The organism is Microbacterium azadirachtae (genome assembly GCF_000956505.1).
GTDB lineage: Bacteria > Actinomycetota > Actinomycetes > Actinomycetales > Microbacteriaceae > Microbacterium > Microbacterium azadirachtae_A.
In genome coordinates this window covers 280431-337235 of the sequence record NZ_JYIX01000037.1, presented here as the reverse complement: position 1 = coordinate 337235, position 56805 = coordinate 280431, and the positions used below count along the sequence as shown (strand labels likewise).

Annotated in this window: 54 protein-coding genes (2 of these 54 running past the window's edge); 25 read left to right on the top strand and 29 right to left on the bottom strand. The window is 71.1% G+C overall.

The features are described 5' to 3' along the window. A protein-coding gene (locus tag RS86_RS20435; protein ID WP_045272895.1) for a hypothetical protein crosses the window boundary here: on the bottom strand, positions 1-71 show its beginning. Its footprint begins 268 nt before the window's first position; 71 of the gene's 339 nt are visible here — the first part of the coding sequence; its start codon is at positions 69-71; its stop codon lies beyond the left edge, outside the window. 348 nt (positions 72-419) lie between these two features. Here RS86_RS20435 and RS86_RS14410 point away from each other — a divergent pair, with 348 nt between their 5' ends. Both RS86_RS14410 and RS86_RS14405 read left to right on the top strand, forming a co-directional pair. After that, entirely contained in the window at positions 420-2099 is a 1680-nt protein-coding gene (locus RS86_RS14410) for an ABC-F family ATP-binding cassette domain-containing protein (protein WP_045272894.1), read from the top strand. Positions 2100-2145: 46 nt separating this feature from the next. Further along, positions 2146-2328, top strand: a complete 183-nt coding sequence (locus RS86_RS14405; protein ID WP_045272893.1) for a PspC domain-containing protein — start codon at positions 2146-2148, stop codon at positions 2326-2328. Positions 2329-2347: 19 nt separating this feature from the next. On the opposite strand, the gene RS86_RS14400 is transcribed toward RS86_RS14405, so the two are convergent. Beyond that, complete coding sequence (locus tag RS86_RS14400; protein ID WP_045272892.1) at positions 2348-2776, bottom strand: DUF6157 family protein; 429 nt, start codon at positions 2774-2776, stop codon at positions 2348-2350. Between the two features lie 93 nt (positions 2777-2869). Between RS86_RS14400 and RS86_RS14395 the strand changes: the two genes are divergently transcribed. The 5 genes from RS86_RS14395 to RS86_RS14375 all read left to right on the top strand — a co-directional run bounded on the left by RS86_RS14395 (position 2870) and on the right by RS86_RS14375 (position 10411). Further along, positions 2870-3340 (top strand): hypothetical protein, encoded by a 471-nt coding sequence (locus RS86_RS14395; RefSeq protein ID WP_045272891.1) that lies wholly within the window; start codon positions 2870-2872, stop codon positions 3338-3340. A 90-nt stretch (positions 3341-3430) separates the two neighbouring features. Next, positions 3431-8299, top strand: coding sequence for a DEAD/DEAH box helicase (locus RS86_RS14390; RefSeq protein WP_045272890.1), 4869 nt, complete (start codon positions 3431-3433; stop codon positions 8297-8299). Between the two features lie 47 nt (positions 8300-8346). Further along, complete coding sequence (locus tag RS86_RS14385) at positions 8347-9126, top strand: EI24 domain-containing protein (protein WP_045272983.1); 780 nt, start codon at positions 8347-8349, stop codon at positions 9124-9126. After that, on the top strand, positions 9119-9892 hold the full coding sequence (locus RS86_RS14380) for a DNA-formamidopyrimidine glycosylase family protein (protein WP_045272889.1): 774 nt from the start codon (positions 9119-9121) through the stop codon (positions 9890-9892). The genes RS86_RS14385 and RS86_RS14380 overlap by 8 nt, the downstream gene beginning before the upstream one ends. 111 nt (positions 9893-10003) lie before the next feature. Beyond that, positions 10004-10411, top strand: a complete 408-nt coding sequence (locus RS86_RS14375; protein WP_045272888.1) for a transferase — start codon at positions 10004-10006, stop codon at positions 10409-10411. A 117-nt stretch (positions 10412-10528) separates the two neighbouring features. On the opposite strand, the gene RS86_RS14370 is transcribed toward RS86_RS14375, so the two are convergent. Further along, positions 10529-10960 carry a hypothetical protein gene (locus tag RS86_RS14370; protein ID WP_045272887.1) on the bottom strand — a complete coding sequence of 144 codons (432 nt, stop codon included), beginning with the start codon at positions 10958-10960 and terminating at the stop codon, positions 10529-10531. A gap of 85 nt (positions 10961-11045) precedes the next feature. On the opposite strand from RS86_RS14370, the gene RS86_RS14365 reads away from it, so the two are divergent. Next, a complete protein-coding gene (locus RS86_RS14365) occupies positions 11046-11783 on the top strand; it encodes a helix-turn-helix transcriptional regulator (RefSeq protein WP_045272886.1) in 738 nt (245 codons plus the stop codon). Further along, entirely contained in the window at positions 11780-12553 is a 774-nt protein-coding gene (locus RS86_RS14360) for a LysR family substrate-binding domain-containing protein (protein WP_082076799.1), read from the top strand. The genes RS86_RS14365 and RS86_RS14360 overlap by 4 nt, the downstream gene beginning before the upstream one ends. A 142-nt stretch (positions 12554-12695) precedes the next feature. Here RS86_RS14360 and RS86_RS14355 read toward each other — a convergent pair whose 3' ends face one another. Beyond that, entirely contained in the window at positions 12696-15254 is a 2559-nt protein-coding gene (locus RS86_RS14355; RefSeq protein WP_045272885.1) for an ATP-dependent Clp protease ATP-binding subunit, read from the bottom strand. A 152-nt stretch (positions 15255-15406) separates the two neighbouring features. On the opposite strand from RS86_RS14355, the gene RS86_RS14350 reads away from it, so the two are divergent. After that, positions 15407-16135 carry a glutamine amidotransferase-related protein gene (locus RS86_RS14350; protein ID WP_045272884.1) on the top strand — a complete coding sequence of 243 codons (729 nt, stop codon included), beginning with the start codon at positions 15407-15409 and terminating at the stop codon, positions 16133-16135. 196 nt (positions 16136-16331) lie between these two features. On the opposite strand, the gene RS86_RS14345 is transcribed toward RS86_RS14350, so the two are convergent. After that, positions 16332-16817, bottom strand: a complete 486-nt coding sequence (locus RS86_RS14345) for a glutaminase (protein ID WP_235281784.1) — start codon at positions 16815-16817, stop codon at positions 16332-16334. Between the two features lie 140 nt (positions 16818-16957). Between RS86_RS14345 and RS86_RS14340 the strand changes: the two genes are divergently transcribed. The 3 genes from RS86_RS14340 (at position 16958) to purU (ending at position 22091) form a co-directional block, all read left to right on the top strand. Beyond that, complete coding sequence (locus tag RS86_RS14340) at positions 16958-17986, top strand: LacI family DNA-binding transcriptional regulator (protein ID WP_045272883.1); 1029 nt, start codon at positions 16958-16960, stop codon at positions 17984-17986. A 207-nt stretch (positions 17987-18193) separates the two neighbouring features. After that, a complete protein-coding gene (locus tag RS86_RS19950; protein WP_052680292.1) occupies positions 18194-21058 on the top strand; it encodes a discoidin domain-containing protein in 2865 nt (954 codons plus the stop codon). A 181-nt stretch (positions 21059-21239) separates the two neighbouring features. Then, entirely contained in the window at positions 21240-22091 is an 852-nt protein-coding gene (gene purU / locus RS86_RS14330; RefSeq protein ID WP_045272882.1) for a formyltetrahydrofolate deformylase, read from the top strand. A gap of 36 nt (positions 22092-22127) precedes the next feature. Here purU and RS86_RS14325 read toward each other — a convergent pair whose 3' ends face one another. The 8 genes from RS86_RS14325 to RS86_RS14290 all read right to left on the bottom strand — a co-directional run bounded on the left by RS86_RS14325 (position 22128) and on the right by RS86_RS14290 (position 31259). Then, entirely contained in the window at positions 22128-23168 is a 1041-nt protein-coding gene (locus RS86_RS14325; RefSeq protein ID WP_045272881.1) for an NAD(P)H-dependent flavin oxidoreductase, read from the bottom strand. Positions 23169-23289: 121 nt separating this feature from the next. Continuing rightward, complete coding sequence (locus tag RS86_RS14320; protein ID WP_045272880.1) at positions 23290-24222, bottom strand: EamA family transporter; 933 nt, start codon at positions 24220-24222, stop codon at positions 23290-23292. Between the two features lie 134 nt (positions 24223-24356). Then, entirely contained in the window at positions 24357-25514 is a 1158-nt protein-coding gene (locus RS86_RS14315) for an alcohol dehydrogenase catalytic domain-containing protein (protein ID WP_052680291.1), read from the bottom strand. 1 nt (position 25515) lies between these two features. After that, positions 25516-26238 (bottom strand): HAD family hydrolase, encoded by a 723-nt coding sequence (locus RS86_RS14310; RefSeq protein ID WP_045272879.1) that lies wholly within the window; start codon positions 26236-26238, stop codon positions 25516-25518. Further along, positions 26235-27485, bottom strand: coding sequence for a TIGR03364 family FAD-dependent oxidoreductase (locus tag RS86_RS14305; protein WP_082076806.1), 1251 nt, complete (start codon positions 27483-27485; stop codon positions 26235-26237). Before RS86_RS14305 ends, RS86_RS14310 begins: the two co-directional genes overlap by 4 nt. 32 nt (positions 27486-27517) lie before the next feature. Further along, positions 27518-29266, bottom strand: a complete 1749-nt coding sequence (phnE, locus tag RS86_RS14300) for a phosphonate ABC transporter, permease protein PhnE (RefSeq protein ID WP_052680290.1) — start codon at positions 29264-29266, stop codon at positions 27518-27520. Beyond that, entirely contained in the window at positions 29263-30180 is a 918-nt protein-coding gene (gene phnC / locus RS86_RS14295) for a phosphonate ABC transporter ATP-binding protein (protein WP_082076797.1), read from the bottom strand. The genes phnE and phnC overlap by 4 nt, the downstream gene beginning before the upstream one ends. A 152-nt stretch (positions 30181-30332) precedes the next feature. Next, complete coding sequence (locus tag RS86_RS14290; protein WP_045272878.1) at positions 30333-31259, bottom strand: phosphate/phosphite/phosphonate ABC transporter substrate-binding protein; 927 nt, start codon at positions 31257-31259, stop codon at positions 30333-30335. A 174-nt stretch (positions 31260-31433) separates the two neighbouring features. Between RS86_RS14290 and RS86_RS14285 the strand changes: the two genes are divergently transcribed. Continuing rightward, positions 31434-32180 carry a GntR family transcriptional regulator gene (locus RS86_RS14285; RefSeq protein ID WP_045272877.1) on the top strand — a complete coding sequence of 249 codons (747 nt, stop codon included), beginning with the start codon at positions 31434-31436 and terminating at the stop codon, positions 32178-32180. A gap of 21 nt (positions 32181-32201) precedes the next feature. Here the strand turns inward: RS86_RS14285 and RS86_RS14280 are convergent, their stop codons facing one another. After that, the gene (locus RS86_RS14280; RefSeq protein WP_045272876.1) at positions 32202-33086 is read right to left on the bottom strand and encodes an EamA family transporter; all 885 of its coding nucleotides are present in this window, start codon (positions 33084-33086) and stop codon (positions 32202-32204) included. A gap of 272 nt (positions 33087-33358) precedes the next feature. Between RS86_RS14280 and RS86_RS14275 the strand changes: the two genes are divergently transcribed. From RS86_RS14275 to RS86_RS20655, 3 genes are all read left to right on the top strand, one after another. Beyond that, positions 33359-34651: an HNH endonuclease signature motif containing protein gene (locus tag RS86_RS14275; protein WP_052680289.1), complete on the top strand. Its 1293-nt coding sequence runs from the start codon at positions 33359-33361 to the stop codon at positions 34649-34651. 124 nt (positions 34652-34775) lie between these two features. After that, positions 34776-35636 (top strand): tryptophan 2,3-dioxygenase, encoded by an 861-nt coding sequence (gene kynA, locus RS86_RS14270; RefSeq protein ID WP_045272875.1) that lies wholly within the window; start codon positions 34776-34778, stop codon positions 35634-35636. 4 nt (positions 35637-35640) lie between these two features. Further along, on the top strand, positions 35641-36477 hold the full coding sequence (locus tag RS86_RS20655; RefSeq protein ID WP_052680288.1) for a hypothetical protein: 837 nt from the start codon (positions 35641-35643) through the stop codon (positions 36475-36477). 13 nt (positions 36478-36490) lie between these two features. Here RS86_RS20655 and RS86_RS14260 read toward each other — a convergent pair whose 3' ends face one another. Both RS86_RS14260 and RS86_RS14255 read right to left on the bottom strand, forming a co-directional pair. Further along, entirely contained in the window at positions 36491-37114 is a 624-nt protein-coding gene (locus tag RS86_RS14260) for a histidine phosphatase family protein (RefSeq protein WP_045272874.1), read from the bottom strand. Between the two features lie 4 nt (positions 37115-37118). Continuing rightward, entirely contained in the window at positions 37119-37514 is a 396-nt protein-coding gene (locus RS86_RS14255; RefSeq protein WP_045272873.1) for a DUF5684 domain-containing protein, read from the bottom strand. A 136-nt stretch (positions 37515-37650) separates the two neighbouring features. Between RS86_RS14255 and aspS the strand changes: the two genes are divergently transcribed. Continuing rightward, the gene (gene aspS, locus RS86_RS14250; RefSeq protein WP_045272973.1) at positions 37651-39456 is read left to right on the top strand and encodes an aspartate--tRNA ligase; all 1806 of its coding nucleotides are present in this window, start codon (positions 37651-37653) and stop codon (positions 39454-39456) included. 7 nt (positions 39457-39463) lie between these two features. Next, the gene (locus tag RS86_RS14245; protein ID WP_045272872.1) at positions 39464-40006 is read left to right on the top strand and encodes a GNAT family N-acetyltransferase; all 543 of its coding nucleotides are present in this window, start codon (positions 39464-39466) and stop codon (positions 40004-40006) included. 50 nt (positions 40007-40056) lie between these two features. On the opposite strand, the gene RS86_RS14240 is transcribed toward RS86_RS14245, so the two are convergent. Continuing rightward, on the bottom strand, positions 40057-40518 hold the full coding sequence (locus RS86_RS14240) for a hypothetical protein (RefSeq protein ID WP_045272972.1): 462 nt from the start codon (positions 40516-40518) through the stop codon (positions 40057-40059). Positions 40519-40769: 251 nt separating this feature from the next. Here RS86_RS14240 and RS86_RS14235 point away from each other — a divergent pair, with 251 nt between their 5' ends. Genes RS86_RS14235 through RS86_RS21025 form a run of 5 tightly spaced genes read left to right on the top strand, consistent with a single transcriptional unit; the run spans position 40770 to position 46363 of the window. After that, entirely contained in the window at positions 40770-41915 is a 1146-nt protein-coding gene (locus tag RS86_RS14235) for an ABC transporter substrate-binding protein (RefSeq protein ID WP_045272871.1), read from the top strand. Next, entirely contained in the window at positions 41912-42865 is a 954-nt protein-coding gene (locus RS86_RS14230; RefSeq protein WP_419177703.1) for an ABC transporter permease, read from the top strand. Before RS86_RS14235 ends, RS86_RS14230 begins: the two co-directional genes overlap by 4 nt. Further along, on the top strand, positions 42862-43656 hold the full coding sequence (locus RS86_RS14225; protein ID WP_045272870.1) for an ABC transporter permease: 795 nt from the start codon (positions 42862-42864) through the stop codon (positions 43654-43656). The genes RS86_RS14230 and RS86_RS14225 overlap by 4 nt, the downstream gene beginning before the upstream one ends. Continuing rightward, the gene (locus RS86_RS14220; protein WP_045272869.1) at positions 43653-44756 is read left to right on the top strand and encodes an ABC transporter ATP-binding protein; all 1104 of its coding nucleotides are present in this window, start codon (positions 43653-43655) and stop codon (positions 44754-44756) included. Before RS86_RS14225 ends, RS86_RS14220 begins: the two co-directional genes overlap by 4 nt. Positions 44757-44791: 35 nt before the next feature. Beyond that, the gene (locus tag RS86_RS21025) at positions 44792-46363 is read left to right on the top strand and encodes a helix-turn-helix transcriptional regulator (RefSeq protein ID WP_052680286.1); all 1572 of its coding nucleotides are present in this window, start codon (positions 44792-44794) and stop codon (positions 46361-46363) included. A 23-nt stretch (positions 46364-46386) separates the two neighbouring features. Here RS86_RS21025 and RS86_RS14210 read toward each other — a convergent pair whose 3' ends face one another. Beyond that, positions 46387-47373 (bottom strand): alpha/beta hydrolase-fold protein, encoded by a 987-nt coding sequence (locus RS86_RS14210; RefSeq protein WP_052680285.1) that lies wholly within the window; start codon positions 47371-47373, stop codon positions 46387-46389. 164 nt (positions 47374-47537) lie between these two features. Between RS86_RS14210 and RS86_RS14205 the strand changes: the two genes are divergently transcribed. Beyond that, a complete protein-coding gene (locus tag RS86_RS14205; RefSeq protein WP_045272868.1) occupies positions 47538-47720 on the top strand; it encodes a YegP family protein in 183 nt (60 codons plus the stop codon). A gap of 76 nt (positions 47721-47796) precedes the next feature. Here the strand turns inward: RS86_RS14205 and RS86_RS14200 are convergent, their stop codons facing one another. From RS86_RS14200 to RS86_RS14155, 11 genes are all read right to left on the bottom strand, one after another. After that, positions 47797-50265: a bifunctional lysylphosphatidylglycerol flippase/synthetase MprF gene (locus RS86_RS14200; protein ID WP_052680284.1), complete on the bottom strand. Its 2469-nt coding sequence runs from the start codon at positions 50263-50265 to the stop codon at positions 47797-47799. After that, a complete protein-coding gene (locus RS86_RS14195) occupies positions 50262-51563 on the bottom strand; it encodes an alpha/beta hydrolase (protein ID WP_045272867.1) in 1302 nt (433 codons plus the stop codon). The genes RS86_RS14200 and RS86_RS14195 overlap by 4 nt, the downstream gene beginning before the upstream one ends. A gap of 205 nt (positions 51564-51768) precedes the next feature. Next, complete coding sequence (locus RS86_RS14190) at positions 51769-52524, bottom strand: amino acid ABC transporter ATP-binding protein (protein WP_045272866.1); 756 nt, start codon at positions 52522-52524, stop codon at positions 51769-51771. Further along, positions 52521-53312, bottom strand: coding sequence for an amino acid ABC transporter permease (locus RS86_RS14185; protein ID WP_045272865.1), 792 nt, complete (start codon positions 53310-53312; stop codon positions 52521-52523). The genes RS86_RS14190 and RS86_RS14185 overlap by 4 nt, the downstream gene beginning before the upstream one ends. Positions 53313-53331: 19 nt before the next feature. Then, positions 53332-54150, bottom strand: coding sequence for a basic amino acid ABC transporter substrate-binding protein (locus RS86_RS14180; protein ID WP_045272864.1), 819 nt, complete (start codon positions 54148-54150; stop codon positions 53332-53334). Positions 54151-54402: 252 nt separating this feature from the next. After that, positions 54403-54705 carry a Dabb family protein gene (locus tag RS86_RS14175; protein ID WP_045272863.1) on the bottom strand — a complete coding sequence of 101 codons (303 nt, stop codon included), beginning with the start codon at positions 54703-54705 and terminating at the stop codon, positions 54403-54405. Between the two features lie 32 nt (positions 54706-54737). Continuing rightward, positions 54738-55088, bottom strand: a complete 351-nt coding sequence (locus tag RS86_RS14170) for a glutaredoxin family protein (RefSeq protein WP_082076794.1) — start codon at positions 55086-55088, stop codon at positions 54738-54740. Continuing rightward, positions 55085-55387, bottom strand: coding sequence for a rhodanese-like domain-containing protein (locus RS86_RS14165; RefSeq protein WP_045272862.1), 303 nt, complete (start codon positions 55385-55387; stop codon positions 55085-55087). Before RS86_RS14165 ends, RS86_RS14170 begins: the two co-directional genes overlap by 4 nt. 179 nt (positions 55388-55566) lie before the next feature. Then, positions 55567-55665, bottom strand: coding sequence for a 30S ribosomal protein bS22 (locus RS86_RS20180; protein ID WP_003792170.1), 99 nt, complete (start codon positions 55663-55665; stop codon positions 55567-55569). Between the two features lie 148 nt (positions 55666-55813). Beyond that, positions 55814-56008 carry a helix-turn-helix domain-containing protein gene (locus tag RS86_RS14160; protein WP_045272966.1) on the bottom strand — a complete coding sequence of 65 codons (195 nt, stop codon included), beginning with the start codon at positions 56006-56008 and terminating at the stop codon, positions 55814-55816. 108 nt (positions 56009-56116) lie between these two features. Next, positions 56117-56805, bottom strand: the 3' portion of a protein-coding gene (locus tag RS86_RS14155) for a TetR/AcrR family transcriptional regulator (protein ID WP_045272861.1). Its footprint extends 262 nt past the window's final position; 689 of the gene's 951 nt are visible here — the last part of the coding sequence; its start codon lies off the right edge, out of view; it ends in the stop codon at positions 56117-56119.

Here is a 56805-nt window from a genome sequence, read left to right as displayed (position 1 = left end):
CCGATCGCGAGCCCGGCGCCGAGGCCCACGCGGCGCATCGTCTCGCCGGATCCCGGCCGCTGCTCTTCCATGCCTCCAGGCTAGATCGCCTCAGGAGTGCGGGCATCCGCCGCAGGACGGATCCTGATCCTGCCGGACGGATCCGATGACACCGCAGACGCGACACGCCCGGGTTGCACGAATCCAGGGCGCCCGGTATCGTCGTCCGGGTCCTGTCCGCCGTGTAAGGAAGTCCCTTGATCTGAGTCGTCGCCTCCGCGTTCCATTCACGCGCTGATCCGACACTCCTTCCTGCCCTCGCTTGTTCCGGCACAGGCATCTCCGGTCTCTGAGATCCGTCCTTCTGCGACGGTTCCGCCCTTCCACGGGCTCAGACCGATCGGCATCAGCGCACCCCGAACACCTTCTGGGAGCCGCCCATGTCATTCCTCACCCCCTCCTCCGCGGTCGTGCTCGACCGCGTCACCTTCACCTGGCCCGACGGATCCACCGCACTCGACAGCGTGTCCGGCGCCTTCGGCGCAGGCCGCACCGGCCTCGTCGGACGCAACGGATCCGGCAAGTCGACGCTGCTCCGCCTCATCGCCGGCGAGCTGACCCCGACGTCAGGGCACATCACCGCGACCGGCGAGGTGGCGTACCTGCCGCAGCGCCTCACGCTCGACACGCACGCCCGCGTGGCCGAGCTCCTCGGCGTGGCCGGAGCGCTCGACGCGGTCCGCGCGATCGCGGCGGGCGATGTCGACCCCGCCCGTTTCGACGAGGTCGGCGACGACTGGGACGTCGAGGCCCGCGCCGAGGCGGCGCTGGCCGAGGCCGGCCTGGATCCGTCGTTCCTCGACCGCACCGTCGGCGAGCTCTCGGGCGGGGAGGCGGTGCTCGTCGCGATCGCCGGGATCCGCGCCCGTCGCGCGCCGATCACGCTGCTCGACGAGCCGACCAACAACCTCGACCGCGAGGCGCGGGCACGGCTCGGCGAGATGGTGCGCTCCTGGCGGGGCACCCTCGTGGTGGTCAGCCACGACGTCGCGTTGCTCGAGCTCATGGACGACACCGCCGAGCTGTACGGCCGCGAGCTCAGCGTCTTCGGCGGCCCCTACTCGGAGTGGCGCACGTGGCTGGATACCGAGCAGGAGTCCGCGAAGCAGGCCGAGAGGGATGCCAAGCAGGCCTTCAGGAAGGAGAAGCGACAGCGCATCGAAGCCGAGCTGAAGCTCGCGACCCGCTCGCAGATGGCGAAGAAGGCCTTCGAGGAGAAGCGCGTGCCGAAGATCGTCGCGAACGGCCGCAAGATGGCGGCGCAGGTCTCGGCCGGCCGGCTCCGCACCGAGGTCGCCGAGAAGGAGGGCACGGCGCGCGACGCCCTCGACGCGGCAGGGCATCGGATCCGCAACGACGCCACGATGAAGATCGAGCTGCCGGATCCCGGCGTCTCCCGGAGCCGGCGCATCGCGACCCTCGGAGACGCCGAGAGGTTCTGGACGATCCAGGGCCCCGAGCGCGTCGCGCTGATCGGACGCAACGGGGTGGGCAAGACGACGCTGCTCCGGCGACTCGTCGACGAGGCCGGCTCCGCGGATCCGGGTGCGGACCCGGGCGCGGATCCTGCCCCGTCGGATCCTGCCTCCGTGCCCGAGGTGTCCGTCCTGAGCGGCGTCCCGCACACGGACCGGATCGGATACCTGCCGCAGCGGATCGACGGCCTCGACGAGACCGCGACCGTGGTCGAGAACGTCGCGGCGCGCGCTCCGGAGATCCCGGAGAAGGATCTGCGCAACCGGCTCGCCCGGTTCCTGATCCGCGGTGCCGCCATGGACCGGCCGGTGGGAGCGCTGTCCGGCGGGGAGCGCTTCCGGGTCGCGCTGGCGACCCTGCTGCTGGCCGATCCCGCGCCGCACCTCGTAGTGCTCGACGAGCCGACGAACAATCTGGACCTCGACACCGTGGATCAGGTCGTGCAGGCGCTCCGTGCCTACCGCGGGGCGGTGCTGGTCGTGAGCCACGACGACGCGTTCCTGCAGCGCCTGGACCTGGATCTGACGCTGGAGCTCGACGCGGACGGCGCCCTCTCCGAGGTCTCGCTGTCCCCCCACCCGTGAGGGCCCGATCCAGCGGCCGTCCAGGACACGGGGGCAGGATGTGGGCATGAGCACCCTCGTCCGCCCCCGCAAGGGCCGCATCATCGCCGGCGTCTGTGCCGCGCTCGCCCACAGGTTCGGCTGGCCCGTCCTCCTCATGCGCCTGCTCGCCATCGTCCTGATGGTGTTCGCGGGGCTGCCGCTGTGGGTCTACATCGTGCTCTGGATCCTCATCCCCAAGGAGAAGTGAGCCCGCAGGGGTCTCGGTTTCAGGCGCGCTTCGCCCGCATCGCGCGGGTGTGGCCGAGCGTCGGATCCGCCGCGAGGAGCGCGTACTCCTCGGACTCCCGAGGCACCAGCGTGACCCGTCCTTCGGCGTCGCTGAGGACGCCCCAGCCGTAGCGCTTGCCGAGCGGCGAGGCACGAAGGCACGCCTGCCCCTTCGAGAAGAACTCGTCCCGTGCCTCACCATCCGCGGGGTCGATGCCGTGACGCAGCGCCCAGGTGGAGAAGATGACGTCATCGGAGGTCCGCTCGAACGGGTGCTCCGCGATCATCCGGTAGTGCAGCGCCCCGATCGTGGGAACGGTCCCTGCGCTCGTCGAAGGGCCCGCGGGCGGTTCCTGCGCGTGGTCCGTCGGGCAGTCCTCGGCCACCTCGATGAACGTGCTCGTGTAGTTCGTGGTGTGCTCGGCCATGCCTCCATGCTCGCACCGTGCCGGGACGGAGGGCTTGGAGATCCGCGACAGGGTCGAAGACGGGCACGGCCCACGCCGAGGTAGCGTCGAGGCATGGATCCCGCCGACCCGTCCGCCCGTCCGCGGCTCAGCGCACGCGCTGCCTCAGCCCTGTCCACGACCGCATGGATCATCGCCGCGCTCGCGTGGGTCGTCGCCTCGGGCGCGACGTTGCGGTACCTGCACACCGAGGCGAGCATCGTCAGCATCGTCTGGATGCTCATCGCCGTCGCCTGCACAGTGCTCGCCGTCGTCGTCGATCTCCTGACCCGTCGTGCGCGCGGGACAGGCACGGGGGCTGTCGCCCTGCGCGCACTCGGCAGCGTCGTCACCGGACTCTCACTCGGGTTCGCGATCGCGCAGGCGGTGATCGTCAGCCGCGGCTATGCGGAGCCGAAGGGATACGTGCTCGCGTTGACCGCCCTGGTGCCGACAGTGCTCGGCCTGCTGATCTTCTTCTCCCCCGGGATGCGGGATCGCTCCCGCCGCGCGCGCCACGGAGGCGGAGGACAGGACGGGCACTGAGCGGACGCGCCGTCGCCACGAGTGTTCCGGGGCGTTGCGCCCAGGGCGGATCCGATCCCGAATGTCCGCGGCAGCCGCGAAGATGGACGGATGAGCGACGCTCCGACCGGCTCAGCGCACCGCGTGCTCGACCGCTTCACCCCCGCGACCCAGGACTGGTTCCGCGGGGCGTTCACCGCACCCACCCCGGCGCAGGCGGGGGCGTGGGAGGCGATCTCGGGCGGGAGGCATGCTCTCGTCGTCGCGCCGACCGGGTCGGGCAAGACGCTGTCGGCCTTCCTCTGGGCGATCGACCGGGTGTTCCGCGAGCGCGCCGCCGAGGGTGCTGCGCCCGAATCCGCTGCCGCTGACGAAGCCGCCCCCGCGCGCCAGGCTCCCTCGCGTCCTTCGAAGAAACGCCCTTCGGCGAAGAAGGACGCCGAGGGCCCCGGACGCACCCGGATCCTCTACATCTCGCCGCTCAAGGCCCTCGGCGTCGATGTGGAGCGCAACCTCCGCTCGCCGCTCATCGGCATCGGCCAGTCCGCCCGTCGGCTCGGGATCCCTGCACCCTCCGTGACGGTGGGGGTGCGCTCGGGCGACACGACCTCGTCGGACCGCCGCCGCCTGGTCGTGGATCCGCCGGACATCCTCATCACCACGCCCGAATCGCTGTACCTCATGCTCACGAGCCGGGCCGGCGACACCCTGCGCGACGTGCACACGGTCATCATCGACGAGGTGCACGCGGTCGCCGCGACCAAGCGCGGCGCCCATCTCGCGGTCAGCCTCGAACGGCTCGACCAGTTGCGCCGCGCGGCCGGGGCCGAGGCCCCCGTGCAGCGCATCGGCCTGAGCGCGACCGTGCGCCCGATCGACGAGGTGGCGCGGTTCCTCGGCGGCGCGCAGCCCGTCGAGATCGTGGCGCCTCCTGCCTCGAAGACCTTCGATCTGCAGGTCGTCGTGCCGATCGAGGACATGCTCAACCCTCCCCCGCCTCCCGGCACCGACGAGACCCCCCGACCGGCCGGCGCCGAGCGCGCGGACGATTTCGGCGCGGACGCGTTCGGCGAGAACACCGAGATGACGGGATCCGTCTGGCCGCACGTCGAAGAGGCGATCGTCGACAAGATCCTGCAGAACCGCTCCACGATCGTGTTCGCAAATTCGCGCCGCCTCGCCGAGCGCCTCACGGGGCGGCTGAACGAGATCTACAGCGAACGGATCGGGCTCGACCTGCCGGCGGCCATGGTGCCCGCGGCCATGATGGCGCAGGCCGGTTCGACCGCAGGAGCGGATCCGGTGCTCGCCAAGGCGCACCACGGCTCGGTCTCCAAGGAGCAGCGGGCGATCGTCGAGGAGGAGCTCAAGTCGGGCGTGCTGCGCTGCGTCGTCGCGACGAGCAGCCTCGAGCTCGGCATCGACATGGGCGCTGTGGACCTCGTGATCCAGGTGGAGGCCCCGCCGTCCGCCGCGTCAGGACTGCAGCGCGTGGGTCGCGCGGGGCACCAGGTCGGCGAGATCAGCCGTGCCTCGCTGTTCCCCAAGCACCGCGGCGACGTGCTGCACACCGCGATCGTCACCGAGCGCATGCTCGCGGGGCAGATCGAGGCGATCAGCGTGCCGCGGAACCCCCTCGACATCCTCGCGCAGCAGACCGTCGCCGCCTGCGCGCTGGAGCCCCTCGACGTGGAGCAGTGGTTCGACACGGTGCGCCGGAGTGCGCCCTTCGCCGCGCTCCCCCGCTCGGCGTACGAGGCGACGCTGGATCTGCTCGCCGGGCGCTTCCCCTCCGACGAGTTCGCCGAGCTGCGCCCGCGCCTCGTCTGGGACCGCGACGCCGGCACGCTCACCGGACGCCCCGGCGCGCAGCGGATCGCGGTCACGAGCGGCGGCACGATCCCCGACCGCGGGCTGTTCGGCGTCTTCGTCGCCGGGGAGACGACCGGCGCCCGCGTCGGCGAACTCGATGAGGAGATGGTCTACGAGTCACGGGTCGGCGATGTCTTCACACTCGGCACCACGAGCTGGCGGATCGCCGAGATCACGCACGACCGGGTCAACGTGATCCCGGCCTACGGGCAACCGGGCAAGGTGCCGTTCTGGCACGGCGACGGCCTCGGTCGCCCGTTCGAGCTCGGCGAGGCGCTCGGCGTCTTCAACCGCGAGGTGCAGGGCGCGACGCCCGAGAAGGCGCGGGAGCGCCTCAGCGCCGCCGGGCTCGACGACCGTGCGCAGGCGAACCTGCTCGCGCACCTGAACGAGCAGAAGGAGTCGACGGGCACGCTGCCCACCGACCGCGCGCTGACCGTCGAGCGCAGCCGCGACGAGATCGGCGACTGGCGCGTGATCCTGCACTCGCCCTACGGGCAGAAGGTGCACGCACCGTGGGCCCTGGCCGTGAACGCCCGCATCCGCGAGCGCCTCGGCGTGGAGGGGTCGGCGGTCGCGAGCGACGACGGCATCATCGTTCGCGTGCCGGACGCCGACGCGGAGCCTCCCGGCGCCGAGCTGTTCGTCTTCGAGCCCGACGAGCTCGAGCGGATCGTGACCGACGAGGTGGGCGGATCCGCGCTGTTCGCCTCGCGCTTCCGCGAGTGCGCGGCGCGCGCGCTGCTCATGCCGCGGATGAACCCCAACCGGCGCACCCCGCTGTGGCAGCAGCGGCAGCGATCGGCGCAGCTGCTCGAGGTCGCCCGCAAGCACCCGACGTTCCCGATCATCCTGGAGACGCTGCGCGAGGTGCTGCAGGACGTCTACGACCTGCCCTCGCTGCGGCGTCTCGCGACCGGCATCGCGGAGCGACGCATCCAGCTCGTCGAGGTGCAGACCGCCCAGCCCTCGCCTTTCGCCCGCGACCTGCTGTTCGGCTACGTCGGCGCCTTCATGTACGAGGGCGACTCCCCGCTCGCGGAGCGCCGGGCCGCCGCGCTGTCGGTGGATCCGGCGCTGCTGGGCGAGCTGCTCGGCACGGTCGAGCTGCGCGAGCTGCTGGACCCGGAAGTCATCGCCCAGTTCGAGCGCGAGGCGCAGAGGCTGGATCCGTCCCGCCGGGCGCGCGGCGTCGAGGGCGTCGCGGATCTGCTGCGCCTGCTCGGGCCGCTCGACGCGGGCGAGGTCGCGGTGCGGCTCGAACCGGCCGATACACCCGACGCCCCTCGTCTCGCCTCGCTCGCTCAGGGACCGGAAGCCGACCGGTCCCTGAGCGAGGAGCGCAGCGACGAGACGAAGGGCGTGGCGGAGGCCGCCGCCCACCTCGTCGCCCTGGTCGACGCCCGCCGCGCGATCGAGGTCACGATCGGCGGCGTCCGCAGGGTCGCCGCGATCGAGGACGCGGGTCGACTCCGCGACGCACTGGGCGTGCCGCTTCCCGTCGGGATCCCCGTGGCGTTCCTGGAGCCGGTCGCGGATCCGCTCGGCGATCTCGTGGCCCGGCATGCGCGCACGCACGGCCCCTTCCTCGGATCCGCCGTCGCCGCCCGCTTCGGACTCGGATCGGCGATCGTGCGGCAGACGCTGCAACGGCTCGAGGCCGACGGGCGCGTCACGAGCGGGTACTTCCTGCCGGATCCTCCGAGCGCCTCCGAGGCGGGGGCCCGCGCGTCTGCGACGTCCGCAGGCCCGGATGAGACGGAGTGGTGCGACACCGAGGTGCTGCGGCGGCTGCGGATGCGCTCGCTGGCAGCCATCCGCGGCAGCGTCGAGCCCGTGTCGCCCGCCGCATTCGCGCGCTTCCTTCCGGAGTGGCAGCACCTCGCGCGGCCGCTCGAGGGCATCGACGGGGTCGCGACCGCGATCGAACAGCTCGCCGGCGTGCCGATCCCGGCGAGCGCCTGGGAGTCGCTGGTCCTGCCGCAGCGCGTGCGCGACTACACGCCCGCGATGCTCGACGAGCTGACCAGCTCCGGGGAGGTCGTCTGGGCCGGCCACGGAAGCCTCCCCGGTCGCGACGGCTGGGTCTCCCTGCACCCCGCGGATCTCGCGCCGTTCACGGTCCCGTTCGCCGAGGAGGCGCCGGAGCCGGGATCCCTCGAAGCCCAGCTGCTCGCCGCGCTCGCCTCGGGCGGCGCATACTTCGCCGCGCAGCTGCGCGAAGCCACGGGCGCCGAGAACGAGGCCTCCGTGGTCGAGGCGCTCTGGAACCTCGCGTGGTCGGGCCACGTCACGAACGACACCTTCGCCCCGATCCGCGTGCTCCTGAGCGGCGGCAACCAGGCGCATAAGGTCGCGCGCCGCGCCCCCCGCGCACGCACCTTCCGGGGCATGTCGCTCGCGCGGCCCGCCTCCGCGCCGCGACCGCTGAACGTCGGAGGGCGCTGGTCCCTGCTGCCGGAGGCGGAGACGGATCCGGCCCGGCGCGCCACGGTCTCCGCGGGCCTGCTGCTGGACCGCTACGGCGTCGTCACGCGCGGATCCGTGCAGTCGGAGGGCCTGCCGGGCGGCTTCGCCCAGGCCTACCGGGTGCTCGCGGGGTTCGAGGAGGCGGGGCACTGCCGACGCGGCTACGTGATCGAGAAGCTCGGCGCGGCCCAGTTCGCCGCCTCGGCCACGATCGACCGGCTCCGCACGTTCTCCGGGCTCGCCGATCCCCCTCCGCGGATCGCGCGCACACTCGCCGCGACCGACCCGGCCAACCCGTACGGGGCGGCGCTCGGCTGGCCCCGGCGGGACGACGTCTCGCACCGGCCCGGCCGCAAGGCCGGCGCCCTGGTCGTGCTGGTCGACGGTGCCCTCACCCTCTATCTCGAGCGCGGCGGCAAGACCGTGCTCGCCTTCGCGGACGACGAGGATGAGCTCCGCGCGGCGACCGCCGAGCTCGCGGCGACCGCGAAGGCGCGGCGGCTGGAGACCCTCACGGTCGAGAAGGTGAACGGAGACGGGATGTACGGCACGACCGGTGGATCCCTGCTCGGCCGGCTGCTGCAGGAGGCCGGGTTCGTCGCCACTCCGCGCGGCTACACGCTGCGGAAGGCCCTGTGAGCCGAGCCGGATCCGCGACCGCCGCGCAGGACGCATACCCTGGTGGCATGATCCGCGAGTTCGCTGCAGGATTCGGCACCCTGGTGCGCGGATTCGGCCTGTGGCGCACGCACCCGCGCCTGCTCGCGCTCGGACTCATCCCGGCCGCGATCAGCTTCCTCGTGCTCGCGGCGGCGCTGATCCCGCTGGGCTTCTCTCTCGGCGGGATCACGGCCTGGTTGACGCCCTTCGCTGACGGCTGGATCTCGGGATGGCGCGACGCGTTGCGCATCGCGCTCGGCATCGTGGTCTTCATCGCGGCGGCGGTCTTGTCCGGACTGGTGTTCACCGCGCTCACGCTCACGATCGGCGACCCGTTCTACCAGCGCATCTGGCGCGAGGTGGAGCGATCGCTGGGAGGCGAGGAACCGACCGGCGAGACCGGCTTCTGGAGCACCGTCGGCGAGGGCCTGCGCCTGATCCTGCTCGGCGCGCTCGTCGCGCTGCTCACCCTGGTCCTGGGCTTCATCCCGTTCGTGGGCGGCGTGCTCGCGACCGTGGTCGGGGTGCTGCTGTCGGGACGGCTGCTCGCGCGGGAGCTGACGGGACGGGCCTTCGACGCCCGCGGCCTCGACCACGACGCCCGGCTGCGACTGCTCGGTGCAGGGCGCGCGCGCGTTCTCGGCTTCGGCGTCGCCACCCAGCTCTGCTTCATGGTCCCGCTCGGCGCGGTCATCACGATGCCCGCGGCCGTCGCCGGATCCACGATGCTGGCCCGTGCCCTGACCGATCGCGCCGTCGTGGATGGATCCGCAGACCTCACCGGAGAGGGGACCACGCATGCCTGAGGGCGACACCGTCTACCGCGTGGCGCACCGTCTCGACGACGCACTGCGCGACGGCGTGGTCACCCGCTTCGACCTGCGGGTGCCGGAGCTCGCGACCGCCGACCTCACCGGGTCCGTCGTGCACTCCGTGGTGCCGCGCGGCAAGCACATCCTGATGAGGATCGGCGACTCGACGCTCCGCTCGCACCTGCGCATGGACGGCGCCTGGCACCTGTACCGGCCCGGCGAGCGCTGGCGGGCTCCCGGCTACACCGCCCGCGCGATCGTGAGCACCGCGGACGCGGAGGCGGTCGGCTTCGACGTCTCGATGCTGGCGCTCGTGCCCACCGCGCAGGAGGACACGCTCGTCGCGCACCTCGGACCCGATCCGCTGGGCGCCGACTGGGACCTCGCCGAAGCGGCGCGCCGCCTCGGCGCCGACCGGCGCCCGATCCACGTCGCACTGCTCGACCAGCGCAACGTCGCGGGATTCGGCAACGAGTACGCCGCGGAGCTGCTGTTCCTGCGCGGAGTGCGCCCCACGACGCCCGCGACAGACGTCGACGTCACCGCCCTGCTGGAGCTCGGGGCGCGCACGATCCGCGCCAACCGGGATCGCCTCGACCGCACGTTCACCGGCGTCGCCCAGCGCGGTCGGACGACCTGGGTCTACGGACGGGCGCACCGCACCTGCCGGCGCTGCGGCGCGCTCATCGAGAGCGGCGAGCTCGGCGCGGATCCGACCGAGGAGCGCCGCACCTTCTGGTGCCCCCGCTGCCAGCGCTGACCCGCGTCACAGCGCGTGCACGACACGCGCGAAGTGTGTGCACGGGAATAGATCCGCCGCCGTCACGGTTGCAGATGTATCCGGGGAAAGTCCCGGGCACGGGAGGTTTTCGTGGGCAAGAACTACGTCGACATCGAGGACGGCCAGGGCGGCACGCTGCGCTATCGCAAGCACGCCAACGGCCGCGGCCTCATCGCGCACGGTGCCAAGGTGCACCCGCAGGCGGTCGTGGAAGCGGGCGCCTACGTCGAACCGCGCGCGAAGGTCGGGGCCGGAGCGCGCGTCGCGCGCGGAGCCTGGATCGAACCCGACGCGGTCGTGGGCGTGAACGCCCGGATCGAGGCCCATGCCCATATCGGGCAGGGGGCCGTGATCGGGGACGGCGCCAGCATCGGCGTCCGCACCGAGGTCGGCGCCGGAGCGCACATCGCGCGCGGCGCCCGCATCGGGGATGACGAGATCATCGCCGCCGGCATGACGCTGGATACCGATCGCAAGGGGCTCTGGCTCGCCGCCTGAGCGGCGCCGGCTGAACCGCGCAGGCTCAGCCGCGCAACTCGCGGAGGACGACGCCTCCGCACTCGCACGCACGGAGAAGGCGCGCGTCCCCTGGGCGCACGCCTTCTCGGTCTGCCTTCAACGAGTGCGGTCGCTCTTGCGCCCTGCGGCCAGGCTGGACAGGGCGAGTGCGCCCACGAGCAGTCCGAAGTCGCGCAGCGCGATATCGAGGTACCCGCCGACGCTGACGAGGCTCACGATGATGCCGAGCAGCCATAGCGCGACGACGTAGCCACCGATCCGCGGCAGGAACGCGACCAGGATCCCCGCAACGATCTCGACGGCACCGACGATGTACATGAAGGTGTGCGCGTCCATGCCGATCATGCCGTTCATCCAGGGAGCCAGGTACACCTCCCAGTCAGGCTTGAGAACGCGCACGAACTTGTCGAGTCCGAACAGGATCGGCGCGACGGTGAAGACGGTCCGCAACAGCAGGAAGGCCTGCCGGTATCCGTCCTGCAACAGCGGAGGACGGGCCACGGTCTTGGTCTGGGTCGAGGTGGTCATGACAGCTCCCTTCTAAATGTGTATTTCCTTAAAATTAGAACTCCCGCTCTCTAAAATCAAGAGAATCTTCAGTTAGAGTGTGGGTATGAGCATCTCGGAGCAGGCGGCGGGGATCGGCGCCCTGGCCGATCCCACTCGGCGGGCGCTGTACGAGCACGTGATCGCGCAGCCTGATGCCGTGACGCGGGAGAGCGCCGCCGACGCCGTCGAAGTTCCCGTGCATGTCGCGCGCTTCCAGCTCGACCGCCTCGTCGAACTGGGACTCCTCGACGTCGAGTTCCGCCGGCTCACCGGTCGTTCCGGTCCGGGCGCGGGGCGTCCCGCCAAGCTCTACCGGCGTGCGGCGCAGACGATCGCGGTCTCGCTGCCGCCGCGGCACTTCGATCTCGCGGGGCATCTGCTCGCGCGCGCCATCGAGCGCTCCGCCGATGGCACCCCGATCGATGCCGCCCTGCGCGATGTCGCGCGCACCGAGGGCGACGCCTATGGCGCACGGATCTGCACCGATCCCGCACCGGTTCCGGCGGACGACCGACCCGACGAGCATCTCGAGCTGGACCGGATGCGGCACGCCCTGGCGGGCCAGGGCTACGAACCGCGGTCGGTCGATGACGCCGTCGTGTTGGCGAACTGCCCGTTCCACGACCTCGCCCGCGCCCACACCGACCTCATCTGCGGTATGAACCACGCCTATGTGTCCGGCGTCGCCGAGGGCCTCGGCTGCCGCCACGTCGAAGCACGGCTGGATCCCGCCGCCGCGCGGTGCTGCGTCGTCATCAGCGCAGGGAATCCAGAGCACCGGGCCGGTACGCTGAACCCATGAGCAGGCGAGGCGCATCCGGACGCAAGCCCGCGGTGCGCTCCGCGAAGGGCGGCGCTCGCAGCACCGCCGGCGGTCCGGCCGCCAAGGGCAAGAACGGCGGGAAGCCCGCCGGGAAGTCCGCACCGCGCGGCAAGAAGGCGGAGAAGGTCGTCTTCGACGCGCCGACCACGGTCGATGAACCCCGCACCCTGCGCCTCGGGGCGGTCCCCGGCGCGACTCCGGGACGCTGGATCGACACCTGGAAGGAGCGGATGCCGCTGGTCGCCCTCGAGCTCGTGCCGATCCCGTTCGCCGCACAGCGCACCGCCCTGACCGAGGGCACCGTCGACCTCGCGCTCGTACGCGGGCCGTTCGACAAGGACGGCATGCACGCCATCCCCCTCTACGAGGAACTCCCCGTCGTGATCGCCGGGGCCGAGTCGCATCTGCTTGCCGCCGAGGAGCTCTCCCCCGCAGACCTGGAGGGCGAGACGCTGCTCACCACGCGCGAGGACGTGCTGGGCGACCTCGGCCTTCCGACCGTCCCGTCTCGGATCCCTCCGCTCGAGACCGTCGAGGCTGCCGTCGAGACCGTCGCCTCGGGCGTCGGAATACTCGTCGCGCCGATGTCCCTCGCACGCCTGCATCACCGCAAGGACGTCGACTACCGGATCCTCCGCGACGCGCCGGTCTCCCCGGTGCTGCTGGCCTGGCCGGCCGCTGCGACCACGCCCGACATCGAGGCGTTCGTCGGCGTCGCACGAGGCCGACGCGCCACATCGTCTCGCTGAGCAGGCCCAGCGAGACGAAACGCGGCGCCAATCGTCTCGCTGCGCTCGCTCAGGGACCGGGATACCCGGTCCCTGAGCGAGGAGCGCAGCGACGAGACGAAGGGCGCTCAACGACCGGTGGGGTCGGTCGATCGGGTGAGGATCAGGCCGCCTGGGCCATCTCCGCGGTCGCGGTGACGCGCAGCACGTCGCCGGACGCGTCCACGACCACACGACCGCCGTCGCCCAGCTCGCCGGAGACGAACAGGTCCGCGATGCGGTCGTCCACCTCGCGCTGAATCAGGCGGCGCAGCGGGCGCGCACCGAACTCCGGCTCGTAGCCGTGCTCGCCGAGCCAGGCCGCGGCGGCGTCGGTGACGTCGAGCGTCACCTCGCGCCCGGCCAGGCGCCGGGACGTGGCCTGGAGCAGGAGCCGCACGATGCGGCCCAGCTCCTCGCGGCTGAGCTTCTGGAACAGCACGATCTCGTCGATGCGGTTCAGGAACTCGGGCCGCATGGCCTCACGGAGCTTGCCCATCACGCGCGCCCGCAGGTCCTCCTGGGACGCGAATCCGTTGGCGGACCCGTCCTGCGAAGCCACGAAGCCGAGCGCGCCCGAGCGCGATGCGAGGAACTCGGATCCGATGTTCGAGGTCATCACGATCACCGTGTTGCGGAAGTCGACCGTGCGGCCCTGACCGTCGGTCAGGCGGCCGTCGTCGAGCACCTGCAGCAGCAGGTTGAACACGTCGGGGTGCGCCTTCTCGATCTCGTCGAACAGCACGATCGCGTAGGGGTTGCGCCGCACGCGCTCGGTGAGCTGTCCCGCCTCGTCGTAGCCGACGTATCCCGGAGGGGCGCCGACGAGCCGCGACACCGTGTGCCGCTCGCCGAACTCGCTCATGTCGAAGCGGATCACGGCGGTCTCGTCGTCGAAGAGGCGGTCGGCGAGGGCCTTGGCCAGCTCGGTCTTGCCGACACCGGTGGGGCCGAGGAACAGGAACGATCCGACCGGCCGGCGGGCATCGCCCATTCCGGTGCGGCTGCGGCGCACGGCCCGCGCCACGGCGGCGACCGCGTCGTCCTGCCCGATCACGCGGGCGTGCAGGTCGGACTCGAGGTCCGCCAGGCGCTCGCGCTCGCTCTCGGAGACGCGGCTGACCGGGATCCCGGTGGCGCGCGCGATGACCGCGGCGATCTCCGCTTCCCCGACGATCGCGGGCTCGGAGCCTGCGGAACCGGCAAGGGTGCCGGCGTCGTCGATCCTGGCCTGCACCGTGGCGATCTCGTCGCGGATCCGCGAGGCCTCCTCGTAGTGCTCGGCCCCGACCGCGGCGTTCTTGCGCGCCTCCAGGTCGGCGAGCTCGGCGAACAGCGCCGCGACGTCGGTCACGATGCCGAGGCGCAAGCGCAGCCGCGCACCGGCCTGGTCGATCAGGTCGATCGCCTTGTCCGGCAGCACCCGGTCCGGCAGGTACCGTGCGCTCAGTTCGACGGCGGCGCGGATCGAGTCGTCCGTGTACGCGACCGCGTGGTGCTGCTCGTACGCGGGCTTGAGTCCCTCGAGGATGCGCACCGCGTCCTCGATCGAGGGCTCGGCGACCTTCACGGGCTGGAAGCGGCGTTCGAGGGCTGGATCCTTCTCGATCCGGCGGTACTCGGAGAGCGTGGTCGCGCCGACCAGGTGCAGGTCGCCCCGGGCGAGGCGCGGCTTCAGGATGTTTCCGGCGTCCATGCCGCCGCCCTCCCCGGATCCGCCCGCACCGACGACCGTGTGCACCTCGTCGATGAAGACGATGATCTCGCCCTTGTGCGCGGCGATCTCGTCCATCGTCTTGGTCAGGCGCTCCTCGAAGTCGCCGCGGTAGCGGGTGCCCGCGAGCATCGCCGGCAGGTCGAGCGCCACGACACGGCGGTCCTTGAGCTGCGCGGGAACGGCGCCGTCGACGATCGCGCGGGCGAGGCCCTCAACGATCGCGGTCTTGCCGACGCCGGCCTCGCCGATCAGCACCGGGTTGTTCTTGGTGCGGCGGCTGAGGATCTCGATGGTCTGCTCGATCTCGGAGGCGCGGCCGATCACAGGGTCGAGCTCGCCCTCGCGCGCACGCGCCGTGAGATCGAGGCCGAACTGGTCGAGCATCGGCGTCTCGGAACCGGACGGCGCGGCCGTCCCCTCCTGGTCCGGTGTTGTGCCCGTGGACATGGGCTCGCGCAGACCCTGGGTCAGCGCCTCGGCGGTGACGCCGGCGCGGGCGAGGATCTGGCCCGCGGGGGCGTCCTGCCCGAGCACGAGCGCGAAGAACACGTGCTCCGGCTCGATGTAGGTCGCACCCGACGAGCGCGCCACCTGGTAGGCGTGGAACAGCGCGCGGCTGGCGCTCGGGGTGATGGTCGCGGCCTCGACATCGGAGGGCTCGCCCGGTGCGGGCAGACGGGTGTCGACGGCGCCGACGATCGCCTGAGGGGTCACCCCGATGTTGCGGATCGCCTGGTCGACGGCGTCGTCCTCGACGATCGTGCGGAGCACGTGCAGGGCGTCGAGCTCGGTCTGGCCGCGCTCGAGGGCGAAGCGCCCTGCGCGCTGCAGGATGCGCTGAGTGCGCACGGTGAGGAACCGGCTGAGGTCGATCGACCGGGTCTGCCGGGCCTGCTCACCGGCGAGGTAGCGGGCGAGGAACTCGTCGAACGAGCCCGAGCCCGCGTCGGTGAAGTCGTTGGGCATTTCGCTTCCTCTCAAACTTGAGCGTTGTGCTATCAACTTCAACACGGTCCTGCCCCTCGTATTCCCGCTCCCTCCCCGCGGTCCTCTCCCGTGTGTTCCGGAGCGTTGCGGCGCGGCTCCGCCGACCTCCGCCGCTCGCCTAGAATCCAGGGATGGCCTCGCTTCTGTATGTCGGCGTGCGCCCTGAGCTGGATGCGGCGACGGCGGAGCGCGCGTCCTTCCGTGTCGCCCTCGGCGTCGACGCCGACGCACTCGACCGTATCGACCTCACCACCACGGCGCTGCCCGACGACGTCTTCGACCGCTATGCCGGATTCGTGATCGGCGGCTCCCCGTTCAACGTGACGGACGTCCGCAAGTCCGAGGCGCAGCGACGGGTCGAGGCGGATCTGGAGCGGATCGCCGAACGCGCGATCGACGGCGCCACGACCGCGTTCTTCACGTGCTTCGGGATCGGCGTGGTCACGCGCCTCCTCGGCGGTGAGGTCGGCATGGAGACCCCGGAGGAGGCGACGGCGGCCGAGATCCGCTGTACGACGGACGCCGCGGCAGATCCGCTCTTCGGCCCCGCGGGACCCGTGTTCCACGCCTTCACGGCGCACAAGGAGGGGTCAGCCGAGGTGCCGCCGGGCGCGGTGCTGCTCGCCGGCAACGACACGTGCCCGGTGCAGGCGTATCGCGTGGGCGCCGATCTGTACGCGACGCAGTTCCACCCCGAACCGTCGCCGCGCGACTTCGCCGACCGCATGGTGTTCTACCGCACCACCGGATACTTCGACCCCGACGCGTTCCACACCGTGCAGGAGGCCGTGCTCGGATCCATCGTGACCGAGCCGGCCAGGATCCTGCACCGCTTCGGCGAGCGCGCCCTCGCCCGCTGACAGGCTTGGCCCGCAGGCCCGCTGGCCCGCTGGCCCGCTGACCGGGCTGCCCCGCTGGCCGCGCCGCCTCGGCAGGACCCACTGACCGCGAGACTCCAACTGGGCGACGAGACTGCATGAAATACGCGCAGTCTCGTCGCGGAGTTGGAGTCTCGCGGTCAGGGCGGGACGCGCGCGGATCAGGGACGGGCGCGGATCAGGGGCGGGCGTCGCGGAGGAGGGCGATCCGGTCTTCGAGGTAGGCGGCGAGGGGCATGAGGGCGCCGGACGCGGACCAGCGCACCGACGGAACACCGTCGGCGAGGGCGAGCGGACCTGACGAGCCGCCCGCCGACACGGCGGCGACGTCGATCGGGGTCCATCCGACGTGCACGGTCTCGCCGTCGGCGAAGCCGCCGCGCGAGGCCTCGGCGCAGCGTTCCGCCCTTGCTCGCGCCGATTCCGCCGCGTAACCCCGGCGCACGGGTGCGGCGGCGCGCAGCACCTCGGCCGTGGCGAACACGGCGTCATCCGCGATCAGGAGCACGCCGACGTGCCACGCGGATCCGGCGCGCACGATGCGCGGCGCCCTCCACCGCGAGGTCTTCTCGCGCCCGAGCGCCTCCTGCGGCAGGCCAGAGAGGGCGGCGCGCGCCCTGTCCAGGAGCATCGCGAGCGAGGCGTCCGGTTCGGAGGAGGTCACGGATCAAGGCTATGCCCGCGCGCCTCCCGAGACAGCGCCTCGCGCGCCTCTCGCGACAGCACCTCGCACGCCTCCCCCGATGTGATCGATATCATGCACGTGTGCCGGGACGACGCCCGCGCCACCCACGATCGGACCCCATGACGACCACAGCGACGCCGGATCCCCGCCGCATCCCGGGAATGGCCGACGTCGCGCGCCTGGCCGGGGTCTCGGCGCAGACCGTCTCCCGCACGCTGAGCGGGAACCCGAGCGTGCAGCCCGAGACCAGGGCGAAAGTGCTCGCCGCGGTCGATCAGCTCGGCTACCGGCGCAACAACGCCGCCCGCGCCCTGTCCTCCGGGCGGAGCAGGGCGATCGGGGTCGTCTCGCTCCGCACCGGCTTCTACTCGCGCAGCGCGGTCGCGGTCGGCATCGAGACCACCGCGTCCGAGGCCGGGTACATCGTGAACTCCGTCACGACACCCTCGCTCGATGCGGGCGAGATCGAGCAGGCCATGTCGCGCCTCGCCGATCAGGGCGTCGAGGGCATCGTGCTCGCCGTGCCGCTGATCTCGACGACGCGCGCGATCGACGAGCTGACCCGCACACTGCCGACGATCACGATCGACGGCTCGCGCACGGCGTCGACCCAGGTGGTCGCGGTCGATCAGCGCGAGGTGGGGCGGATCGCGACCCGCCACCTGCTGGATCTCGGTCACGAGACCGTCTGGCACGTCGCGGGCCCGCAGCAGTGGCTCGATGCCTCGAGCCGTACCCAGGGCTGGCGCGAGGCGCTCGCCGACGCCGGCCGGGAGGCCCCGCCCGAGATCGTCGGGGACTGGTCCCCCGCCTCGGGCCACCGCGCGGGGCAGATCCTGGCCCGCATCCCCGAGGTCACCGCGGTGTTCGTCGCGAGCGACGAGATGGCGTTCGGCCTCGCCAGGGCGTTCGCCGAGCTCGGCCGCACGATCCCCGAGGACGTATCGATCGTGGGCGTCGACGACATCCCGCTCGCGGAGTTCTGCTCCCCCGCGCTCACGACGGTCGCGCAGCCGTTCATCGACGTGGGCCGCATCGCCGTCGAGCATCTCCTGCACGCGATCTCGCACCCGGGCGCCGTGCCGCCGGCCGAATCGATCGCCCCGCAGCTCGTCGTGCGCCGCTCCACCACCGCACCCCGCCGCTGACCGCCAGCCCGAGACATCCCTACCCCGGGCCCCTCGACGAGAGCGCGCCCCGCTGCAGGGCCACGCTCCGGTCACCCCCCTCGTGTTTGCGATATCTCGCCGGAGGATCCAACTGCGGCAATTCGCGGAACCTCTTGATGTTAGCGATAACTTGCGAGTACCGTGGCCCCTGTTCTCCCCGCCTCGATGACGCAGCAAGGAAGACCGATGCCTCCACAGATCCTGTCCCTCCCCCGTCGATCACGGGGCGTCCTCGCCGCCGGCGCCGCGCTCGCGATCGCCGCGACGACGCTGACCCTCGGCGCGGTCGCCCCGGCGCACGCCGACCCCGCCCCTCCCGCGGGCGCGGCGATCCCCGACTCGGGCTACACGCTCCTCGACGTCGACTCCGAGTCGGCCCCCTACCCCGCACCGCCCTCCCTCGACGGCACCGCGAAGGGGGCGTTCGACGGCGACTACTCGACCCAGTGGGCGTCGAACTACAACGGCGGCTCGCCGGATCCGATGCCGCACTACCTCACGTTCGACATCGGGGCCGAGCACGCCCTCACCGGGATCGGCTACTCCGTCAAGGTGCAGGGCAACGGCCCGGCCAAGGACGTGCAGGTGCTCACCACGAACGACCCGGCCGTCGCCAAGGACGGCAAGAGCAGCGGCTGGACGCCCGCGGGCACGGCGACGTTTTCGCAGCCGACGAGCAGCACGCAGATCCAGTACGTCACGTTCGCCCAGCCCGTGTCGGCGCGCTACGTCGAGTTCCGGATCCTCGATGCCGTGAACGGCTCGAACAACGCCTCGGCCGCCGAGATCGTCGCGTACACGACAGACGCCCTCGGCGGGATCCCCTCCGGGCACGCCATCACGAACGCCCAGTACGCCGTGGTCGGCGCGGATTCGCAGCAGACCGAATCCGGCGACGGATCCGCGTCCGCGGCCTTCGACCAGAACTCTGCCACGCAGTGGGCGAGCGAGTGGTCGCCGGCCTCGGCGCCGTATCCGCACCAGCTCACCTTCGACGTCGGCGGATCCTTCACCCTCACCGGCCTCGGCTACTCCGTCAAGGTGCAGGGCAACGGACCGGTCAAGGACGTCTCGGTGTACACGACGGACGACGCGAACGTCGCGAAGGACCCGTCGGCGAGCGGCTGGAGCACGGCCGGCACCGCGAGCTTCTCGCAGCCGACCAGCGCCTCCCAGATCCAGTACGTCACGTTCTCCCAGCCGGTGAAGGCGCGCTACGTGCGCTTCCAGGCCGAGAACGCGGTGAACGGATCCGACAACGCCTCCGCGTCGGAGATCGTGGTGTACTCCACGGACGCCGACACCACCCCTGTGGCGCCGCCCAAGCCCGCCGCCGCGACCGTGACCACCGACTCGGTCGACAACAGCACGTGGAACTACCCCGACGACACTCCGGCCAGCCCCATCATCGACGCGGACGGCACGTTCCACTTCGGTGAGTCGCACGCGAACTACTACAACGAGCCGGACGGCAGCAACGGCGACATCCGCCAGTGGAACTGGTACACCGGCTCGAACTTCGACACCGCGAAGCCGGACGACGCCCTCAACGCCGCGGGCACGAACCCGGACACCACCGACTTCTGCAACGCCAGCCCGACCGGCGTGGACTCGACGAAGGCGCCGGCCGGATCCAGCTACACCCAGCCGAACTACTGCGACATCACCCAGATGTGGGTCGACCCGGACACGGGCGACTGGTACGGCCTGGTGCACAACGAGTTCACGCCCAAGCCCTTCGGCGACGGCCTTCACTACGACGCGATCGACTACGCGGTCTCGACCGACAAGGGCAAGACCTGGAGTATCCCCGGTCACGCGATCACCTCGCCGTACAGCACGACCCGCGGCGACACGACCGCGTTCCCGCAGCAGACGTACTCCTACGGCGACGGCGATCCCCGGCTCTACGTCGACTACGCCTCCGGCTACTTCTACGCGTTCTACGGCTCCCGCGTCGTGAACAAGACCGGAGGTTGGGTGGCCTTCTACGAGCACGTCGCCCGCGCCCCGATCTCCGGGAAGATGGCGACCGGCTCGTGGCAGAAGTGGTTCGACGGCGCGTGGACCGAGCCCGGAATCTCCGGCAAGGAGAGCAACATGGTCCCCGTCGCGGATGACAGCGAGACGGGCTATACGCCGGTCGACAAGGAGTACGACCCGAACACCCCCGGCACGGCCCAGCAGCAGATCAAGAACGGGCAGATGCCCGCCACCTCGCCGCTGTTCGTGATGGACGTCACCTACGACGCCTACCTCGGGCTGTACATCGGCCAGCCGCAGAACCCCGACCAGTCGGGCAAGGCGCCGCAGGAGTTCTACGCCACGAAGAACCTCGCGACGCAGAAGTGGTTCCGCCTCGGCGACTCCGGATCCGCGTACACCACGGCGTCCTGGTACCGGTGGTTCGTGGACCCCGCCAACAAGACGAGCTCGGCGATCGTGGGCAAGTCGTTCCGGTCGTACTGCTCCTTCGGCTGCATGGGCGACGCCTACGCGCAGCTCGCCAACATCACGATCGACGCCGGTCCGTCCGTGTCGCCCGCGACGGCGATCGACACCACGAAGGCGTACACGATCGCGAACGAGGACGGGCGCAAGCTCTCGGCCTCCGGCAACGGCAAGAAGCTGACGACGGCGGGATCCGTGAACCGCAAGAACGGCGCCTGGACGTTCACGGCGACCGGTGACGGCGCCTACACGATCGCGACGCAGGCCGGTGCACTTCTGGGCGTCGACGCCTCCTCCACCGCAGGGCGCGCGTGGGGCGCAGGGCTCTCGCTCACCGACAAGGCCTCGGCCGGCGTCGGACAGCAGTGGTTCATCGTGCCGAACACGGATCCCGCCAGCGGACAGGCGACCGGATCCGTCCGGCTCGTGAACCGCTACTCGGGGCTGGTGCTGGGCATCGACACGTCCACCGCCGCGACCACGCCGGGCCGCACCTGGGACGCACCGTCGGCGCACGGAGCCTCCACCACCTCCCAGGCCGGCGACTTCACGCGACCGGGCGACCAGACGCTGAGCCTGGCAGAGTTCTCCGGGAACTGAGCGCGAAGGGGTCTCCGTCACGGGATCCTCGACGGAAGGGATCCGGGCCCAGCGCCCGGGTCCCTTCCGGCGTCTGCCGGGCGCGATCCCCGCGCCCGGCGCGCACGTTGCGGGCGCGATTCGCCTCGCGCGCCTGGGCGCGGCAGAATCGACGGACACCCCGCTTGCAAGGAGACCTGTCATGGCGCAGCCCGACACCGCACGACTGCTCATCGCCTGTGACGACCAGCCAGGGATCGTGGCGGCCGTGGCCGGAGTGCTCACCGCGCACGGGGCGAACATCATCTCGCTCGACCAGCACTCCACGGACGCGGCGGGCGGGCGCTTCTTCCAGCGCACGGTGATCCACCGCGACGGCCTCGCCGCCGCGCGTCCGGCGCTCGAAGCGGATCTGGCCGCGGTCGCCGAGCGCTTCGGCATGGAGTGGTCGCTGCACGACGCGTCCAAGCGCAAGCGCGTCGCGATCTTCGTGTCCAAGTACGATCACTGCCTCTTGGAGCTGCTCTGGCGCACGCAGCGGGGGCAGCTCGACATCGACGTCACCATGGTGGTCTCGAACCACCCGGATCTCGCGGAGTCGGTGCGCTCGTTCGGGGTGCCGTTCGTGCACATCCCGTCCGGGGACAAGGGCGAGATGGAGCAGCGCCAGCTCGAGCTGCTGCGGGGCAACGTGGATCTGGTCGTCCTCGCACGCTACATGCAGATCCTCACCGACGACTTCATCGAGAATCTCGGCGCTCCGGTGATCAACATCCACCACTCGTTCCTCCCGGCCTTCATCGGCGCGAACCCCTACGCGCGGGCCAAGGACCGCGGTGTGAAGCTCATCGGCGCCACCGCGCACTACGCGACGGCGGACCTCGATGAGGGGCCGATCATCGAGCAGGACGTCACGCGCGTGACGCACGCCGAGTCGGCCTCGGAGCTGCAGAGCCGCGGCGCCGACGTGGAGCGCCTGGTGCTCGCGCGGGCCGTGCAGTGGCACGCCGACGACCGCGTCATCGTGCACGGCCGCTCGACCGTCATCCTCTGACGACGCCGCTTCCGCGCTGCGTGCGGGGGTGTCCGATCAGGCGGACACTCCTGCGGCCAGCTCCGCGAACGCCGCCGCCGCGGTCTCGTAGCGGGCCAGCGGCGCCGACTGGCCGAGCCACAGCGACTGCAGCTCGCCCTTGTTCTGCTGCCCTGCCGGGGTGCGGAAGCGTCCGGTGATCCAGTTCTGCGCCGGGAACGGGGCGATGGATCCGGCCGCCTCGATCTCGGCGACCACGCGGTTGCGTGCGCCCCGCGCCAGCCGGCCGCTCATGGCCCTCGTGAGCACGGACCCTTCGGCGGGCGTCGCGCGGATCGCCGCCCTGTGCGCCTCGGTGGCCGCAGACTCCGCCGTGCCGAGGAAGGCCGTGCCGACCTGCACGCCCTGCGCGCCGAGCGCGAACGCGGCGGCGACCCCGCGGCGGTCCGAGATCCCTCCCGCCGCGATGACCGGCACATCGACCGCGTCGACGACCTGCGGCAGCAGCGAGAACAGGCCGACGACCGAGTCCTCCGCCGGCCGCAGGAACGACACCCGGTGGCCCGCCGCCTCGGCACCGGTCGCGACGATCGCATCCACCCCGCCGTCGGCGAGGGCGCGCGCCTCGCCGACCGTCGTGGCGGTCCCGATCACGCGGATCCCCCTGCGGTGCGCCTCGTCGACCAGCGACGCCGACGGCACCCCGAAGACGACGCTCAGCACGGCCGGCGCGGCCTCGAGGACCGCGGCGAGCTGCTCGTCGACCGAGGGCAGATACGCCTCCGGGCGGGCCGGCACCTCGGCGCCCACCTCGGCGAAGAACGGGGCGAGGGCCGCCGCGTAGTCGTCGTGCTCGGCGCTGGGCTCGACCTCGTCGCCCCGGGGCAGCCAGATGTTGAGCCCGAATGGCCGGCGCGTCGCGGCCCTGATCCCGGCGACGGTCGTGCGGATGCGCTCCGCGTCGTAGCCGTACAGCCCATAGGACCCGAGACCTCCGGCCGCGCTGACCGCGGCGACGAGCGGAATCGAGCTGAGCCCACCGAAGGGCCCGAGGAGGACGGGGGTGCGGATGTCGAGGAGGTCGGTCAGCGAGCTCATGATCCCGAGGCTACGCCCGCGCGAGGTGAGGGCGGCGGGTGTGACGGCCGGTGAACGCCCTTCGCCACGGACCGCGCGGGCGCCTGGTCGGTCGGGGACGACGGTCAGTCGGGGACGACGGTCAGTCGGGGACGACCGGGATGGATCCGGTGAGCGGCGACGGCGGCTCCTCGTCGGGTCGGGCGCCCCGGCGACGCCGCGCACCCGCCGTGACGCCGATGCTCGCGATCACGACCAGTGCGATCGCGGCGAGTCGCACCGGCGACGCGTGCTGTCCGAGCACGAGCAGCCCCGCGATCGTCGCGAAGACGGGCTCGAGGCTGAGCAGGATCCCGAACACGCGCTGCGGCAGGCGGCGGAGCGCCGCGAGTTCGAGGATGTACGGGATCACCGAGGCGAGCAGGGCGGTGAGCGCGGCGAGCCCCAGCACGCGAGGATCCGCCACCGCGGTGACGGCGGCGGGCACGCCGAACGGCAGCAGCAGCACGGCGGCCACCGCGAGCGCGACAGCAAGGCCCTCGGTTCCCGTGGTGAGCGCGCCGACGCGGGTGCTCATCCGGATGTACATGATCCAGAACCCGGCGGCGATGAGCGCGAACAGCACGCCCCAGGGATCCAGCGCCTCGGCGCCCGTGAGCCCGTCAACCCCCAGCAGCGCCATCCCGAGCAGGGCGATCCCCACCCAGACGGCATCGGCGAGGCGCCGGGTGAGCAGCGCCGCCAGCACGAGCGGGCCGAGGAATTCGATCGCGACCGCGGGCCCGAGGGGGATCCGGTCGATCGCGGCGTAGTAGGTGCCGTTCATCGCGGCGATCGAGACGCCGAACAGGATCGCGGCGATCCACTGCGCGCGGTTCCAGCGCTTCAGCCGAGGGCGCGCGATGACGAGCACCACGATCGCGGCGATGAGCACGCGCAGTCCGGTGACGCCCCACGACCCGAGCTCCGGGAAGATCGTGGTCGCGACGGCCGCGCCGAAGGGCAGGGACAGGCAGGATCCGACGACCAGCAGCACGCCGAGAGCGGGCTGCTGCCGCGGTTCCTGGGAGTTCACCACTCAAGCCTGGCACGGCCGGGGTTTGCGTGTGGCCACCGACCATGTCCCGAATTCGGCTGGGTCTGGAGCGGAACCCCCGCCGAAAGCGGGACATGGTGGGGCACAAAGTGGGACATGGTTCGCCCGCACCCTCAGCGCGGAGTGAGCCCCACCCGCAGGGGCGCCCCTGGGGCGGCCGCCTGCACGAGGGCGGCGTCGACCGCGGCGAGCGGATGCACGGCCCCGACGGCGTCGGCGAAGGGGTGCGCGCGGCCGCGGCCCGCCATGAACGCCGCCGCGGCATGCAGCTCGGCACCGGTGTAGTTGTGCACCCCCGCCACGGTCACGAGCCCCCGGACGATGCGCTCGGCGTCGAGCGGCACCGGATCCGCGGGGAACACGCTGCCCAGCAGCACCACGGCGCCGCCCACGTCGACCGCGTCCAGCGCCGCGCGCACCGCGTGCCCCGAGGCCTCGATCACCAGATCGAACCCCTCCTCCGCGACGTCGTCCGGGGTGATCGCGGTGAGTGCGAAGCGCTCGGCGAACGCACGCCGGGCCGGATCCGGATCCGCGATCTGCACGCGCCCGCCCAGCTCCGCGGCGATCACCGCCGCGGTCAGCCCGACGAGCCCCGCGCCGAGCACGAGCACGCGTTCGCAGGCGAGCACCTCCGCGTCCTCCCCCGCGGACGGGGACGGATCCGGCACTCCGCGACCCCGCAGCGCGGCCCCGCGCGCGACGCCGGCCCAGGCGGTCGCCGTGGCGCACGAGACCGGTGCGAGCGCGGCGGCCGGCAGCGCCTCCGGCACGCGCACGATGCCGGTGCCGGCGCGCAGGTGCACGTGCCCGGCGAAGCCGCCGGTGAGCTCCCAGCGCGGTTCGATGCGCGCATGCCCGTACTTCGCGAGCTGCCGGCACTTCTGCGTGCGCCCCACGAGGCAGCGGTCGCAGTGCCCGCACGAGACCGTCACAGACCAGACCACGCGGTCGCCGATGTGCAGCGCCGCGCCATCGACCGCTCGTGCGCCCTCGTCGCCGATCGCGATGATCCGGCCCACGCTCTCGTGCCCGAGCACGAGGGGCGTCGGCGCGTGCCGGCGACCCTGCACGGTGTGGATGTCGGATCCGCAGATCGTCGACATCTCCACCGCGACGAGCACGTCGTGCGGGGCGAGGGCGACGCCGGGCACGGCGAGCACCTCGTGTGGGAGCCCGACGCCGAGCCAGGCCATCGCGACGGCGGCCGGCCGCAGCGGCACGTCGTGCCGGTGCACCTCTTCTGCGGGGCGGACCAGCGCCGCGCGCATGTCAGTCGGCCGCGATCGGCGCGAGAGCCGGGACGAGGCCGCGCTCGACGAGCGCGCCGAGGAGGGCGGTGACGTCGGGCAGCACCTCATCGGGGTCGGCGGTCGCGAGCGCGACGGCGTCGTGCGCGCCGCTCAGCACGCCCGCCACGAAACCGGCGCCGGCCCGACGGCCGGTCTGCACGTCGCTGACCGTGTCGCCGGCGACCGCGACCGCCTGCACCGAAGAAACGCCCGCGCGCAGCAGCGCGGTGAGCACGAGGTCGGGGGCGGGGCGTCCGCGGCCCGCGTCGACGGGCGAGAGCACACCGTCGACGAGGTCGCGCCAGCCCAGCGCGTCCAGGAGCGCGTCGCGGGTGACCGGAGCGAACCCTGTGGTCAGCCAGACCTTCAGGCCCGCGGCCCGCAGGGCGCCGATGGCGCCGGCCGCACCGGGGATCTCGGTCGCACCCTGCTCGGCCACGATCTCCGCGTAGGCGGCCTCGAACTGGGCTGTGGCGCGCTCTGCGGCCTCGAGATCGCCGTCGGCGAGGTACGTGAAGACGTCGATCTTGGACTGCCCCATGGTGTCGCGCACGTACTGCAGCGCCTCGTCCCAGCCGATCCGCGCGGCCACGCCGGTGCGCTCCGCCGCGCGCTGGAACGCCTGTTCCACGATGCCGTCGTCGAGCACGGTGGTTCCAGCCATGTCGAGCACGACCAGTTCGATCGGGGTGTGCGGGTTCATGCGTTCTCCTCCTGTGCGATGCCGCCGACGGTGGCGGTCGTTCCTGCGCCGCCGACGATGGCGGTGATCTGTGTTCCGTCTCCGACTGAGGCGTCGCCGTCCGGGGATCCGGATCCGCCCCAGCCGAAGACGCGGGCGGTCTCGATCTCAGCGAGGCCGAGACCCGTGGTCATGCCGATGCCGGTGGTCGCGGCGAGCGCGAGCACGCGAGGAGCGACCTCCTCGATGAGGAACTCCTCGCCGGCGGCCGCGTACACGCCCTGCCAGCGCTCGAGCACGCGCATCCCGCCCACGTCGAAGAGCTCGCGCGCCTCGGCGAGGAACGCGTCGAACGCGGCCTCGGGCTGGAACGGATCCGGCTGCACGGCCTTGTGGTGCGAGTCGCCGAGCAGCAGCGTCCCATCGGGCAGTTGCGTGTACATCTGGTTCAGGTCGAGCGCGGCGAGTTCAGGGCGTTCGGCGTGCAGCCGTTCACGAAGCGCCGTCGCGGTGCCGAGGCCCGCGAAGCGGCGATAGCGCACGAGCGACCAGCCGGTGAGCAGAGGCGCCTGCAGCGGTGCGCGCAGATCGGCCGAGACGCGCATCATGTCCAGCGCGCAGCGGATCACGCCCGCGCGCTCGGCGAGAGCGGGCAGCAGCTGATCGACGTCGTGGTTCACGGCCACGACCACGTCGCTCGCTGCGATGTCGCCGCGGGTCGTGCGCACGAGCCCCGTGCCGACCTCGGTGACCGCGGTGCGGAAGCGGAACTCCACCCCGAGCGCGGCCAGATGCCGCACGATCGCGGCGGCGGCCTCCCGCGGGTTCACCTGCAGGTCGCCGGGAACGAGCGCTCCGCCGTGCACCACCTCCGGGCGCACCGGGGCGAGCTCGGTCACCTCGGCGGGCGAGAGCAGGCGGATCCCGCCGTCATCGCCGTCGGCCGCGGCGGCCTCCTCCAGGAGGGTCCGCTCGTCCTCCGCCCTGGCGACGACGAGCGTGCCGCTCTCACGCGCCCAGAACCCGGCCTCCGCCGCGAGGCGGAGCCAGATCCCGCGCGACACCTCGCCGTAGGCGCGCGCCGGTCCGTCCTGCGCGCCGATGCAGAGGTGGCCGAAGTTGCGGATCGTGGCGCCCACCGGCCGGTCGGTGCGGTCCACGACCACGACGCGCAGCCCTCGTCGCGCGGCCGCATACGCCGCGCCGAGGCCGACGATGCCGGATCCGACGACCGCGACGTCGAACCGGTCGTGGGGGGAAACCGTCATCGCGTTCCCTTCCCTCATCGCCTTCCCTTCCCTCATCGGAAGACCCTCCGCATCCACATCGCGAGCCCCTCGACCACGAGCACCGTGGCGAGGATCATCAGCACGATCGCCGTGACCACCTCGTAGCGCGAGCCCTGGCCGGCGTTCAGCAGGTAGTAGCCCACTCCTCCGCCGCCGACGATGCCGAGGATCGTCGCCGCACGGATGTTCGTGTCGAGCATGTAGAAGCTGTGCCCGATGAGCGCGCGCGTGCCCTGCGGCACGGTCGCCGAGGCGTAGGTCTGGATCCGGGTGGCGCCGACCGCGCGGAGTGCGCGCTCCGGGCCGCGGTCGACCTCCTCGAACGAGTCGGCGACGAGCTTGCCGAGCAGCCCGATGCCGCCGATCGCGAGGGCCACGATGCCCGCGGTCGGACCGAGCCCGGTGACCACGATGAGCACGATCGCGAGGATGAGCTCCGGGATGCCGCGGATCCCGACGAGCAGGAACCGGGCGATGCCGCGCACCGTGCCGTTCGGGGCGACGTTGCGCGCGGCGAAGGACCCGAGCAGCAGCGAGGGCAGCAGCGTCAGCACGGTGGCGGCGAGCGCGATCGCGATCGTGTCCCGCATGGCGCCGAGCATGACGGAGGCGTCGTAGTTGCCGAAATCGGGCGGCCAGAACTTCACGGCGGTCTCGGGGATCTTCGCCCACACCGTGATCAGGTCGCTCCACTGGATCTGGCACACGATGAGGCTGCCGATCACGATCGCGACGGCCACCCAGCCGGCGATCGTGTTGCGGCGGCGCTCGCGCGTCCACGGGCGGCGCACGGCCGCGGACGGGGACATCGCCCAGGCCGGCTTCGCGGCAGCGGCGGCTGCCGCGGCGCCGCTCCCCGCCTCTTCGCGGCGGCGGAGACGCGGATGCAGGATCCGGTCCATCCACGACCGCGTCTGCGCAGTCTCGCCGAGCATCGCGCCGCGCACCGCGCTCGAGACGATCTCCATCACGACGCAGAGCACGAAGATCACCAGGGCGATCCCGAGGCCCCGGCCGTAGTTGAGCGCCTTGAACGCGTAGGACATCTCGAGGCCCAGCCCCGCGACGCCGACATAGCCGAGTACGACGCTGCCGCGCAGGTTGATGTCGTTGCGGTGCAGCACGGTCGCGACCCAGCTCGGCAGCACCTGGGGCAGCACGCCCGCGGTGAACTGCTGGAGCTTCGTGCCTCCGGCGGCCCGGATCGCGAGACGCGGGCCCTCGTCGATCTGCTCGATCGCATCGGCGAACATCTTCGAGATCATGCCGATCGAGTGGATCCCGATCGCGAGGATGCCGGGCAGGGTGCCCAGCGAGAACATGAGCACGAACGCCATCGCCAGCACGACGTCGGGGATCGAGCGGGTGAGCACGCCGATGAACCGGGCGATCCCGCGCCAGACGGGTCCCGGCGTGGTGTTCGCGGCGGCGAGGTAGGCGATCGGCACCGAGAGCGCGGCGGCGACGAGCGTGCCGACCAGCACCAGCCCCACGGTGAGCGCGATCAGCCAGAGCAGGTCGAGCGGCGCGGGGAAGGTCAGCGCCCCCACGCGCGTCGTGAAGCGCTGCGCGTTGCCCCAGCTCTGGAAGACGCCGGCGAGCGAGAAGCCGCTCTGCACGAGCGAGGCGATGCCGAGCACGACCAGCACGACCAGTGTGAGCGAGGCCGCGATGCGCTCCGGAGACACCCGGTGCTTCGGCGCGCGGGACAGGAGGCCGCCGACGTAGCCCTCGCGGCGGGGTGCGGCGACGACGGTCACGAGCGCGCCGCCGAGGGCTCGGCGATGTCGGCTCCGGTCGCCGCGCCGGCCCCTGTGCCCGTCGAAGCGGGAGGTGCGGCCGGCGTCGCGATCCCCTGCTCGATGAGCTCCGTGGTCACGGCGGTGAGGTCGGCGGTGGTCGTGGCGACCCGGCCGTAGATCTCCATGACCTCGGCTTTGCTGAGGCCGGTCGTGGAGGTGTTCAGCACGACCTCGCCGTGACGGAGGCCCACGATGCGGTCGGCCCAGCTGATCGCGAGGTCGACCTGATGCAGGCTGCACACCACGGTGAGTCCCTGGTCGGCCGCGATCTCGCGGATGAGCGCCATGACCTGATCGCTCGACTCGGGGTCGAGCGAGGCGACGGGCTCGTCGGCGAGCAGGATCTCGGGGCGCTGCATGAGCGCGCGGGCGATGGCCACGCGCTGCTGCTGGCCGCCGGAGAGGGTGTCGCTGCGCTGGTAGGCGCGGTCGAGCAGCCCCACGCGCTCGAGGTGGCCGAGGGCGCGCAGCTTCGCGTCCTTCGAATAGCCCCAGAGGCCGAGGCGCGGGCCGCGCACGGACGAGAGCGATCCGGTCAGCACGTTCTCCAGCACGGTGAGCGACGGCACCAGCTCGAACTGCTGGAAGATGAAGCCGACCCGGCTGCGGAGGCTGCGGAGCGCCTTGCCCTTGAGCGCCGGGACGGAGGATCCGAGCACCTCGATGCTGCCCGAGGTCGGCGTCTCCAGTCCGTCGAGGTGCCGCAGCAGGGTCGACTTGCCGGATCCGGAGAGCCCGAGGAGCACGACGATCTCGCCGCGCGCGACCTCGAGGTCCGCGCCCCTGAGGGCGGTGGTCGCGCCGAACTGCTTCGTGACGCCGGCGAGGCGGATGACCGGCTCGGCCACGGCGGGGGTGGTGGCGGTGCTCATGATGGCGTGCTCCTGGTTGTGAACGGGATCGTTGGCGAGAAACCAGATCCGGCATGAGACACCACGTCTGCCGTGGTGTCTCATGCGGGGAGTGATTTCTCGCAAGCCGGGGCCGCCGGCGCGTGCCGCCGGCCCCGGTGTGATCGGTCAGATCACTTCTTGCACTGATCGGCCTTGGTCTTGTCGCAGATGTCGCGGATGATGTCGTAGTACTTGTCGTCGACCGGCTTGGTCGCGTAGAAGGTCGCCTTGAACGCGTCGCTGTCCGCGTTCTTGACGCCGGCCTTCACGATGTCGTCGATCGTGATCTCCTTGAGCGCGGTCACGACCTTGTCGGCGGTCTCCTTCGGCAGGGCCGTGTTGTAGACCAGAGGGGCGCCGGGGACCATCGTCTTGTCGACGACGGTGACCTTGTCGCTCTTGGCGACCTCGCTGTCCTCGGCGAAGCCCGCCTCGCACTCCTTGCCCTCGCCGACCTTCTGCACGCTCACGTCGTGCTTGCCCGCGAAGACCGGGGAGACGCCCGTCTTCGGGTCGATGTCGTCCTTGAGCAGGTTGTAGCTCGGGAAGAGGTAGCCCGAGGTCGACGACGGGTCGACGAAGCAGACCTTCTTGCCCTTGAAGTCCTTGATCGAGGTGATCGAGGATCCCTTCGGCACGATCGCCTCGGAGTAGTAGCCCGGCTCCTGGCCCTGCTTGGTGACGATCGAGGAGATCGGGGTCAGCTTGGCACCGGCGTTGGTCGCGGTGATGTAGGTGAAGCCGGAGAACGAGGCGACGTCGACCTTGCCGGCGACGGCGGCCTCGATGAGCGCGGCGTAGTCGGTCGACTCGTGGTACTCGACCTTCTTGCCGGTCTCCTTGGCGAGGTAGTCCATGAGTGGCTGGTAGTTGGTCTGGGTGTCGACCGAGTCGGGCACGACGCCGAAGACGAGGGTGTTCGCGTCGACGGCGTAGCCGCCGTTCGCGGCAGCGGGCGCGTCGGTGCCGGTGGCGGCACCGGCAGCGCCGGAACACGCGGCCAGGCCGAGGGCGAGCACGGCGGCGCCGGCTGCGACGGTGAGAGCGCGAAGCTTCATGAGGACCTTTCGGGTTTCAGGTGCGGAGGGAATCCTCGAAGACTCTCTCAAGCCGGCGCCCGAGATGTATACCTAACTCGGCACTGTTCCCCGACTGTTCACCCGCGATTCTCCTGAATGAACACCGCAGGAACAGGGGTGCGCCCGACCGACGCGACGAAGTAGTATGCCTATGTGCCCGAGGTTGTCTACACCCAGATCGCTGACGATCTGCGCGCCAGGATCGCCGAGGGGCGGTTGCGTCCGGGAGACGCCGTGCCCACAGAGGCCGAGCTCGCGGAACGCTGGAGCACCTCGCGCGGACCGATCCGCAACGCCCTCGCAGCGCTCCGCGCCGAGGGCCTCATCGAGACCGCCCGCGGGCGGCCCGCGCGCGTCGTCGAGCGCAAGGCGACCCAGGCAGTCGACGTGTCCGTGCCGTTCACCCGTTGGGCGCGCGAGCTCGGCGCCCGCCCCGGGGCGCGCACCCAGGAGCTGAGCCTGCGCCGCGCCGGAGCCGAGAAGGCGCAGGCGCTCGGCGTGGATCCCGGCGACACGATCGTGAGCGTCGTCCGGCTGCGCTTCCTCGACGACCGCCCCACGATGCTCGAGCGGCTGTTCTACACCGAGGAGGTGGGCCGCCTGCTGTTCGCGGTCGACACCGATGCGATCTCGATCACCGAGTTCCTGGGCTCACAGGGCCATCCGATCGTGGGCCTGCAGCACGAGATCGACGCGGTCGCCGCCGACGAGCAGGACGCGACGCTGCTGCAGGTGCCGCAGGGCACCCCGATCCTGCGCCTCAGCCGCACCTCGCGCGGCGCCGACGGCCGCATCTTCGAGGCCAGCGAGGACCGCTACCTCTCCAGCATCGTGCGCTTCACGGTCTCCGGATCCGGCATCTCCCCGGACGGCCAGTACCTCCGCGCGGTGGGCGGCTGAGGGCGATTCCTGACCAGGTCGTCACACCGCGAGCAGCGCGATCCCTGCGACGACGACCGCCGCGGCTCCGATCCGCCAGATCGGGCGGCCCTCGCGCAGCACGAAAGCGCCGAACAGGCTGACGAGCACCACGCTCACCTCCCGCAGCGGCGCCACGAGCGCGACGGGGGCGATCCTGATCGCCTGCAGCACGAGGATGTACGACAGCGGCGAGAGGATCCCGAAGGCCACGATCCGGCGCCATTCGGTGCGCCACAGCGCCGCGGCAGCGGGCCACCGACGACGCATCGCGGCCGTGTAGTAGACCGCCTGCATGCCTGCGGTGCCGACCATGAACGCGACAGGGGAGATCGAGAACGAGCGCACGACGAACGCGTCCCAGATCGTGTAGAGCGCGATGGCGACCCCGGTGAGCACGCCGAACAGCAGCCCGGGATCGATCCGCCGCCGACCGCCGGCCCCGACGCCCCGGCGCACGGCCCCCACCCGATCCACGAAGCCGATCGCGACGATTCCGAGGATGACCACCGCCACCCCGACCAGCGCGAGGGGTGAGGGACGCTCGCCGAACAGCAGCATCGCGATGATGACCGAGAGGAACGGTCCGGTGCCGCGCGCGGTCGCGTAGACCGTGGAGAGATTGCCGACGCGGTAGCCGTGCTGCAGCACGGCCATGTAGGCCACGTGGAGCACGCTCGAGGCGAGCACGCCGAGCACGAAGCCGCCGATGTCGCCGGATCCGAGGCCGCCGGTGAACGGCACCACTCCGATCCAGAGGACCGTGCTCGCGACGGCGCCCCACCAGAGGAACGGGAGACCCGCACGGCTGATGCCGTGCGCCAGCACGTTCCAGCCCGCGTGCGCGACAGCGGCGGAGAAGACGAGGACGAATGCGAGAAGCGACATGGGAACCTTCGGTCGGCCGCGGGCGCGACGGACGTGGTTCCTCCAGGCTTTTGTCCGTTCAGATGACGCCGGGCCCACGAGGACCCGACGTGGCGCCGCTCGGACCAGTCGGGCGGACCTCGGAACCCTAGGCGCTGTCGAACCTCAGCCTAGCCGCGCGCCGCGACCGCGTGGATCCGCGCTTCGATCCGCGATACATATGTGCGAAACTGATTGTCCACAGATCCCGGATTCTCCCCTCCAGTGTCGGTTCTGCGTTCTAGGCTGAAGGCATGGAACTCGCCCCCGACCACACGCTCCGACGCAGCGCGGCGCTGGTCGAGGAGTGCGCGCAGATCGACCGCGAGATCGCCCGGCTGCACGCCGTGAAGGCGGAGAGACTCGCCGAACGGGTGCGGCTGCTCCTCGATGAGATCCGACCGGGGCAGGACGGATTCGAGCAGGCCGAACGATCCATGATCAGCGAGTTCTCCGCAGGGCTGCGGGTCACCGCCTACGCCGCGGCGAAGCAGCTCGCCAATGCGCACACCCTGCAGGAGCGCCTCCCTGGCACGCGTGAAGCCCTCGCCGCCGGTGCGCTCACGCTCGCCCACGCCGACGTGATCGTCGAGGCCGCGCGCGACCTCCCCGCCGGGGACGACGCCGTGACGGCCGCCTACGAGACGGCGGTCGTCCCCTACGCGTCCACGGAGACTCGCGCGCGCACGAAGGCCTTCGCCGAGAGCGTCGTCGCCGCCCTCGCGCCGGCGACCGTGCAGGAGCAGCACGACCGCGCACAGGACCAGCGGGTCGTCACGGTGACCGACGAAGGACGCGGACAGGCGACCCTGCACGTCACCGGCCCCGCCGTGCTCATCCACTCCGCCTACGACCTGGTCACGCAAGAGGGCCACGCGATCCTCCGCGCGGCGAAGCAGGCCGGAGCGGACTCCGAGCCCCTCGGCGACGCCCGCACCCTGGATCAGGTGCGCTGCGACCGGATCCTGCTGCGGCTGCTCACCGGCCGCATCGATCACGACGCCGACATCCTCGACAGCATCCGCCCGACGGTACAGGTCACGGTCAGCGCCGCCACCCTCGCGGGGATCGACGACCGCCTCGCCGAGCTCGACGGCCACGGTCCGACAGACGCCGCCCTCGCACGCGGTCTCGCCGCATCCGCCGCCTCCTGGCGACGACTCCACCTCGACGACGCGGGGATGATCACCCGCACCACCGCCTACCAGCCGACCGAGGCGATGAGACGCCACCTCCGCGCCCGAGACCGCACCTGCCGGTTCCCGGGCTGCCGCAGACCCGCGCGCAGGTGCGAGATCGATCACACCTACGACCACGCCCGCGGCGGACCCACCGCGATCACGAACCTCGCGTGCCTCTGCGCCACCCACCATGCCCTCAAGCACCCGGACGTCGACGCGAGATGGCGCTGGACCGCGCGACAGCACCGAGACGGGACCATCGTCTGGACCACCCCCGCCGGCGTCGAATACTCGGATACGCCGCCGCCTCGCGTCATGTTCGTGGAAGAGACGGGCTTCTCGGCTACACACTCGCGCAGCCGATGACAAGTGCATCGAGGCGAATCACGGGGCGGAGCGATGGCTCCGATCACAGACGCTTCCGAAGCACCGGTGAAATACTGGACGTGTTCAACGACAAGGGACGTGTTAACGACAAGGAGGTCGCCCTGTGCCGGACAACACGACCGCGAACCAGCGGGCGCTCGAAGAGGGCATCGTCACCGATCTGAAGGATCGGATGACCTACGGGTCGTACCTCGACCTGGATCGGCTCCTCAGCGCGCAGCACCCGGTCAGCGTGCCGGAGCACCACGACGAGATGCTGTTCATCATCCAGCACCAGACGACCGAGCTGTGGCTGAAGCTCGTGCTGCACGAGCTGGGCACCGCGCGAGACCGACTCGCCGAGGACGACCTGCGTTCGGCCCTCAAGCACATGGCGCGCGTCAAGCACATCCAGGAGGTGCTCACGCAGCAGTGGTCGGTGCTGGCGACGCTCACCCCCACCGAGTACGCGCAGTTCCGCGGCGACCTCGGCAATTCCTCGGGCTTCCAGTCCGTGCAGTACCGCGCCGTCGAGTTCGCGCTCGGAAACAAGAACGAGCGGATGCTGAGCGTGTTCCGCTCCCACCCTGAGAATCTCGCGATGCTCACGGCGGAGCTCGAGCGGCCGACCCTGTACGACGAGTTCCTGCGGTTCGCCGCACGTCGCGGCCTGCCGATCCCTGCGGAGATCCTCGACCGCGACGTGCGCCAGCCCTACCGGATGCACGATTCGCTCGTGCCCGTGCTCACCGAGATCTACGAGAACCCCCACGACCACTGGGACCTGTACGAGGCGTGCGAGGAGCTCGTCGACGTCGAGGACAACTTCCAGTTCTGGCGCTTCCGGCACCTGCGCACGGTGACCAGGACGATCGGGCGCAAGATCGGGACGGGCGGATCCAGCGGCGTGGACTTCCTGCAGCGCGCGCTCGATCTGACCTTCTTCCCCGAGCTGTACGCGGTGCGCACCGAGATCGGACAGTGACGGCGTGAGCGTGGCGGACGGCACGGTGATCGGCGGTTTCACGGATCACCACGTGCATCTCCAGCTCGTGGATCCGGCACATCTGTCGAGCGGGCTGCTGGGGCGCGTGCTGGATCTCGGATCCGCCCCGACGGTGGTCGCGGCCCTCGCGGCGGATCCGCCAGGAGGCGTCGCGATCTCGTTCGCGGGCGCGTTCCTGACCCCGGTCGGCGGCTATCCCTCCGACCGGCCCTGGGCGCCGGAGGGATCCTTCCGAGAGATCGCAGACGCGGATGCGGCGGAGGCCGTCGTCGCCGAGATGAAGGCCGCCGGCGCCTCGGTCATCAAGGTCGCCAGCAACAGCACGGCGGGTCCCGTGTTCGGCGACGACCTGCTCCAGGCGATCGTGCGCATCGCCGATCGCCACGGGCTGCCCGTGGTGGCGCACGCGGAAGGCCCCGGCGAGGCGCAGCGCATGCCGCGACTCGGAGTCAGGGCGCTCGCGCACACCCCGTTCACCGAGCGGCTGAGCGATGCCGAGGTCTCCGCCCAGGCCGGCCGGATCGCGTGGATCTCCACCCTCGCGATCCACGAGGACGAGGCCCGCGCGATCGCCGTGGACAACCTGCGCCGCTTCCACGCGCACGGCGGAACGGTCCGCTACGGAACCGATCTCGGCAACGGCGATCAGCCGGTCGGCCTGAACCCCGCCGAGATCGAGGCCCTGCGCGAGGCCGGCGTGCGCGGGGCCGCACTGATCCGTGCGCTCGTCCCGGTCGCGGCGACCGCGGAGCGCCGGTTCCTGCTGCCCGCGCGCGACGCGGATCCGTTCGACCTGGAACCCGTGGTGCCCGTGCGCTGACTGGTTCCGGGGCTCAGACGGCGCCCAGGTCGATCCCGGCCGCGGCCGGCTCCGCGTAGGCCACCTCGCGCCACACGTCGCCGACGCGCTCGAACGAGGTGACGCTGGACAGCGCGCACCGGCGGGTCCGCGGGTCGTGCCGCAACGGCAGCCCCGCGACCGACAGGTGCGTGATCCAGATCGGCGCCTGGTGCGAGACGAACACCACGTCGCCGCCGTCCGCGTCGTGCCAGGCCTCGTCCATCGCGGCGCGCATCCGCGCGGCGACCGAGGTGTACGGCTCGCCCCAGCTCGGCAGCGAGGGGCGACGCAGGTGCCGCCAGTTCCACGGATTCATCAGGGCGCGACGCATCTGCGTGCCCTCGAACACGTTCCACGGCTCGATGATGCGCTCGTCCAGCACCGGATCCAGACCGAACGCCGCGGTGAACGGCTCGGCCGATTCCTGCGTGCGCTCGAGGGGCGAGCACCGCAGCGCCGACACCGGACGGCCCGACGCCGCGACGTGGGCGGCGGCGGCCTGCGCCATCCGCCGGCCCGCGTCGCTCAGGTGATATCCGGGTAGGCGCCCGTAGAGGATCCGCCCGGGGTTGAAGACCTCGCCATGGCGGACGAGGTGGAGACGCTCCGCCGTCATCCGATCAGACGCGGCGGTACTGGGCGGAACCGAACCCGATGATGAAGTACCCGATGAACGAGAACAGCCAGAGCAGGAAGAACGAGAACACGCCGCCCTTGCCGAAGTTCTTCCCGAGCTTCACGGCGACGATGATCGCGAAGATGATGTTGACGAGCGGGATCAGATAGAGAAGCACGAACCAGCCGCTCATGCCGGCGATCTTGATCAGGAAGATCAGGTTGACGATAGGAATGAGCGCGAGCCAGCCCGCGTGGCCCGCCTTGGTGAAGACCTTCCACAGCGCGATCACGACGATCACGTAGAAGATCAGCGCGAAGACGCTGGTCGTGCCGGAGAACAGCGCCGCGTAGACGTTGCCGGCGGCGTCGGTCGGGTCTTCGGTGGGGAGGATATGCATGTGAAGCGCCTTCCAGGAATCGGTCGAGGGGTGGTGCTGCCGCGAGTCTAGTGAGACGGAGTCGCTCACCACGAGGCATTCCGCGCGTCCCCGTAGAATGGCCGGGATCCCTTTTCCCTAGTTGGAGGCGTATTCCGTGCTTCGCACCCACACGGCAGGCTCGCTGCGAGCCGAGCACATCGGTCAGACCGTCACCCTTGCGGGGTGGGTCGATCGCCGTCGTGACCACGGAGGGGTCGCCTTCATCGATCTGAGGGATGCATCGGGCATCGCCCAGGTCGTCATCCGCGACGAGGAGATCGCGCACCCGCTGCGCAGCGAGTTCGTCCTGCGGGTGACCGGTGAGGTGTCGCGCCGCCCCTCCGGCAACGAGAACCCGAACCTGCCCTCGGGCGAGATCGAGATCGTGGTGCAGGACGTCGTCGTGCTGAACGAGTCGGCGCCGCTGCCGTTCCAGGTCTCCTCGGGCCTCGCCGAGACCGACCCGATCGGCGAGGATGTGCGCTTCAAGCACCGCTACCTCGACCTGCGCCGCCCCGCCGCGATCGCGCCGCTGCAGCTGCGCTCGAAGGTCTACAAGGCCCTGCGCGACGTGCTGCACGAGCGCGAGTTCGTCGAGGTCGAGACCCCGACGCTGACCCGCTCCACCCCGGAGGGCGCCCGCGACTTCGTCGTGCCGGCGCGCCTGCACCCCGGCAGCTGGTACGCCCTGCCGCAGAGCCCGCAGCTGTTCAAGCAGCTGCTCATGGTCGGCGGCGTGGAGAAGTACTTCCAGATCGCGCGCTGCTACCGCGACGAGGACTTCCGCGCCGACCGCCAGCCCGAGTTCACCCAGCTCGACATCGAGATGTCCTTCGTCGAGCAGGAGGACGTCATCGAGATGATGGAGGCCGTCATCCGCGCGATGTGGGCCACCATCGGCGTCGAGGTGCAGACGCCGCTGCCGCGGATGACGTACGCCGACGCGATGGCGAAGTACGGATCCGACAAGCCCGACCTGCGCTTCGGCCTCGAGCTCGTCGAGGCGACCGACTACTTCTCCGAGACCACGTTCCGCGTCTTCCAGGCCGACTACGTGGGCGCGGTCGTCATGCCCGGCGGTGCTTCGCAGCCCCGCAAGGTGCTCGACGCCTGGCAGGACTGGGCCAAGCAGCGCGGCGCCCGCGGCCTCGCCTACGTCCTGTTCAACGAGGACGGCACGCTCGGCGGGCCCGTCGCGAAGAACCTCAGCGAGGCCGAGCAGGCCGGTCTCGCGGCGCTCGTGAGAGCCGCGCCCGGCGACTGCGCGTTCTTCGCCGCCGGATCCGCGAAGGACTCCCGCGCCCTCCTCGGCGCCGCCCGCGTCGAGGTCGGCCGTCGCCTCGGTCTGCTCGACCCCGAGGTGTTCGCCTTCACCTGGGTCGTCGACGCCCCCATGTTCGAACCGGCCGCGGACGCGGTCGCCTCGGGCGACGTCGCCGTCGGCGCCGGCGCCTGGACCGCCGTGCACCACGCCTTCACCGGCCCGAAGCCGGAGTTCGAGGCCACCTTCGACACCGACCCCGGATCCGCGCTCGCCTACGCGTACGACATCGTCTGCAACGGCTCCGAGCTCGGCGGCGGATCCATCCGCATCCACCGCGAGGACATCCAGAAGCGCGTCTTCGAGGTCATGGGCCTCGCCGACGACGTCGCACAGGAGCAGTTCGGCTTCCTGCTCGACGCGTTCAAGTTCGGCGCCCCGCCGCACGGCGGCATCGCGCTCGGCATGGACCGCGTGCTGCAGCACCTGTCGAAGACCGAGTCGATCCGTGAGGTCATCGCGTTCCCGAAGACTGGCAACGGCTTCGACCCGCTCACCGCCGCGCCCGCCCCGATCACCGCGGAGCAGCGCAAGGAGGCCGGCGTCGACGCCGTGGAAGCCCCCGAGCAGTCCGAGGCCCTCGCGCCCGTCGAGGCCTGACCCGAGCATGCTCACCGCGCTCGCCCTCCCCGTTCCGCTCGACACGCGGATCGGGGAGGTGATGCTGCGCCGCGCGCGCACCGAGGACACCGCGGCGATCGTCGCGCTGCTCGCCGATGACGCGATCAGCGCGGCGCGCGGCGACACCGCCTCGGACGACGACCTTCCGGCGTACGCCGCGGGCCTGGATTCGGTGCTCGCCGACGGATCCAACGACCTCCTCGTCGCCGAGCACGACGGCCGGATCGTCGGCACGTTCCAGCTCACCCGCATTCCGGGGATGTCCCGCCGCGGCTCGACCCGACTGCTCGTCGAGGCGGTGCGGGTGAGTTCGGATCTGCGCTCCAGCGGCGTCGGATCCGCGCTCATGCGCTGGATCATGGACGTCGCGACCGCCGACCTGGGCAGCCCGCTGGTGCAGCTGACCTCGGATGCGCAGCGCGTGGAAGCGCACCGCTTCTACGAGCGCCTCGGCTTCGCCGGATCGCACAAGGGCTTCAAGTACAACGCGCCGTCCTCTGGCAGTGAGGCGCCCGCCACCGGTCGTTGAGCGAAGACGCCGAAGGCGACTGAGACGAAACGCCCCTGGTGCGACCGCGCTCAGACGTCGTCCGGATCCGACAGGTCCTCGACCGCGACGGGGACGCGGCCGGCGAACATGACGCCGACGCCGTACTCGTCGCCGATCTCCAGGCCGCACTCCGCGAAGCGCATCATCCACGTGCCGTCCTGCCAGACCACGGCCTCCGGCGCGCCGAACGGCGGCTCCTCCTCCGCGAGCCGCGCCCGATCGGCATCCGACAGGTCGCCCTGCGGGCCGGCCAGCTCCTCCACGAGGTAGCGGATCGCGGCCTCGCTGAGCTCGGCGAACTCGGTCACGATGCCCTGGGCCGCCTCCCGCGCCTGGGCACTGGGCTCCTCCGCGGGTTCGGCGACGATGCTCACGGTCCAGCCGCCGTCCCCGCCCTCGACGCCCGCGGTCCAGCAGGCGATGTCGTCCGGCGCGTCGATCCGGATCAGGGTGGCGCCGTCGAGCTCGATCGTCTCGGGAAGAGTGCTCATGCTCCGATCCAACCAGACGGCGCTCATCTCCGACCAGACCTCGCCCGTGTCCGACCAGACCCCGCCCGTCTCCATCCAGACTCCGCCGTGTCGCGCAGCGCTCAGTTCCGGGGCCCGACCGGAGATCCGACTTCCCTGGACCCGAATCGTTCATCCGGCATTCACCCCGGTCCGCCTGACCGGTAACTCCGCCGCCGTACATTCCCTCTCGACCCGACCCCGGCGGCAGCGCCGGACACCGAGAGGAAATCATGCTCATCAGCAACCGCCGTGCGCGCATCGGCGCCGGCATCGCGCTCGCGACCAGCGCCGCGCTCCTGCTCTCCGCCTGCTCCGGATCCGCCTCCGCCGACCCGACCGGCTCGTCCGGCTCCGGCGCCAAGGCCTCGACCGCCACCTCCCTCAAGGACTTCGGCTCCCTGGCCGACCTCGAGAAGGCCGCGGAGGCCGAGGGCAAGCTCAACGTGATCGCGCTTCCCCACGACTGGGCCAACTACGGCGAGATCCTCGCCGCGTTCACGAAGAAGTACCCGAAGATCACCATCAGCGAGGCCTCCCCCGACGCGTCGAGCGCCGAGGAGATCCAGGCCGCCAAGACGAACGAGGGCCTGGACACGGCTCCCGACGTGTTCGATCTCGGCCTCACCGTGACCCTGCAGAACACCGACAAGTTCGCCGCCTACCAGGTGGAGAAGTGGGACGAGATCCCGGCCCAGCTCAAGGACAAGGACGGCCTGTTCACGGGCGACTACGGCGGATACATGTCGATCGGCTACGACTCCTCGAAGTTCCCGGAGCCGAAGAGCCTCGACGACCTGAAGAAGTCCGAGTACAAGGGCGCGGTCGCGCTCAACGGCGACCCGACGCAGGCCGGGGCGGCGTTCGCCGCGGTGGGCCTCGCGACGGTGCAGTCCGGTGGGAAGCTCGACGACTACCAGAAGGGCATCGACTTCTTCGCCGACATGCAGAAGGCCGGCAACCTGCTCAAGGTCGACGTCACCACGGCGACCGTCGCAAGCGGGGAGACCCCCGTCGTCTTCGACTGGGACTACCTGAACGCCGCGCACACCAAGGACAACAAGAACTGGAAGACCGTCGTCCTTCCCGGCACGGGCTACGCGGGCTACTACAACCAGGCGATCAACAAGGCGGCGCCGCACCCCGCCGCCGCGCGCCTGTGGCAGGAGTTCCTCTACAGCGACGAGGGCCAGAACCTCTGGCTCAAGGGCGGCGCGCGCCCCGTCCGCATGGACGCCATGACCAAGGCGGGGACGATCGACAAGACGCTCGCCGCCGCGCTCCCCGCCGCGCCGAAGGAGACCGTCGTGCCGACCGAGGCGCAGAGCACCGCCGCCGGCAAGCTGCTCGGCGAGAAGTGGGCCTCGGCCGTCCAGTGACCTCCGACACCACCGCGGCTCCCGCCGCATCCCGTGCCGGGTCGGAGCTGCGCGCTCCGGCCAGGCACGGGTCGTCGGGCCGGGCCCCGCTCCCCGCCCGCCTGTCCCGCGGGCTCGCCGCGATCGGGCTCGTCCCGTTCGCGGCGTACCTGCTGCTGTTCCTCGTGCTGCCCACGATCCTCGCGGTCGCCACCGGCTTCTTCACCCGGGACGGCGCCTTCACCACGAGCAATCTCTCGGCCCTCTGGGATCCGACCGTGCTGCTCACGTTCGCCAACTCCGCGGGGCTCTCCGTGCTCACCGCGGCGATCGGCGCCATCGTCGGCGCCCTCGTCTGCTACGCCCTGCTCGGCATGAGTCCGTCCGGCGGTGTGCGCACGGTGATCGACGCCGCCTCCGGAGTGCTCGCGCAGACCGGCGGCGTGATGCTCGCGTTCATGTTCATCGCGACACTGGGCCTTCGCGGCGTCCTGACAGAGCTGCTCAAGAACGCCTTCGGCATCGACCTTTTCGCCCAGGGCCCGTGGATCTACGAGCTCCCGGGGCTGATCCTGCCCTACCTCTACTTCCAGATCCCGCTCATGGTCATCACCTTCATGCCCGCCCTCTCGGCGCTGAAGCCGCAGTGGGCCGAGGCCAACCTCACGCTCGGCGGCACCCGCGCGAGCTTCTGGCTGCGGATCGGGATCCCCGTGCTCGCCCCGGCCTTCCTCGCCAGCTTCCTGCTGCTGTTCGCGAACGCGTTCTCCTCGTACGCGACCGCGGCCGCCCTCGCGAGCCAGGGATCGCAGATCGTTCCGCTGCAGATCCGCGCCGCACTCACGAGCGAGACCGTGCTGGGGCGGGAGAACCTCGCCGGCGCGCTCGCGCTCGGCATGATCGTCGTCGTCGGGATCGTCATGTGGCTCTACTCGCTGGTCCAGCGCCGGGCAGCGAGGTGGCAGTCATGAACCGGCTCGCCCCGTCGTCCCTCACCCGCTGGATCATCGGGATCCTGGTCGGGCTCTTCTTCCTCGTGCCTCTGGTCGCGACGCTCGTGTACACGCTCACCAAGGACGGCGACTTCACCCTCGCGCATTGGGCAGCCCTGGGCGATCCCGCCAAGGCGGCGGTCTACCAGCCCATCTGGACGGGGCTCGGCAACTCCCTGATCCTCGCGGTCGTCACCGTGCTCATCGTGCTGCTCGTGCTCGCGCCGACGATGATCCTGGTGAACCTGCGCTATCCGCGACTGCGCCCGGTCTTCGAGTTCGTCGTGCTGCTGCCGATCTCGATCCCCGCGATCGTGCTCGTGGTCGGCCTCACCCCGATCTACCTGCAGATCGGGCGTTCGTTCGGCACCGGCGCCTGGACCCTCGCGTTCGCGTACGGCATCACCGTGCTCCCCTTCGCCTACCGGTCCATCCAGGCATCGATCGACGCGGTCGACATGACCACGCTCGCCGAGGCGGCCCGTTCTCTGGGCGCCGGATGGGGCACCGTCCTGCTGCGCGTGCTCGCCCCGAACCTGCGCCAGGGCCTGCTCGCCGCGTCCCTCCTGTCCATCGCGGTCGTGCTCGGCGAGTTCACGATCGCCTCGCTGCTGAACCGCGACGTGCTGCAGACCGCGCTCGTGGTCGTGCAGAAGCAGGACGGCTGGGCACCGGCGATGTTCGCCCTGATGGCGCTGACGTTCAGCTTCCTCCTGCTCCTCATCATCGGACGGGCCGCCCGCGGCCGGTCCGGAAAGGCCGACTCATGAGCGACATCGCGCTCCCCCGCACGGCGGAAAACTCTTTGCTCGCGGACCGATCCGATGGCACCGCGCCGTTCAGCAGCTCCGTCCAGTTCGACGGCATCGTCAAGAGCTACGGCCGGACGCAGGTCCTGCACGGGATCGACCTCGACATCGCGCCCGGTGAGTTCGTCTCGCTGCTCGGTCCCTCCGGCTGCGGCAAGACCACCCTGCTGCGCGTGCTCGCGGGACTCGAGGACGCCGACGGCGGCGCCGTGCTGCTGGGCGGTAGGGACGTGTCCGGAGTGCCGACGAACAAGCGCGACCTGGGCATGGTGTTCCAGTCGTACTCGCTGTTCCCGCACCTGCGCGTGGTGGACAACACGGCGTTCGGGCTCCGCCGCCGCAGGGTCGCCACGGCCGAGGCCCGCAAGCGGGCGCTGGACGCGCTGGCGCTGGTCGGACTCGAGGCGCACGCGGACAAGTACCCGCACCAGCTCTCCGGCGGCCAGCAGCAGCGCGTGGCGCTCGCGCGGGCGCTCGTCACCGAGCCCAGGGTGCTGCTGCTGGACGAGCCGCTGTCCGCCCTCGACGCCAAGGTCAGGGTGCAGCTGCGGGACGAGATCCGCCGGCTGCAGCTGCGACTCGGCATCACGACCGTGTTCGTCACGCACGATCAGGAGGAGGCGCTCAGCGTCTCCGACCGGATCGCGGTGATGAACGCGGGGCGGATCGATCAGATCGGCACGCCGGAGGAGCTCTACCTGCGCCCGGCGACGGCGCACGTCGCCGCGTTCGTCGGCCTGTCCAGCGTCGTGCGCGGACTCGCCGACGGTGCGACGGTGCGGGTGTGGGGCGCCGAGATCCCGCTCCAGATCCCCGCGACCGGGGAGGTCGACGTGCTCCTGCGCCCCGAGAACGTGCGGTTGGTCGAGCCCGCAGGAGCAGCCGTGACGGGCAGCGTCGAGGAGAGCATGTTCCTCGGGAGCATGCGGCGCACGCTCGTGCGCACCGAGGACGGCCTGCTGGTGCGCGTGCAGCACTCGGCGCGGACCCACCCGCAGTACGGCGACCTCGTGGGCCTCGCGGTCGATCCGGAGCCCGTGGCCGTGCGTCAGCCGCAGTGAGACGGGAGCGTGCGCCCGTCTGACAGGATCGGATCATGCGTCCCCCCGAGGCTCTGAGCGCACTCCCCCTGGTCCAGGGCTCCTCCGCCGCGCCCGTGGCGCCGCAGGTCGCCGGTCGCCTGTCGGCGCTTCCGGGGATCACGACGGAGCACCTGAAGACGGTCGGTGACCGCCTTTCCGCCGCCCAGCGCGCGGGCCTCGCGGTCCTGCCGGACGTGTGGCCACTGGCGACGGCGGCGGCGACGGAGGCCGAACCCGGCGTGCGGCGTCTCCTGCTCGCCGCCGCGCTCTCCGTGACCGACCGCGCGGACGTCCTCCTCGCCGCGACGGCGACCGACACCCGCGTCGTGATCTCCGAGGGGGTGCAGCGCACCGTGCGGTTCTCCGCTGGCCGGTTCCGCTTCCTCTCCGAAGCCGACCGGAGCGCGATGCTCGCGGGCGCTGACGCGGCGGAGTGCGAGACGATCCATCGCGCGCTCTGGCTCGCCCACCGTCAGCACGGCCTCGCCGACGTCGGCCTCTGGCACGCCGTGCACGGCAGGGCGGAGACGGATCCGCGAGCACTGCGCGCCCTCATCGCGGTCGGCCAGCGGCTGCTGACCCGCGGCAACCCGGAGGCCGCGTTCCGGATCGCCTCTGCGCGCGCCCTCGCCGGCGCTGCAGCGACCCGCAGCAACGCGGCGATGCTCGGCGCGCGCAGCGCCCTCGTGCTCGGCTGCTTCGACGACGCGGTGCGCCTGTTCCAGGCCGCCGAGCTCGGCGAGGGGGACCTCAGGGCCCAGGCGCAGACCGGACGCCGCGTCGCGCAGAGCTTCCTCGACGGGCCGGACGAGGGCGCGGATGCCCTCGCCCGCGTCGCGAGCCAGCTCCCTCTCCTGCGGTCCGCCGCGGCGACGGCGACGGACCATGCCGCACTGACCGGCATCGACTCGATCGCGGAGATCTGGTGGACCTCGCCGGACGAGGCGGACGAGCGTCACGCCCGGCTCTACCTGAGCGTCATCCCCGCGGCCGAGGTGTGGCCGTGGAACTCCGCCCCCGGTCCGCTGAGCCCCTTGATCGAGGCGCACGTGCGAGGTCAGCAGGCGGGGTTCCTGCTGCACGCAGGACGCGCGGCGGAGGCTGCCACCGTCCTCGGCGACGCCCTCGTCCGCCTGCCCATGACGCACATCGGCGGCGGCGTGACCTCGAGCGCTCTCGTCGCCCTCCAGGACGACGCTCCGGAACTCGTCCAGGGCTTCGGTCCTGCGCTGATCGCGCTGCGTCCAGGGCGGACGGTCGGCTATGCCGTCGTCCCGGACGTCGACGGCGCGAGCACGGTCGCGGTCAGCTGCACCGCCGTGGACGAGCGCGCGACGCGACCAGGGTTCCCCGCGCTGGCCCTGCTCACGGCGCGCGAGAGCGGCGTGATCGACCTGCTCGCGCGCGGTCTGCGCAACCGCGAGATCGGGCTCGAGCTGGGGATCTCCGAACGCACGGTAGAAGTGCACCTCACGAACGCCTTCCGCAAGCTCGGTGTGCGCAACCGCGCCGAGGTGCTCGCCCGCCTGCTCGAGGACCGCGAAGAAGGCGGGGCGCCGGCGTCTCGCCGCCGCGAGCGCGCGTAACGGGGTCGGCGCACGCGTCTCCCTCAACCGCCCCCGGACGGAGCGAGCCCGAGGTGCGGGAACAGGGCGCCGAACGTCGCCCGCAGCCCCTCGGGGAGCGATTCGACGTGATCCTCGCCCGGGATCGCGAACACCTGCGTCCGGAAGCCCGCCTGCTCCGTGATCTGCGCGGACAGCTGCACCTGGGCCATGAAGAACGCGTCCTCGTCCCCGGCGGCGAACAGGGCCACGTGCCCGTCGAAGCGACCGGAGTTCTGCGCGGCCCTGGCCGCGGGCTTGGCCGCGTCATAGGCGCTCTGATCGCCCTCGAAGACCTGCTGGAGCACCTCGTCCGGGAACTCGGTGCCCTGATACGACTCCCCCGCGATGCTCACGATCCCGCCCCACAGGCCGGGATCTGCGAGGCCCCAGTCCAGCGCGCATCCGCCGCCGTTCGAGAATCCCGCGATCGTCCACGCCGCCGGACTCGGCTGCACCCGCAGGTGGCTGCGCGCCCAGGCGGGGATGTCCTTCGTGAAGTACGTCTCCACACCGCCGTAGGCCGCCGAGTCCACGCACGCCGGGTTGTCGTCCTCGGATCCGAGCTGATCCGCCACGATCACGATCGGGGCCAGTCCGCGGTGCGCGGCGGCGAGCCGGTCCATCGCGGCGGCGACGAACGACGGGTCCGGATCCCCCGGCTCGCCCATCATGAAGACCACGAGCGGCAAGGGGGGCGGATCCGGCACGAGCGCGGCGGGAGGCCGATAGAGCGAGGCGTCCCGCGGGACGAAGCCCGCGGACGAGGGGATGCGCTCCTCCCCCGTGAGCCGGGTCACCGTGCCTTTCGCCGGCAGACCTGCGGGCGGGATCCAGGTCTCGAAGAGCGGCATCGCGGAGCCCGCGGCCGTGGCGTGCGGCGGCGCCGGAGCCGGCGACCAGGGCCGACCGATCACGCCGACCAGGACGGCCAGCGCTCCCACCGCGAGCAGGACGGCTCGGCTCCGGCCGCGCGTCATCGAAGAGGACATCCCGCACTCGCCTCCTGACCCTGCGTGGCCCCATCGTAACGACGACCGGATCCGGGCTCGCCGACGCACAGGAAACACATGATCGGGAATCACGACGCCCGATCGGGGTCCCCGCTAGTTTGAGCGTGGGGCGAGGGCCGCCCCGCGGTTCCGGGAGGAGCACCATGGCAGGCAAGTTCGAACTCTACGAGGACAAGAGCGGCAAGTGGCGTTTCCGCCTCAAGGCCGGCAACGGCGAGATCATCGCCAGCGGCCAGAGCTATTCGTCGAAGTCGGGTGCGCTGAGCGGCATCGACTCGATCCGCCGCAACGCTGCGGACGCCGAGGTCGTCGAGACCGAGGACTGAGCCGGGCATCGATTGCCGGCTGAGCCGATCGCGGAGGCGCCGTCCCAGGGACGGCGCCTCCGTCGCGTCCGGCGGGTCAGCCCGCGAGCGATCGCGCCAGGGCCACGTACTCGGCCGGCGAGGCGTTGGGCAGGTATGCGCGCCCGATCGCGAGCCCGATCGCCGGAAGTTGCCCGTTGTCCGCGTAGAACAGATGCATCGGACGGTACTCGGGGTTGAACTTGCCCTTGTACCGCAGCAGCGAGGCGAAGCCGTACGCGGGCTCGAGCACCCGGCTCAGCCAGCCCAGAAGCCGGGTGATGTCGGGGTCCGCGTCGGCGTCGCCGTCCACGGTCTGTGCGAGCGGCGCACCGGAGAGGCTCATGACCTCGAGCCCCTGCTCCTTCATGTGCAGCGCGGCCGAGGCGATCGCGAACTCCATCACACCGGGCATCGCACCGTCGGCACGGCGCATGAAGTCGAGCGTGCGACCGACCAGCTCCCCCTCGCGCCACACGGGCATCCAGCTCGTCACCGCCTGCAGCTCGCCCTCGGGACCGATCGCGAGCAGGATCTCGACGTCCGGATCCCTGAGCTCCTCCATCCCGCCCAGGGTGAAGCGCATCTCCGGCAGCGCCTTCTCCGCGATCCACTGCTCGCTGAGGGCGTCCAGCTGCGCGACCAGGCCCGCCGGCAGCTGCTCCCACGTGGTCCAGAGGGTCGTGAGCCCGTCGCGCTGTCCGCGGTTGTACGGCTGGCGCACCTTCGTCCACACCTTGCCGGTGAGCTCGAACCGCTCGAGCGGCACGACGGTCTCCTCCGCCACCGAGATGCTCTTCCAGCCGAGGTCCCTGAACGCCGGGGCGAACTCCTCGTGCGTGCTGTAGAACACCGCGGTCCAGGCGTTCGCGTCGCAGAAGTCCAGGAACCCGCGGATGGTCTTCGCCGTGTCGCCCGGAGTGCAGACAGGGTCCCCCACGGCGATCGCGATGTCGTTCACGACGCGGTAGGCGACCGCACCGCGGCCGTCCGCCGTGAACCAGTGCGCGTTGCCCTCCCAGGTGCCCATGAACCCGAGCGTGCCGCCGTCGGTCGTCCGCAGCTGGGTGCGGAACCGCTCCGCATCGTCCGCGGCCTTGCGCGAACGTCCCAGCAGCAGCGCCACCATGGCGATCGCGAAGACCAGCCAGAATAGGGCGCCCACGTCGCGGTGCAGCGCGAGTGCGATTCCGGTGAGGGGCGTGTGCCCGCTCGGGCGGCCGATGATCGTCGGGAGGAACCGGCGCAGCGTCGTCGCCAGGGACGACCAGAACGACGGCGAGTGCGAGACGGCCGAGACCAGGATCATGTTCGTTGCGGCCAGCACGACGAACGCGATCCCGATCGTGAGCGAGAACCGCCGCACCGCACGGCGAGAGGCGCGCACCGCGAACCGGCGATGCGTGATCGCGAGCAGGATGCACATCCCGACCGGGACGAGGATCGCCAGCACGGAGAATCCGGGGAACTGCCGGTCGATCTGGATCACGTCCGTCGGCTCGCGGAGCGAGCGGGTGGCCACGCTGAGACCGGTGAGCAGGGCCATCATCGCGTTCACGCCGATCGCGAGGAACCATGCGGCGCGGCGCCCCGAGCGCAGCCCCCACGCCGCGACCAGGCTGAGCAGCAGCGGGACGAGACTCATCAGCACGACGCCGGTCCCGGCCGCGACCGCGGTGGTCACCCCGGCGACGCAGTGCGCGGACGCGTTGTTCTGTGCGCACGCGTCGGCGATTCCGGAGATGTCGACGCCGCGCAGTCCCGCGACCACGGGAGCCAGCGGCCCGATGCCGACGCCGGTGAGGAGCACGATCAGCGGGCCGAGGCCGGTCACCGCGACCATGGCCGCGGTGAGGGTCCTCGTCTCGTGGTAGGAGCTGCGGTACCAGGCGGGCCGGGGCCGGCCGCTCGTGAGGATCACGCCGAGGATGAGACCGGCGAGCGCGGCCAGCAGGCGGTAGACGCTGTCCGCATCGCCGCCGTACAGCGTGTAGGTGACGAGGAGCGAGAGGCCGAGCAGGCGGATCCGGCGGCGGTACAGGGCCGGTGCGAATGCGCTGCCCGCCAGGATCGCGCCGAAGATCCCGATCGAGGGATCCAGCACGGCGCCGCGGGCGTCGATCCGCGCCCACACCTGCCCCCACGACCAGGCCAGCGACTGAATCCCGAGGCCGAGCAGGCCGCCGAGCACGCCCGTGACGAGGAAGGCGCTCACGACGCGCCAGGTTCCCATCAGCCGTTCCGCATAGGCCAGCAGCGTGAGCGCGAGCGCGGCGGACAGCAGGAGGCCGCCCCACGAGTCCGGCACGAGCAGCGCCGTCAGCGGCGTCCACCACTCCCGCTCGCGTCCGAACGCGAGCGGGCTGAGCCCGATCCCCGCAGGGCGAGAGCCCCGGAGGGGTCCCAGCGCCAGACCGCTGACCAGGAGCAGGACGGTCAGCCCCACGGCGAACGGATGGCGGCGCGCGTAGCGCCCGGCCCTGCGCGCCACGGCGAGCACCGCCGTCATCGCCCGCGAGGAGGTCATCGGGAGAGTCCCAGGCGCGGGTAGAGCACCTCGAACGCCTTCACCAGGCCGCCGCGCAGGCCCGGTCCGGTATGGGTGGCGTTCGGCACGAGGTAGTAGGTGGTGGTGAAGCCCGCCGTCTCCGCGAGGCCCGCGGAGACGCGGTTCGCGGGCCCGTACTTCTTGTCGAGCGCCCCGGCCGCGAAGATCGCGTAGTGCCCCGCGTACGCTCCGGGGTGCTCGGCGAGGATCGCCTCCGGCTTGTTGGCGTCGAAGGCGGCCTGGTCGCCCTTGAACGCCTTCTCGACCGACTTGGGGTCACCGAAGCCCGACCACGGCTCACCGGACGCGGTGGCGATGTTCCCCCAGATGTCGGGATGCCTGGCGCCGTAGATGAATGCGCACGCCCCGCCGTTCGAATACCCGGCGATGGTCCAGTACTTCGGATCCTGCTGCACCCGCAGGTGCCCCCGGATCCAGTCCGGGATGTCCTTGTTGAAGTAGGTCTCGACGCCGCCATAGGCGGCCGAGTCGACGCAACCGGGGTTCTGATCCTGCGCACCGAGCTGGTCGGCGATGATGACGATGGGCGCGAGACCGTCGTGCTTCGCGGCGAACTCGTTCATGACGTCCACCATCGGATGCGGATTCGGGTAGCCCGGCAGTCCCATCATGAAGACCACGACGGGAAGGGCGGGCGGATCCTTCACGAGCGCGGCCGGGGGCAGGTAGACGGTCGCCTCGCGGGGCTTGAACCCCGCGGAGGACTTCAGCGCGTTCGCGCCGGAGAGCGCGCCGAACCGTCCGCGGGTCGGCATGTCCGCAGGGGGCGTCCAGGTCTCGGCCAGCGGCTTCGCGGACGGATCCTGCGTGGTCAGCGGTGGTGCGAAGTGGTCCAGCGGGCCGAGCGTGTTGATGCCGAGGATGTCGCCGAGGGTGCGATCCAGCGCGAACGCCTGATTGATCCCGATGCCCATCGAGAGCACGGAGGCGATCACGGTCAGGATCGCGACGGCCTTGCGCCACCAGCGCGAATCCCACAGGCTCACGATCGCCAGCCCGATCAGGGCGAAGCCGCCCGAGGTCCACCACTTCACCGCGTCGGGCATCGGCACGCCGAACAGGTCGGCGACGTCGACGAGCACCACGAGGAACCAGCCCACGAGCGCGCCGGCGATCACGGCAATCGCCGCGCGCACGATCCAGCGCCGGCGGAGCGGCCGGATCAGCAGCGCGACGAGGCCCGCCGCGGCGAGCCCCCAGACGATCCAGGGCACGGGTCCGTCGGCGAGGTCCAGCTCCAGCAACCATCGCGGCATGAAGGGCGTGCTCCGTTCCCGCCTCCGGACGGGGCGACGACCCATCGTAATCCGTGCCGCCTCGGCGGAACCGGTGGGAGCGCCCCGATCAGGCTCGGAGAACGCTATGAGACGCGCCGGGGACCGATAAGTCCCCGGCGCGTCTCATGCTCGTTCCTCGGCGCTTCCGGTCAGCGGCTGAGGGGTACCCCTCAGCCGTGGCGTCTCACAGCACGCGCGCGAGGAAATCCTTCGTGCGCTGATGCTGCGGGTTCGCGAGCACTTCGCGGGGGTCGCCCTCCTCGAGGATGTGCCCGCCGTCCATGAAGATCAGGCGCGAGCCGACCTCCCGGGCGAAGCCCATCTCGTGCGTGACCACCATCATGGTCATGCCCTCGTCGGCGAGCGTCCGCATCACCTGCAGCACCTCGCCCACGAGCTCGGGGTCGAGCGCCGACGTGGGCTCGTCGAAGAGCATCATGTCGGGGTTCATGCACAGCGCCCGCGCGATCGCGACGCGCTGCTGCTGACCGCCGGAGAGCTGACTCGGGTAGGCATCGACCTTGTGCGACATGCCCACACGCTCCAGCATCGCCTTGGCGACCTTCTCCGCCTCCGCCTTGCCGCGCTTCTTCACCTGGCGCTGAGCGATCGTCAGGTTGCCGAGCACGCTCATGTGCGGGAACAGGTTGAAGCTCTGGAACACCATGCCGATGCGCGCGCGGACGCGGTCGAGGTCGATCTCGGGATCGGTGATGTCGATCCCCTCGACGACGATCTTCCCGCCGGTCGGCTCCTCGAGCATGTTCACCGAGCGCAGCAGCGTCGACTTGCCGGACCCCGAGGGACCGATCACGCAGACGACCTCGCCGGCGTGCACCGTCAGGTCGATGCCCTTGAGTACCTCGTTGTCGCCGTAGTGCTTGACGAGGCCCTGTACGTCGATCGCCGGAGCATTCAGATTGATCAGGTCGGTGCTCATCGTCCCCTCGCCAACCGGCGCTCGAGCCAGGCCGTCAGCCGCGTCAGCGGAATCGTCACGATCAGATACAGCAGCGCGGCCATCACCATCGGCGTGGCATTCGCGTAGGTGGACAGCCCGTTGCGGGCATACGTCGTCAGCTCGTACGTGAGCGGGGTCGCGCCGATGACGAAGAAGAGCGACGTGTCCTTCAGCAGCAGCACGAACTCGTTCGTGAGCGGCGGGATGATGATCCGGAAGCCCTGCGGCAGCACGATGAAGAACATGGTCCGCGTCGAGGACATGCCCAGCGACCTTGCGGCCTCCGTCTGCCCCTTCGGGACGGCCTGGATGCCGGCGCGGATCGTCTCCGCCATATAGGCGGACGACACCACGATCAGACCGAGCGTCGCCGCGCCGACCGGGCCGCCGGGGATCTTCACCTTCATCGCGATCGGCAGCATGATCCCGAAGCCGAAGATCGTGATGAGCGCAGGGATGCCGCGGAAGAACTCGATCCACACGGTCGCCGCCCACCGGAACGGCGGGATGCTGCTGAGCTTCATGAGCGCGAGGATCACGGCGAGGATCAGACCGCCCGCGAACGACTCGATCGTGAACAGCAGCGTGTTCTTCAGACCGACGGTGATGATGCCGGGAAGCAGCTTCATCGCGACCTCGGGGTTCGCGAACTGCTTCATGACCGTCGGCCAGTCGGTGGCGATCGCGGCCCAGGCGATGAGCGCGATGATCACCGCATAGACGGTGTAGTGGTAGACCCGCGTGCGGGTCCGCTTCTTCAGAGCCATCTCGAGCGTGGGCCCTCGGTCACTTCGCGGAGAAGTACTTGTCGTAGATCGTCTTGTACTCGCCGTTGTCCTTGAGCGCCTTCAGCTGCTCGTTGATCGCCTTCCGAAGGGTCTCGTTCTTGCCCTTCCCGAACGCGAAGCCGTAGGCCTCGTCGGTCTTGTACTGCTCGACGACCTTGTAGCTGCTGTCGTCCTTCTCGTGCTGGAGGTTGACCGGGTAGTCCTGCAGGATCGCGTCGATCTGTCCGCCCTGGAGGGCGGGCCACAGCACGCCGTCGTCGGAGAACTGCACGAGGTTGGCGCCCTTGGCGTGCTCCTTCGCGTAGTTCTCGCCGGTGGTGCCCTGCTGCACGCCGACGTTCTTGCCGCTGAGGTCGTTGATGCTCTTGATCCCGGAGGACGTCTTCACCAGCAGCGACTGCAGCGAGTCGTAGTACGGGTCGGAGAAGTCGATGTTCTTCTTGCGGTCGTCGGTGATCGTCATGGCCGAGGCGCCCATGTCGCACTGGCCGGCGAGCAGCGCCGTGCCGGACTGCAGGGTGTCGAAGTTCGTGACCTGGAACTGGGTCTTGAGGTCGAGCTTCTTCGCGATCGCGGTGAGCAGGTCGACGTCGAAGCCGGTGTACTGACCGGAGCCGGTCGACTCCTCGTACTCGAACGGCTTGTAGGGGATGTCGGAGCAGACCGTGAGGGTCCCTGCCGTGATGAGGCCGTAGTCCGTACCCCCGGCAGCACTCGAGCTGGGATCGGAGGACGCTCCGGTCGAGCAGCCGGCGAGGGCGAGGGTGGCGGTCGCCGCGATGGCGAGTCCGAAAGCGATCTTCGAGCGACGTTGCATGTTCGACTCCTGTGTCGAGGACGCTGATGTCCTAGTGCGGGTTGCCCACAATCTTGACACGGAGCGGTTACCGCCACGTAACGGGAAGGCCTCCGGGGGTGTCTCGGTTCGGTATCGGCGCACGCGTCCCCGCGGAATCCCGCGGAATCCCGCGGTTCTCGCGCACTTCGAGAGCCGCAGAATGTCTGAGATCCGAGACGATGACTCGCACAACCGGTCCGGAGGACCCGCTGCGCACGTTCCGCCGGCTGCTCAGACCTCGAAGTCGACGGCCGAGCGCCCGCCCGAGACCGAGCGCACATAGCCCACGACCTCCTGATGCGCGGGATGCACCTGGTACGCATCCAGACCCGCGCCGTCGTCGAAGTCGGCGATCAGCGTCACATCCCAGTTGCCCTCGACCGCGAGCGTGTTGACGCCCGTGCTGAGCGCACGGATCGACGGCACGACGCCGAAGAGCCCCTCCAGCCGCGAGGCGATCCCCGTGGCGTGCTCCGCACGCTCGGCCGGATCGGTCGCCGCCATCTTCCAGGTCACCACATGCCGCAGCGTCATCGCGATTCTCCTTCTGGTGAGTCTTGTGCTGGTCAGTCTTGTGCTGGTGAGTCTTGTGCCTCTGCCGACTCCTGTGCCAGGGCGGCGGCTGCGGTCCCTGCTCCCGCGGTGGTGCTCGATCCGGCAGCCTTCTCGGCGAGGGCGTCGCGCAGCCGGTCGGGCGAGATCCGCCAGTGGCCGTGCAGTTCGCCGTCGATCAGGAGCACGGGGATCTTCTCCCAGTACTTCTCGTAGAGGGCGGGGTTATCGAGGATCGACAGCTCGGTGATCTCCATGTCCTCGGCGAGCGCATCCGGCAACTCGGCCACGACGGCGTCGACCACATCGGAGGCGACGTCGCACAGATGGCAGTCGGGCTTGCCGATCAGGGTCAGCGTGATCACGGCGCAGGCGTCTCGATCGCGCGTCCCTCCGCGATCCACTCCGCCGTGCCGCCTTCGACGTTCGTGGCGTCGTAGCCGCGCGCCTCGAGCGCCTCGACGACGCGCGCCGAGCGCCCGCCGAGCTGGCAGATCACGTCGAACGCCCCGTCCGGCAGTTCGTGCAGCAGGTCCCCGAGCTCGGACATCGGCAGGTTCACCGCTCCGGGCACGTGCCCCGAGGCGAACTCGCTCCTCTCGCGCACGTCGATGAGAGCCGTCTCGGTGCGCTCGGCCAGCTGGGCGACGGTGATCGTCTTCATGGATCCGATTCTTCCAGACGAGGGACGCCCGGGCGCGCCGAGCCGGATCCATCCTGCGAGCACGAAGCGCCGGGAATGCACGCAGGGCCTGGATTACGCGCAGCGCCGGGAAAGCACGAAGCGCCCCGACGATCCGAAGATCGGGGGCGCTCAGTGACTTGCGCGCTCGGCGCGGCCGCTTACTTCTTGTTGCGGCGCTGGTGGCGAGTCTTGCGAAGCAGCTTGCGGTGCTTCTTCTTCGCCATGCGCTTGCGGCGCTTCTTGATGACAGAACCCACGGAAACCTCACTAAGTCAGGGGCTGGGCGTCGCACGCGGACGACGCCCGGGATCGGGCACGGAAAATGCCTCAGAACAGTCTAGCGCACGGCGCCGCCGGCGCTGACGCGCATGCGAATCCGGCGCCCCAGCGCCACTCGCACCGCCCTCAGCCCACGTCGGCGATCGGCTTCTGCAGCGCGGCCGTGACCGCGGATTCCGGCACGCGATAGCTGCGGCCGAAACGGATCGCGGGCAGTTCCCCCGCGTGCACCAGCCGGTACACGGTCATCTTGGACACGCGCATGATCGCCGCCACTTCGGCGACGGTCAGGAACTTCACGTCCGGCAGCTGTTCGGGCATCCCCATCTACCCCCCTCTCCGTCGCGCGACCTGCGCGGCGGGTTGCGATAACTGTAGGGGCTGCTGGCGACGCGTGTAAACCCATGTGAACGCTGTGACAGGGGATGCTCAGACCGCGGCCGATCGCGCGATGCGCTCCGCCGCGTCCTTGCGCACCTGGCGCTCGTTCTTCTGCGCCGCCCGCAGCGCCTTCTCGGCCTCGCGCACGCTCTTCGCCGCCGCGCGCACCCGCTTGTCGGCGGCGAGCGCCGGATTCTCCGGGACGAACACGGGAGGAGTCCGCGGCGCGTCCGGACGCGCGCCGGCGAGACGCTCGATGTGGGTGGCGATCCCGTCCAGCACGCGTTCGATGCCGAACGCCATCGGATCCTTGTCGCCGTCGATCGCGCCCTCGTCGAGCGCGGCGCGCGCATGGGGATAGGCGTCGGCGTCGATCAGCGCGCGGAACAGGGCCGCTTCCTGCGCCCCGACCTCCTCGAGCGTCAGTCCGCTCGACCGTGCGGCCTCCGCGTAGCCGGCCGCGACCGTGCCATACCACCGGGACTGCCCCATGATCGCGAGCATCGCGCCCATCCGCTCGTCCTGGTCGAGCGGCGTCTCGACGAAGGCGGCGAGGTACGCGTCCATCCAGGCCGCGGTCCCCGGCGTGACCGGGGTGCCGCTGATCGGCAGGCTGAGCAGCCAGGGATGGCGGAGGTAGACGTCGAGGTGCGCGCGGTAGAGCCGCTCCGCTTCCTCCCGCCATCCGCGCACCGCCGCGCCGGACTCCGGAAGCGGCGGGAGCCCTGAGGCCTCCT

Coding starts and splice junctions, on each gene's coding strand:
- RS86_RS14410 (WP_045272894.1), top strand. CDS start 420: ATGTCATTCCTCACCCCCTCCTCCGCGGTCGTGCTCGACCGCGTCACC.
- RS86_RS14405 (WP_045272893.1), top strand. CDS start 2,146: ATGAGCACCCTCGTCCGCCCCCGCAAGGGCCGCATCATCGCCGGCGTC.
- RS86_RS14400 (WP_045272892.1), bottom strand. CDS start 2,776: ATGGCCGAGCACACCACGAACTACACGAGCACGTTCATCGAGGTGGCC.
- RS86_RS14395 (WP_045272891.1), top strand. CDS start 2,870: ATGGATCCCGCCGACCCGTCCGCCCGTCCGCGGCTCAGCGCACGCGCT.
- RS86_RS14390 (WP_045272890.1), top strand. CDS start 3,431: ATGAGCGACGCTCCGACCGGCTCAGCGCACCGCGTGCTCGACCGCTTC.
- RS86_RS14385 (WP_045272983.1), top strand. CDS start 8,347: ATGATCCGCGAGTTCGCTGCAGGATTCGGCACCCTGGTGCGCGGATTC.
- RS86_RS14380 (WP_045272889.1), top strand. CDS start 9,119: ATGCCTGAGGGCGACACCGTCTACCGCGTGGCGCACCGTCTCGACGAC.
- RS86_RS14370 (WP_045272887.1), bottom strand. CDS start 10,960: ATGACCACCTCGACCCAGACCAAGACCGTGGCCCGTCCTCCGCTGTTG.
- RS86_RS14365 (WP_045272886.1), top strand. CDS start 11,046: ATGAGCATCTCGGAGCAGGCGGCGGGGATCGGCGCCCTGGCCGATCCC.
- RS86_RS14360 (WP_082076799.1), top strand. CDS start 11,780: ATGAGCAGGCGAGGCGCATCCGGACGCAAGCCCGCGGTGCGCTCCGCG.
- RS86_RS14355 (WP_045272885.1), bottom strand. CDS start 15,254: ATGCCCAACGACTTCACCGACGCGGGCTCGGGCTCGTTCGACGAGTTC.
- RS86_RS14350 (WP_045272884.1), top strand. CDS start 15,407: ATGGCCTCGCTTCTGTATGTCGGCGTGCGCCCTGAGCTGGATGCGGCG.
- RS86_RS14340 (WP_045272883.1), top strand. CDS start 16,958: ATGACGACCACAGCGACGCCGGATCCCCGCCGCATCCCGGGAATGGCC.
- RS86_RS19950 (WP_052680292.1), top strand. CDS start 18,194: ATGCCTCCACAGATCCTGTCCCTCCCCCGTCGATCACGGGGCGTCCTC.
- purU (WP_045272882.1), top strand. CDS start 21,240: ATGGCGCAGCCCGACACCGCACGACTGCTCATCGCCTGTGACGACCAG.
- RS86_RS14325 (WP_045272881.1), bottom strand. CDS start 23,168: ATGAGCTCGCTGACCGACCTCCTCGACATCCGCACCCCCGTCCTCCTC.
- RS86_RS14315 (WP_052680291.1), bottom strand. CDS start 25,514: ATGCGCGCGGCGCTGGTCCGCCCCGCAGAAGAGGTGCACCGGCACGAC.
- RS86_RS14310 (WP_045272879.1), bottom strand. CDS start 26,238: ATGAACCCGCACACCCCGATCGAACTGGTCGTGCTCGACATGGCTGGA.
- RS86_RS14305 (WP_082076806.1), bottom strand. CDS start 27,485: ATGACGGTTTCCCCCCACGACCGGTTCGACGTCGCGGTCGTCGGATCC.
- phnC (WP_082076797.1), bottom strand. CDS start 30,180: ATGAGCACCGCCACCACCCCCGCCGTGGCCGAGCCGGTCATCCGCCTC.
- RS86_RS14290 (WP_045272878.1), bottom strand. CDS start 31,259: ATGAAGCTTCGCGCTCTCACCGTCGCAGCCGGCGCCGCCGTGCTCGCC.
- RS86_RS14280 (WP_045272876.1), bottom strand. CDS start 33,086: ATGTCGCTTCTCGCATTCGTCCTCGTCTTCTCCGCCGCTGTCGCGCAC.
- RS86_RS14275 (WP_052680289.1), top strand. CDS start 33,359: ATGGAACTCGCCCCCGACCACACGCTCCGACGCAGCGCGGCGCTGGTC.
- RS86_RS14260 (WP_045272874.1), bottom strand. CDS start 37,114: ATGACGGCGGAGCGTCTCCACCTCGTCCGCCATGGCGAGGTCTTCAAC.
- RS86_RS14255 (WP_045272873.1), bottom strand. CDS start 37,514: ATGCATATCCTCCCCACCGAAGACCCGACCGACGCCGCCGGCAACGTC.
- RS86_RS14245 (WP_045272872.1), top strand. CDS start 39,464: ATGCTCACCGCGCTCGCCCTCCCCGTTCCGCTCGACACGCGGATCGGG.
- RS86_RS14240 (WP_045272972.1), bottom strand. CDS start 40,518: ATGAGCACTCTTCCCGAGACGATCGAGCTCGACGGCGCCACCCTGATC.
- RS86_RS14235 (WP_045272871.1), top strand. CDS start 40,770: ATGCTCATCAGCAACCGCCGTGCGCGCATCGGCGCCGGCATCGCGCTC.
- RS86_RS14225 (WP_045272870.1), top strand. CDS start 42,862: ATGAACCGGCTCGCCCCGTCGTCCCTCACCCGCTGGATCATCGGGATC.
- RS86_RS14220 (WP_045272869.1), top strand. CDS start 43,653: ATGAGCGACATCGCGCTCCCCCGCACGGCGGAAAACTCTTTGCTCGCG.
- RS86_RS21025 (WP_052680286.1), top strand. CDS start 44,792: ATGCGTCCCCCCGAGGCTCTGAGCGCACTCCCCCTGGTCCAGGGCTCC.
- RS86_RS14210 (WP_052680285.1), bottom strand. CDS start 47,373: ATGTCCTCTTCGATGACGCGCGGCCGGAGCCGAGCCGTCCTGCTCGCG.
- RS86_RS14205 (WP_045272868.1), top strand. CDS start 47,538: ATGGCAGGCAAGTTCGAACTCTACGAGGACAAGAGCGGCAAGTGGCGT.
- RS86_RS14200 (WP_052680284.1), bottom strand. CDS start 50,265: ATGACCTCCTCGCGGGCGATGACGGCGGTGCTCGCCGTGGCGCGCAGG.
- RS86_RS14195 (WP_045272867.1), bottom strand. CDS start 51,563: ATGCCGCGATGGTTGCTGGAGCTGGACCTCGCCGACGGACCCGTGCCC.
- RS86_RS14190 (WP_045272866.1), bottom strand. CDS start 52,524: ATGAGCACCGACCTGATCAATCTGAATGCTCCGGCGATCGACGTACAG.
- RS86_RS14185 (WP_045272865.1), bottom strand. CDS start 53,312: ATGGCTCTGAAGAAGCGGACCCGCACGCGGGTCTACCACTACACCGTC.
- RS86_RS14180 (WP_045272864.1), bottom strand. CDS start 54,150: ATGCAACGTCGCTCGAAGATCGCTTTCGGACTCGCCATCGCGGCGACC.
- RS86_RS14175 (WP_045272863.1), bottom strand. CDS start 54,705: ATGACGCTGCGGCATGTGGTGACCTGGAAGATGGCGGCGACCGATCCG.
- RS86_RS14165 (WP_045272862.1), bottom strand. CDS start 55,387: ATGAAGACGATCACCGTCGCCCAGCTGGCCGAGCGCACCGAGACGGCT.
- RS86_RS14160 (WP_045272966.1), bottom strand. CDS start 56,008: ATGCCCGAACAGCTGCCGGACGTGAAGTTCCTGACCGTCGCCGAAGTG.